This is a genomic window from Stenotrophomonas sp. STEN009, assembly GCF_056760395.1.
This window is the reverse complement of the sequence record NZ_JBRRES010000018.1, coordinates 1-57,671: the sequence shown is the minus strand read 5'-3', so window position 1 is coordinate 57,671 and position 57,671 is coordinate 1. Positions and strand designations below refer to the sequence as shown.

The following is a 57,671-nucleotide window of genomic DNA, read 5'->3' as shown; positions in this document are numbered from 1 at the left end:
CGCCCTACTGTAGAAATAGACCAAGGCGCCGACACTTGTAGCCCTCGCCGTCAAAAGAAAGATCTTTACAAACTTGGCATTATTCACATTTTTCTTCCAGATCCTGATTGATGTTTCTTCCATAGCTGGTGGTCGCAGCTTCCATGAATGCACCCTATTGTCACCGCGATCGGGGTCTCATCTGGTCCATCCCGCTTGCATCGGCAGCTTTTGTCTTTCCGAAAAATCGAGGTAGACCGAAAGTACAAACCGACAAGTCAGCCCCTGCTTCTGAGCGTTGCGTGCGTTGTCAGGACCAACATCTCGAACAGTGCGTAGATTGCCCCCAGTGTCGCCAGATAGCTCCATCCGCTTCCGACGTTTGGACCACAGTATTCCCCGGTGAGGCAGTTGAAGAGATGTCGCAGGATCTGCAGCGCACTCCAGAGGGCTGCGCTGGTAACAGCCAGCATCGATAAAAAGATCGCTCGATTCCTAGTCGCCTAGCTCCGTTTCATGGCTAGCCTCCAGCTCCAGCCATGAACGGAGCGGGAGAATACCTACTGCGCCAAGACCAACGAATCCCAGCAGATTGATGAGAGCGCTGAATAGCAAATTGCTCATTTTTTCTCCATGCAGTTAACGCAGTAGCATGGGCCGCATCTGGGGTCATCATGTGGAGGGCCTGATGAGGTCACTGCTGGTTGCAGAAGACAATTCGACCGGCGATTAGCCGTAGGTCGCGGATATGGCCCTCGAAGCGATGTCGCCGCGCGCACTGCTCCTTGAGTGCCCGAATAACCCGTTCGACCATCCCGTTCTGCTGTGGACGATGCTGAGTGATGAACTCAACCCACAGGCGCTCCTTCCAAGTACCGCTGCAGAACTCGCTCGCATACCGTGGGAGCAGCTTCTGCAACAGCACTTGCATATCCAGGTACCGAGTAGTTCGATAACGGCCGAGCGACCTTCTCCTGACCTGATGGAATTAATTGCGTGGGACTTATTTATGGAAAATCGCAAATACCAGGCAACATGTGAGACTGCGGAGCCCGGCATCAGCAACCCCATACTTCTCATTCGCCATCCAGCTAGTCAGAGGCTGGACGGCGCCTGATCGACCATAGCTTTGCAAGCTCTGTGAGCACCAGGGCTGCAACTAGGGCCCACGAGTGCTGTTTGAAAGCGCCCGTGTACTCCAGAAAAAATAGCGACGGCATGAACAGAAGAATTCTAAATGGAGATTGAATAAAAGCGAGGTGTCGCCCTGCATTCCTCCCCTTGATCAACAGGTATCCGGACGCAACAAAAGAAGCCAGTAGAGCTACGCTCACCGCAGAAACAATGACTGGAAATGCGCTTCCATACATTTGCTGCGCTTTGATCGCATCCGATATGTCCGAAAGAAATGGAACCCGCCCCTGGTAGACGTTTGCTCCCACCATAGATGCCAAACCAATGATATCCATCCAGCCCCATAACATCAGCCAAATCGTAGTACTAGACTTGCTCGTGCCTTCAGCCCTCATGGCCCCACTCCGGATTTTTGCATAAGCTCCACGATAGTCATGTTGGTTTGATTTGGCACGCCTGGTTTCCAATGGTAGGAGTAGCCACCAACTGCCCAGCTATCCGGGCCATAAACGAATTTTTGCGTGATTCTACGCTGCGTCCCTTCCCTTATCTCGCGACGGCGCTCACCGCTTTTCTTCTCACCTTCAGGACAATCAATCTTCCACTCCTGAATGACGTCCCTCTTTGTATTCAAAAACTCATTGGGATTGGATCCCGGAATGTTTGATTCCATTCCATGCGAGACTCTGTCGTTCAGGCGATTCAGCCACCATGTGCCATAGTTTGATACAGCGTGATAGTCATATCCGATGGTTACCCATTCCAGCCCCAATGGGTCGACAAGGCTTACTGGGTTGCCATTGGCATAGGCGTAGGTATTGGCCCCACCCGCCAACCCAATCGGATCGCTCTGCACATAGCGCCCGGCGCTCGCGTCATAGTCACGGAATCCGTTGTACCAGAGCCCACTCTCACTGTCGTAGTACTGCCCCGGGAAACCAATGTTGAGCCCACCGATATCGTCCTTCAGGACGCTGCGACCGTACGCATAGTTGTATGCCTTCCACACCACCTGCTGCGCCTTGTTGGTCGCATATTCCGGCCGCCCCAGATGGTCGTTGTGAACGAAGTTCACCGACCCGTTCCTGTCGATGCCAACCAGCTCACCACCGAACCACAGGTAGTTCGTCCAGGTGTTTCCGGTCTGTTCGGCCAGAAGCTGGTTCTGACCTGCATAGAAGTAGCGACTGGTCGAGCTCGCGCTGCTCTTGCCCACGCGCTGCCCCTGGGCATTGAGCAGATAGTCCGTTCGTTGCCCGCCTACGTTGCTTTGAATCATCCGGTTGAACGGGCCGTAGGTGAACGTCGAGATGCGGCTGCCCGATGTTTCGCTGATCCTGTTGCCGAGCGCATCGTACTGATACGTACGGGTGCCATCCTGGTTGATGAACTGCAGCATCCGGTTGCTGCTTGCGTCGATGACGTAGCGGGTTGCCTCTGTTTTTGCGTTGAGCGCGGTGTAGTTCCCACCCGCGTCATGGGAAAGCGTATAGGCAATGCCAGCTCGTGTCAGCGTACTCAGGCGTCCCAGTGCGTCATAGCCCAGGACCTGGCTGAGGTTGCTCGTCACATCGTCGTTGATCTTGATGATCTCGTTGTCGCCGTTGTAGCGGTATGACGTGCGGCTGAGAGCGGTGGTCTGCTGATTCCGCACCGCCTGGGCCTCCAGGCGGCCGCCCTGATCGAACGCGTAGCTGCGCGCCAGGCCGTTGCCAAAGGGCATGCGTTGCCGCGCTCCCAGGGCCGAGTAGACGCTGGATCCAATAATCTGTTGCGTCACCGTGCCCTTGGTAAGGGTCATGGACTGCGGAAAGCCTCTACTGTTGTAGACGTACTTCGCGAGCGTGCCATCGGGATAGGTGACGGTGCTGTTCCTCCCGATACTGTCATAGGTGTAGCTGACAGTTCCCTCACTCAGGGTGTTCGCCTGCGAAAGCTGGTCAGTCCGGCTTACCAGCTGTCCTGCGGCGTTGTACGTGAAGCGCGCGCTTGCACCTGGAGCCGAATGGGCACACAGACGCCCCTTGCCGTTCACGCAGTTGTCGTACGTATAGGTCTGCTGCTGCCCCTCAGCATTCTGGCTGGTCAAGCGGCCCAGCCCGTCGTACCCGTAACCGACGGTGCTGCCGTCGTTCAGAACCGTCGCAATGCGCTGGCCCGCCGCGTTGTACTCGTGGTCTGTGCGACCCGTGTCCGGACTGGTCTGCGTCCATAGCTGTCCAAATCCATCGGTCTGGTAGGTCGTTACCAGGCCGCGGGGATCGGTCACAGATGCCAGCCGGTCACCCTTGTCGTAGGCAAAGCGTGTCGTTCCGCCATTCGCATCCGTCTGTACGAGCAATCGACCCAGTGGATCATAGGAGTATCGGCTCACCCGGTTCTGGGAATCGGTGGTCTGCACCAGCCGATCCTCCAGATCATAGGCATAGCGCACATTGCGCCCCTGATCATTACGCTCGGCGACAAGCCTTCCCAGCTCGTCGTAATCGTAGTTCACGGCCGAGACGATGGTGTTGAGCCCCATCATGGCCAAAGCAATTGTGGACATGGTCTTGGCTTTCCTTAGCGGGGTTGTTCACAGAAGATCAGGTTGCAGCTTCCTGTATGGTTCTCGGCTCTGATCGTTACCTGTCCCTTAGGTCCCCAGGCGGTTGCACCGGATGCGAGCTGCCCGAAGTACTGGAACTGGGCAACTCCGCTGCCACTGTTGACCGGCGAGACGTTGATGGTGAAGGTCGCGACGGCACCAGGAGCCACCGTATTGTTGAGCCCCACGGATTGACTCGTCCGCAACGTCGTCAGCGCCAAGTAGGTGTCACCGGGGTTCCAGACAACGTTGCCGGTGTTCCGGAACTGGAACGTCACCGTGGACGTTTCACCATTGAAGATGTGCTCTGGGCCGGCTGACGCCTGCACCAGCTCAGCAGTACGCGAGATGGTTGGAACGGTGAACGTGCCGGACCGATTGATGGCCAGGTTGGGGCCGCCCCAGGGAGAGATGCCATGAACATAAAGCGGCTTTCCGCCATGAACGCTTCGTGTATTTGCATCCAATGCAAGTCCGAACCAGTAAGAGCCTTGTGATTGGCAAGCCTCTTTCACATCGTCATTCGGGATCAACATACCGGTCACACTGCCGAGGTAGGTGCCGCTCCCTGCAGGTCCACCTGCGTAGACATGAACCGTGGTCGCGGCGTTGACTCCTACCGAGCAGGCCCATCCCTGCACGGAATAGTTCCAGTTCCCATCATTCATGATCCCTGCAACATCACCGATGATGTGCGCGGTGGGAATGGAGAAGGTGCTGGAGTTGTCCAGAGCTCGGTTGTACTGCGCGCCCAGCGGAGAGTGGCCGTAGAGCGTGATCTTTTTCCCACCCAGCTGCTGGCGCTGTTCCAGCGTGAGGGGGAGCTGGAATCGATATGCGTTTCCTGTTGCCTGGCACGCGGACGCTACCTGGCTCTCGCTGGCGAGGTTCGCCTGTGCGCTGCCGAGATAGGTTCCGCCCTCCGCATAGCCATCAACCTGGATGGACGAAGCCGATCCCGAGGAGCAGGCCCAGCCTCGCACGAACCAGTTCCATTGCGCGTCGTGGGTGACCTCGTCGATTACGCCCCTGACAACGCTGTCGCTGGAATAGTCCGTCTGCGCGATTTCAGTGCGTGTGCGATTGGATGCGGTGTCATACGTGTGACGCGTCCACAGCCAGTTGCCGTCCCCAATCGGCTGAACTTCGCTCATCAGGCGCCGGCCAGCGTCGTAGCTGTATAGCGTCTTGATTCCCACAGGTGTGGTGATGCTGGCAATGTCGCCCGTCGCGTTGTACGTCGTTGTGGTCGTTGCCCAACCGGACCCTGTGTTGATCCGGTCTACCAGAACACGGCCGCGAGCGTCATAGGTGATTTCACGGACATCGCCATTGGGTCCGGTGATACGGCCCGGCTGCCCCAGTTCGTTGTAGGCGGCGTACGTCACCCTGTGCCCCAACGCGTTGGTGACACTGGACAGATCTCCCTTCGCATTGAAGGTGGACGTGATGTCGTCCTGCGCCAAGGGGCCATCTTCCTTGACGGAAGCCGTCAGTCCATTGGCGTGGTAGGTATACGTGTACTGAGTGGTTCTGGCCTGACCATTGACGCCGGCAGCACTGAGATTTCGTGTCGTGACCGAGCTGACGTTACCGCGGCTGTCATAGCTGAAGCTGGTCTCGCGATCACCAACCCGCGTTTCCTTCAGCAGATGCCGTCCCGCCGCATCCCACTGATAGAGCGTGACACGTTCCGCAGCGCTGCCAACGGCCTCGGCCTTCCTCAGCAGATTGCCATCGGGGCTGTAATCAAAATCGGTTACGTTGTCGACAAAGTCGTGAACGAGGTCAGGATTGCCATTGGCATCGTAGGTGCGTTCCTTGTAACTGGCGGGACAGGTCGTTGATCGGTTGCCGGTCACCGACACCTGGCGTCCGTCCTCATAGGCATACGTTGTGGTGCGACCGAGTGGATTGGTCTCGCTGACCTTCAGTTTGACCGGACGGGTCCGCTCCCCGGCGGCGGCCAACAGCACGCCTTGGGCGCTCGGGTCGGCGGCGATTTGAACTGGGCCGCCGGGCAAGGACCGGGGCTGGATGCAGATATTGCCCTGGCCCGGTCTGTACTCACACCAGCCCGTCTCTTCGTTGCCCCGGATGCCGCCTGGATGCACTGGCGCTGGAGGGACCGCCACCGGCGCGCTGCTCTCGATGGCGTAACTGAAGGTGTGCCGCTCGATACCACCGGCATGTTCCGAGAGCGTTGCTCGCCTGTTGGCATCGTAGGCGAAAGTAGAGTAGCGCACGCCGTTGTAGGACTTGCCGGTGAAGCCACCTGGATATCGCGCGTCCTCGTAGTGGTAGCTGATCGTGGTCTGCGGCGAACCCGGTAGGGTTGCGCTGGCAAGACGCGCACGCCCCGTGCCGAACGCATTCGGGGTATAGGTGTACTGGTAGACGTTGCCCGCAGGATCCTTGACCTGTGTCAGCGATCCGTTGGACCAGACGAACTGAATGCTGCGGCCGGAGGAATGCGTAACCTTCTGCAGATACTTGTCGCTGTACGTGAATGTCCAGAAGACGCCCTGCTCATTGCGAAGCTCGGTAATGTATCCAGCGGCGTCGTACCGCTCGCTGCCCAGCTCCTCGTTGTACAGGGTGAAGCTGCCATCGCTGTTCTTTGTCAGGTAGGCGATCGGCTTGGCACGATCCTCGTTCCAGCGCCCGTTCGCTTCGCTCCAGACGAACTTGAGCCTGCGACCGTCCGGCCGCTGTGCCCAGGCCGTCTTCTGCGCGTTCGAGAATGCGATGCTGTAGTCGAAGTTGCTGATCCAGTGGTTGCCAAACAGGCCCGCAGCACTCCAGTGATGGTTGTAGGTGCGCTCCAGGTACAGGCCCATCTCCCCACCAACGGTGAAGTCCCGTTCGATTTCGACCTTGTTGCCGGTGTAGAGCACGACGGGGTTGCCCTTGCGCTCGCCGCAGTCATCACGACGATCGTCGGTTTCCTGTTCCACCGCTGTCCTGGCAGGCATCGACGCGTCCGAGTGGTAGGACACCCCTATGCCAATCGAGATGACACCTGAAGTGCCAACTGATGGACCACGCATACGGGTAACGGTGATCTTGTCCAGATCCTTGATTCCGGAGTCCCCGTTGTTGTTCTGATAGAAGATCCTGGTTGCCTTTTTCGCGGACGCAGGAGGAGCCAGGAGGAAGCCCGACATCAGCACGGGCAGCAGAAGTGCGGCGGTGGTAGACACGCCTTTCGAACGGAGCTTCATGCTCGCTTTTATTCCTTGTGTTGCCGGATCTGGAGTCGCATTCGCCTGAACCGTGGGTTCAGGAGGAAGTGGATAGTAATCTGGAGTTCACACAGTTGAACAGAGCGATGTGTGCAGTCGCGATGTCGTATCCGTCGCCGAGGCGCAGATCGCGATCACGGTTTTCCATATGCGTTCCGCAGTAGCGCACTACTTCAGAACAACGACCCCTGCGGCGAATCCACCTTCGGCGGCAGCGGCTTCTGGAAGCGGCTGCAATCCAGTTTCGGCCAGTGGCTGTTCTGGGCGTCGAAGCCCAGGCGCTTGCGCGCCAGCTTGAAGCGGTTGTTCAACAGATCCGCATAGACCCCCTGGCCCCGCATGCGCGTGCCGAAGCGGCTGTCATAGTCCTTGCCACCGCGCAGCTGCTGGATGGTGCTCATCACGTGCGCGGCGCGATCCGGATGGTGGGCGTCCAGCCAGTCGCGGAACAGCGGTGCAACCTCCAGAGGCAGGCGCAGCAGCACATAGCCGGCAGTACGCGCACCCGCCTCGTGGGCCGCTTCGAGCACGCTTTCCAGTTCACTGTCGTTGATCCACGGAATCACCGGCGCGACCATCACGCCAACCGGAATGCCCGCCTCGTGCAGACGCTTCATCGCGCGCAGGCGTGCGTGCGGTGCGGAGGCGCGCGGCTCGAGCTTCGCCGACAGGCGTGGATCCAGCGAGGTCACCGAGAAATGCACGCTGACTAGGTTCTCTGCTGCCAGTGGTGCGAGCAGGTCGATATCGCGCTCGACCAGCGCGTTCTTGGTGATCAGCGAGAACGGATGCTTCGTCTCCAGCATCACCTCGATCAACTGACGGGTCAGCTTGAACTTGCGCTCGATCGGCTGGTACGCATCGGTGTTGATGCCGAGCGCGATCGGTTGCGGGACGTAGCCTGGCCGGGACAGCTCCTTGCGCAGCAGCTGCGGCGCATTGGTCTTGGCAAACAGCTTGGTCTCGAAATCCAGGCCCGGCGACAGGTTCAGATAGGCATGCGACGGGCGCGCGAAGCAGTAGGAACAGCCGTGCTCGCAGCCACGATACGGATTGACCGACTGGCTGAAGCCTACGTCCGGGGACGTATTGCGGCTGATGATGCTGCGCGCGGTTTCAGCGCGTACCTCGGTGCGCAGACGGGGGGCCGCGAACTCTTCGCTTTCATCCACGTCCCAGCCGTCGTCCACCGCCTCGCTGACGGTGCTCTCGAAGCGCCCGGCAAGGTGGGAGCTGGACCCTCGGCCTTTGATCGCGATACCCATGTGGGTAGCTTACGCCGCTGCCGTCTCAGCGGCTGCGACAACAGTATTGGCCCCGCCGGGCAGGGTCCGGCGCTACCTCAGAGCAGCGCCAGATAGCCCCGAACGGTCGCATCCAGCCCGTCATACAGGGCCTCGCCGATCAGCGCATGCCCGATCGAGACCTCCAGCACCTCCGGCACGTTCGCCAGGAAGTCACGCAGGTTGTCCTGCGACAGATCATGGCCGGCGTTCACACCAAGCCCAACGGCCTGCGCGCGGCGCGCGGCCGTGGCGAACAACCCCAGCATCGCTGCGGCGTCGCCTGCGGCGTGCGCTTCGGCATAGGGTCCGGTGTACAGCTCGATGCGATCGGCGCCGACCTCGGCCGCCTGTTCCAGCAGCGGGTTGCCGGCATCGACGAACAGGCTGACCCGGCAGCCCATCGCCTTCAGCTCGGCCACCAGCGGACGCAGGCGCTCGCCGTCGCGCTCGAAGTCGAAACCGTGGTCGGAGGTGATCTGGCCATCGCCGTCCGGCACCAGGGTGGCCTGCGCCGGACGCGTCTGCGCGCACAGCGGCAGCAGTCCCGGGTAGCCGTCGCGTGGCGGTGCGAAGGGATTGCCTTCGATGTTGAATTCGACGCCACGGACGCGGGTCAGCATGGACAGCGCAAGCACGTCCTCGGCGGTGATGTGGCGTCGATCAGGTCGCGGATGCACGGTGATGCCATGGGCGCCGGCATCCAGGCAGGCCTGGGCGGCACGCACCACATCGGGTTCGGCACCACCGCGCGAATTGCGCAGGACGGCGATCTTGTTGACGTTGACACTGAGCTGGGTCATCGAACGGTACTACTTGGAAAGAGGGGACGGATCGTGTTCGTCGCGTTGTTCCGCGCCACGGGCCTCGGCCTGCTCACGCAGGCGGCGCAGCTCGTCGGCATCGATCAGGGTTGAGGGATCACTCTGCAGATCACCGAACCGGGCCACGTAGCGGCCACGCACCCAGGCCAGCAGGAAGGCGAGGGCCGCCAGCAGCGCCAGCGCCATCAGCCCCGGGCTTGGGGTTTTCAGCGCGAAGGCGAAACAGCCCAGCGCCGGCAGCAGGTACAACCAGTACATAGTCAGGCTCCCCGGATGATCGCCGCAGTGTAGCGCCGCCTTACAGCAGCGGCGAGGCCAGGCGCGCGAAGGCCTCGGGCAGGCGTTGCAGCCACAGCGAGCGGGCCGCGGCCTGGTCGTGCACGCGGGTAGCGCGCTCGAACTCGGCCTCCAGCAGGCCCGCCAGGGCGGCCACCCGCTCGCGGTCGCTGATCATCATCGACAGTTCGAAGTTCAGGCGGAAACTGCGATGGTCGAAGTTGGCGCTGCCGACGATGCAGACATCGTCGTCGGCGATGAAGGCCTTGGTATGCAGCATGCGGGGGCCGTACTCGTAGATCTTCACCCCGGCGTGCAGCAGCTCGTCGAAGTAGGACCGTGCGGCCTGGGTCACGAACCAGGAATCGCTCATCTTCGGCACCAGCAGGCGCACGTCCAGTCCCCCCAGCGCGGCCGAGGTCAGCGCCATCCGCGCGGCTTCGCCCGGCACGAAGTAGGGCGTGACCAGCCACACGCGCTCCTGCGCTTCCTGGATGGCCGCCACGTGGAGCCGGTGGATGGTCTCCCAGCCCGAGTCCGGGCCGGACACCAGCACCTGTGCGTTGATCGGGCCTTCGCTGCGGAGCGGCATGTCCGCCGGCCACATCCGCGCGATGTCGAAATGCGAGTGGTCCTGACCGCTGGCGTAGAGCCAGTCCTCGGCAAACACCAGTTGCAGGCTGCGGACTACGTGACCGCTGATGCGCATGTGCAGGTCGCGGTAGGCGTCGGCGTTGCGGCTCTCGTCCTCGTCATCGGTGATGTTGATGCCGCCGGTGAAGGCGAGGCGGCCATCGACGATCACCAGCTTGCGGTGGGTGCGCAGGTTCAGCCACGGTCGCTTGAAGGGCTTCAGCAGCTGGCGGGGATGGAACCAGACCGCTTCACCGCCGGCGTCGAGCAGCGGCTGCAGGAAGCGTCGCGGCACCGCGGACGAGCCCACTGCATCGAGCAGCAGCCGCACCTGCACGCCGGCGCGGGCACGTTCGACCAGGGCATCACGCAGTGCGGTTCCGGCATGGTCGGGATTGAAGATGTAGTACTCCAGATGCACGTGGTCACGCGCCTGCGCCACCGCTTCCAGCAGCGCGGCATAGGTCGCCGCGCCATCGACCAGCCAGGTCACTTCGGTGGCACTGCTCGGCGCCAGTCCGGTGGTGGCCTGGGCGATCTTGGCCAGCTCGGTGCAATCGGCATCGGGCGGGCAGACGTCGCTGTAATGCTCCATCCCCGATCGCGCGCGGCCACGACGCAGGCGCTGCCGCTTCACCTTCTGCGGACCGAGCAGGTAATAGATGAAAAGGCCGAGGTAGGGCAGCAGGGCCAGCGACAGGATCCAGCTCAGCGTGGCTACCGGTTCGCGCTTCTGCAGCATGATCCAGCCCGCCAGCGCGAGCAGGTACAGCAGGTAGGCCACGGCCAGGATCGAACCCAGGTGGGCAATGCCATCAAGCCAGTGGCGGAGGGAGTCGAAGAGGGCGAGCATGCGCCGATCATAGCGGGCGCGTGAAGTCAGAGGGGGTCAGATCCCTTTTCCGCAGGGAAAGGGATCTGACCCCGTCGGGCTTCGCAGGCACAAAAAAAAGACGCCCCTGTCTCCAGGGGCGTCTGCAGTCGCGTCATGACTGTTGTGTTGCGGTATTGCGTTTACTGCTGTACGAAGCCGATCTTCTTCATCTGAGCATTCTTCGCGGCAGCCAGAACCTTGGCCATCACGTCGTACTCGGAATCCGGGCTTGCATCGATCCGCAGTTCCGGCTGGTTGGTCGGGTCACGCTGGACCTCCTGTTCCATCCGCTGCTGCAGCTCGCTGGTGCTGATCGGGCTGTTGTTCCACGAGACCTGGTTGCTGGCGTCGATCTTCAGTTCGATCGGCGGCGGCGGTTCGACCAGCTGCGGCGGTGGGTTGAGCACGCGCTGCGGCAGGTCCACGGCGATCGGGTAGGTCATGATCGGCGCGGTCACGATGAAGATGATCAGCAGCACCAGCATCACGTCCACGAGGGGCGTGACGTTGATGTCGGCCATGGGGCCCTTGCCACCACCACTACTGAATGCCATGGCTTATTGCCCCTTTTCTTTGGTCGCGACGAAGCCGACGTCCAGCATGCCCTGCTCCTGCGCGACCTTGGTCAGGTCGTTGATGACGCGCATCTTGGTGGTGCGGTCACCACGCAGGTTCAGCGGCGGCTGCGGGGTCTGCTGGGCGGCGGTCGCCAAGCGCGACTCGAGCGTCTGCTTGGTGATTTCTTCGTCGTTCCAGTAGATCGAGCCGTCTTCCTTGACTGCCAGGGTGATCGGACCGGAGCGCTTTTCGGCGTCATCCGGATTCTGGATCAGGTTGGCTTCCGGCAGATCCACCTTGACCTTGTGGGACATCAGGGGCGCCGTGATGATGAAGATGATCAGCAGCACCAGCATCACGTCCACGAGGGGCGTAACGTTGATGTCGGCCATGGGGCCGCCGCTGTTACCACTACTGAAAGCCATAACGGGCTCCGTCTAGATCTTGATGACTACTTGCTTCGTCGCGGGTGGAAGCGCGCCGCAATCAGCGGACGCGCGAACCGGTGGCGAAGAAGTCGTGCAGGTCGTGCGCGAAAGTATCGAACTTGCTGATGGTCGCGCTGTTGATCTTGCTGAAGAAGTTGAAGGCGAACACGGCCGGGATCGCGACGAACAGACCGATCGCGGTCATGATCAGCGCTTCACCCACCGGGCCGGCAACGGCGTCGATCGAAGCGGAGCCGGTGGCACCGATCTTGATCAGCGCGCCGTAGATGCCCCACACGGTACCCAGCAGACCGACGAACGGAGCGGTCGCGCCGACGGTGGCCAGCAGGGTCATGCCCGACTGCAGCTTGTTGCTTTCGCGGGTGACGGCCTGACGCAGGGCGCGGTCGACGAATTCCGAACGGCTCAGGTTCTCACCCAGGCCACCGGTACCGCCGCCTTCAGCGCGCTGGTGGTGGGCAGCTGCCTGGGCAGCGTCCAGGGCGATCTTCGAGAACGGCTCCGAAGCCGGCTGCTCTTCCATCGCACGGATGGCGTCCTGTGCGTTCGGGGTGTCCCAGAACAGGCTGACGACGCGATCGGCAGCGCTCTTCAGGCGGGTGGCGCGGAAGATGTTGATGACGGTCCAGTACCAGGACATGGCCGACATGATCACCAGGGTCAGCAGCACGACCCAGGAAACAGCGAAATCACCCGGCTTGGTGGTCATTTCGTGGATCAGGTGCTCGAAGCCCATCTGCGACAGGGCGTTGGACGGATTGCCCCCGGCAGCAGCGGCGATGAAAATTTCCTGCAGCATGACGCTTACCTTTGTTGTGTGTGGTGATAAAGGGTGTAGCTAAGCTAAACAATCGAACTGGAGCGGGGGTGGCCCGAAGCCACCCGAACGCATCAGTTCAGCGCAAAGTTGACCGGGACGCGAACGCGACCTGCCGTCTTCTTACCGCCAGATTCAGCGGCGTTGAAGCGCCACTTGCGTGCTGCTTCCATCGCAGCACGGTCCAGGTCGCGGTTACGGCTGGACTTTTCCACCGTGACATTGGTGACGTTGCCGCTGGCATCGACATCAATGATCAGGATCACTTCACCCTGGATACCTGCGCGGAATGCTGCCGGCGGATAACGCGGGGGATTCATCGCCTTGGACGAGATGTCCACGCTGGCCTCGATCGACGCCGGCGGGCTTGGCGGCGACGGCGGGGTCGGCGGAGTGACGATATCGTTCGGACGCGGTTCCGGCACGTCCACGACCGGCGCCTGCGGCGGCGGCGGGACCGGCGACGGCTTCGGCGGCGACAGATTCTTCACCGGCGGCGGCGGAGTATCTGTCGGCGGCGGCGGCGGCGGCGGCGGGGGCGGCGGCGGCGGTGCGTCGACGATGGTCACCATCACATTGCGTTCCTTCTCCGCAGCGGCCTTGGGAGCCACGGCAGGGATCAGAAGCATCATGAAGGCGGCCAGATGCAGGGCGATTACAAACGCGATGCCGACGATGCGAGGCCAGCTCAGCCCCTTGTCATCGGGTTGTTCGTACCGGTGAACGACTAGTTGTTCCGTCATGCGCCAAGAGCTCAATAGTGGGGCCGGGATGCCGGGGGCGGAATCCCTGATCAGCGGTGCATGACACCGCAGGAACCTCCAAGCTTATACCAATCCTGAGCGCCTGCGCATCAACTGAGCAGGCGTTCAGGCGTTATTCCTACTTACTTCAGGTTGATGATTTTCTTGGCATCAGCCTGGTTCTTCACGCCCTTCGCCAGCGCCTGCTGGGCGGCCTGCTTGGCCTCGGGGACGCGACCTTCGGCATGCAGGACGCGTGCCAGGTTCAGGTAGGTCTCACCGTCCTTGGACAGCGGGGCGGCCTTCTGCCACGCATCGATCGCCTGCGGCACCTGGTCGGAGTAGTAGTAGGACTGGGCCAGCGCCAGGTAGACCTGGTAATCCGGCTTCAGGATGCCCTTCTGCAACCCTTCGTTGATGACCGCGATGACGTCCTTTTCCTTGTTCTCGGTGTTGGCATAGATCGAGTACAGCTGCTTGTACTCGCGCTCTTCGGTGAGCTGGCCGCTGCTGCGCAGCTTGTCCATCACCGCGGCGGCCTTGGGCATCTGGTCGGCCTGCATGTACATGTTGGCCAGGTTCAGCTGCGCCTTCTTGTCGTTCGGGTTCTTCGCCGCCAGGGCCTCGGCGGCCTGCACGGCTTCACCGGTCTGGCCGGCCTCGGACAGGGCCGCCATCAGCAGCTGGTTCCAGCTGTCCTTCGGCTCGGTGGAGCCGGCGATCGCCTGCTTCAGCACCGGGATCGCTTCCTGGTAGCGCTCCAGCTGGTACAGCGCCTGGCCCTTGGCGATCAGCTCGTCCGGCTTGGTCGACTTGCTCTCGGCGAAGTACTTGTCCAGGGTGGCCAGGCCTTCGGCGGTCTGGTCTTCCTGCAGCTGCAGCTGGCCCAGCATCAGCATCGACTGGAAGTGGCCGTTGTTGTCCAGGCCGTTGAACTGCAGCACCTGCTTCAGGTAGGCGATGGCGGCGGCGACATCGTCGGTCTGGTAGGCGGCCTGCGAAGCCAGCTGCGCGGCCAGCGACTTGTCGTACTCGTTCGCGGCGCTGTCAGCCAGGATCGCGTCGGCCTGGGTGCGGGTCTCCGGGAACTTTTCCTTGTTGTAGCTGTCTACCAGTTTCTGCAGCTTGCCACCCATCTTGGCCGAGGACTTGGCCGCCGGCTCCTGGCGGGTCGCATTGGGGTACAGCGGTTCGGCCTTGGCCTGCTTGCTGCTGCCGCCGCGGTTGCCACGGTCGGAGGAACGCGAGGACTGCGCGAGCGCATCGGTGACCACGGCGCCGGTCAGGGCGGTCGCGACGAGGACGGAAAGCACAGCTTTGTGTTTACGGAAAATCATCGTTCACCTCGATCGAACCGCCGGATAGCGGCAAAGTCGGACTGTCAGAAAAATCTGAGCCGCCAAACGTATCAGAAACAGATGGCGTGAGAAATCGTTTTATGTGCTGCAATACAGCATGAAACTGCGCACTCATCCGCACTTTGGTCGCAGTCCGGCCGCCTGCGCCTGCTGGTAGACCGGCATCAGGGCAGGGGAATCACGTCGCAGCTCCTGGATCCGGTTGGCCGGATCGGGGTGGGTGGACAGCCATTGCGGGCTGCGTCCGCCGCTGGCGGCCATCATGTTCTGCCACAGGTCCACCGCCTGCGCCGGGTTGAAGCCGGCCTGCGCCATCAGCCGCTGGCCGATCACGTCCGCCTCGCTTTCCTGGGTCCGCGAGCCCGGCAGCAGGAACGCCGTCTGTGCCCCCATGCCGCCGAGCTGGTTGACCGTGCTGGCCGCGCCTTCGCCATAGGCAGCGCCGGCCAGTGCGCCGAGTACCGCCAGGCCGGTCTGCGCGCCCATCTGCCGGGTGATGCGCTCCTCGTGGTGGCGGGCGATGACATGGCCGATCTCGTGGCCGATCACGGCCGCCAGCTGGTCCTGGTTCCTGGCTACGGTGAAGATGCCGGTGTTCACGCCCACCTTGCCGCCAGGCAGGGCGAAAGCGTTGGGTTCCTTGTCGACGAACACGGCGGTTTCCCACCGTACGCCACGGTATTGTGGAGGCAGCTGGGCGACCAGCGCGTTGACCACGCACTGCACGTAGCCGTTCTGCCGGCCGTCCGTGCTGATCTTTTCCTTCTGCTTCGTCTCGGCGAACGCCTGCGCGCCGAGCTGGTCAAGCTGTGCCTGCGAGACGCCACCGATCATCTGCCGCCGTCCGGTCGGCGATGTGGTGGTCGCGCAGGCGCTGACCAGGGTGGTGATGACAAGGGCCAGCAGCAGTTGTTTCATGGGTCCACCCCCGTGTTCATGAGCGCAGTGTGTATCGTCGCTGCTTAATCTTTCGTCAAGCGGACAGCCGTTACGTCGCGCCGAAGAACACCAGCGCCACCAGTGCCACGGCATTGTTCAGGGCATGTGCGGCGATGGCCGCCCACAGCGTTCCGGTACGGCGGTACAGCCAGCAGAATGCAGCGCCCATGCCGCCGTAGACCAGCCACAGCTGGGCGATCTCGGCCGGGCCGTTGGCGCTGGTGCCGGGAATTTCATGGATCAGGGCGAAGGCAAGGCTGCTCAGTATCATGCCCAGCCAGGGGCGACCGGCCTGCCACAAGCGCCCGAACAGGACGCGCCGGAACAGCAGTTCCTCGTAGGCCGGCGCCAGCACCACCGCGAACAGCATCAGGAACAGCGGAAAGCGCGCGACCGCGTTCTGCATCAGTTCCACGTTGGTCGGCACCGGTTCGATGCCGAACTGCCGGGACAGGAAGGCGATGCCGTTGCTGCCCACTACGATCAGCGTGGCCACCAGCAGCGTCCAGCCCCAGGTGGAGGGGCGGCGCAGCGCGTCGCGCGATGCCTGGCGTTCGGCCGCATTGGCCGGTCGTCGCCAGAAATACAGCAGCAGGGCCGCGCCGCCGGTAGCGAACAGCGCCATCAGGATCTGCGCCAGGGCACCCGGCTGGCCCAGTGCTTCGGTCAGGGTGCCGGGATCGGGTGCGGCGCCGTTGGCCTTCGCGTTTGCGTAGCCGACCATCATTCCGCGGTACAGGCCCCAGAACAGGCCACTGATCAGGCTCAGGCCGAACAGGGTGACGGCGGCGATGCCCAGATCGATGAAGAATCCCGCCAGCGGCGAAGCGGCGCGGGGGGCGGCGGTCGCCGGCGGAACCGGCGGCGGTGCGGAAACCGGAGCGGAAGCGGACATCAGATACCTGCGATCAAGGGGCAAGGGCCGGCGCGCCTCCCCGCGCACCGGCCACGTCCCGATTGTGTCAGATATCCAGGTTGGCGACCTTCAGTGCGTTGTCTTCGATGAAGTCGCGACGCGGCTCGACGACATCGCCCATCAGGGTGCTGAAGATCTGATCGGCGGCCACGGCGTCTTCGATGCGTACCTGCAGCAGGCGGCGGGTATCCGGATTCACGGTGGTATCCCACAGCTGTTCCGGATTCATTTCACCCAGGCCCTTGAAGCGCTGGATCTGGCGACCGCGCTTGGCTTCATCCAGCAACCAGTTCTGCGCCTTGACGAACGAATCGACCTCGATCGACTTGGCACCGCGGGTGATGGTCGCCCCCTCGCGTACCAGGCCATGCAGCAGCTTGGCTGCCTGGTGGATCGCGCGCAGTTCGCCGGTTTCCAGGGCCGAAAGCGGCAGCACCTGGATGTGCTCTTCGCCCATGTGACGTCGGGTCACCAGCACGGCCGCGGGGCGCTGTTCATTGGCCTCCTGCAGTTCCAGGCTGAAACGCGGGCTGCCCAGGCTGCCCTGGTTCAGGCGCCTGGCCAGCGCGTCCAGGCCTTCGCCTTGGCCGGCATTGCGCAGGGTGTCCAGTTCCAGCGGCATGAAGTCGACCAGCGCTTCGAGCAGGTTGCGATCATAGCGATGCGCATTGCGTTCGATCGCGTCCTGCGCGGACGCGTAGGCCAGCAGCAGCTTCTCCAGGGCAACGCCTTCGATGCCGGGCTCGCCGGCGGCCGGCACCAGCGACGCGTTCTCCACCGCGCTGCTGGCCAGATAGCTGTCCAGCGCCGGATCATCCTTCAGGTACAGCTCCTGCTTGCCCTGCTTGATCTTGTACAGCGGCGGCAGGCCGATGTAGACGTAGCCGCGCTCGATCAGCTCCGGCATCTGACGGTAGAAGAACGTCAGCAGCAGCGTGCGGATATGGGCGCCGTCGACGTCGGCGTCGGTCATGATGATGATCTTGTGGTAACGCAGCTTGTCCGGGTTGTACTCATCACGGCCGATGCCGGTACCGAGCGCGGTGATCAGCGTGCCGACCTGGTCTGACGACAGCATGCGGTCGAAGCGCGCACGTTCCACGTTGAGGATCTTGCCGCGCAGTGGCAGCACCGCCTGGTTCTTGCGGTTGCGACCCTGCTTGGCCGAACCACCTGCCGAGTCACCCTCGACGATGAACAGCTCGGACAGCGCCGGATCCTTCTCCTGGCAGTCGGCCAGCTTGCCCGGCAGGCCGGCGATATCCAACGCGCCCTTGCGGCGCGTCAGGTCACGGGCCTTGCGGGCCGCTTCGCGCGCGCGCGCGGCATCGACGATCTTGCCGGCGATCGCCTTCGCTTCGTTCGGATTCTCCTGCAGGAACTCTTCCAGACGCTGGCCGAAGGCACTTTCCACGGCCGGACGCACGTCCGAGCTGACCAGCTTTTCCTTGGTCTGGCTGGAGAAGCTGGGATCGGGCACCTTCACCGACAGCACCGCGATCATGCCCTCTCGCATGTCATCGCCGGTCAGGTTGATCTTTGCCTGCTTGGCGATGCCGTTCTGCTCGATGTAGTTGTTGAGCACACGGGTCAACGCACCGCGGAAACCGGCCAGATGGGTGCCGCCATCCTTCTGCGGAATATTGTTGGTGAAGCAGTACATCGTTTCCTGGTAGGAATCGGTCCACTGCAGCGCCACTTCCACGGTGATGCCGTTGGATTCGCCGCTGACCGCGATGACGTTCGGATGCAGCGGCGTCTTCAGCTGGGCCAGATGCTCGACGAAACTGCGGATGCCGCCTTCATAGTGGAAGTCGTCGCGCCGGCCATCGCCGCGTTCGTCCGCCAGCACGATCTTGACGCCGGAGTTCAGGAACGACAGCTCACGCAGGCGACGGGCCAGGATGTCGTAGTGGAATTCGACGTTGTCGTGGAACGCGACGGTCGACGGCCAGAAGCGCACGGTCGTGCCGCGCTTGGTGGTGCTTTCCAGCTTGGCCAGCGGGCTGACGGCAGCGCCGTTGCTGAATTCCTGCTGGTAATGGAAGCCGCCCTGGAATACGTCCACCAGCAGCTTCTGCGACAGCGCATTGACCACGCTGACACCCACACCATGCAGACCGCCGGAAACCTTGTAGCTGTTGTCGTCGAACTTGCCACCGGCGTGCAGGACCGTCATCACCACTTCGGCTGCCGAGACTTCGCGGCCCAGCTTGGCGCTCATCTGCTCATGCTTGCCGACCGGAATACCACGACCGTTGTCGGAGACCGACACCGAACCGTCGGCGTGGATCGTCACCGCGACATGGTCAGCATGACCGGCCAGCGCCTCATCGATGGAGTTGTCGACCACCTCGAACACCATGTGGTGCAGGCCGGTACCGTCATGGACGTCGCCGATGTACATACCGGGACGCTTGCGGACAGCCTCCAGGCCTTCCAGGGCGGTGATGCTGTTGGCGTCGTAGTTGCCATTGTTTACCGGGGTGTTCTGTTCGTCGCTCATTGCGCTTGCCGTAGGCTCCGCAGGTCGGGCACCACAGGAAGCGGTGCGCCGAGAATGAAAGGATTGCAACCCGAATTATACCAGCCAGGGTCGAGCGGCCCTGTTGTACGCACTATGGCACAGCCACGATCTGTCCATGTTCCACGTGGAACCGGGTGATGTCGGTCAGCGCCTGCAGCGCGGCCGGCGTTTCGGTTGCCGTGACGAAGATCTGCGCCGGGCCGGCAAGCAGGCGCTCCAGCACCCGCGCCTGGTGAGTGCGATCCAGTTCGGAAGCCAGATCGTCCAGAGCAATGACCGGCCATTCCCCGCGCTGTTCCGCATAGTCTTCGGCCTGGGCCAGCAGACACGCCAAGGCCGTAAGTTTGGCCTGGCCGCGCGACAGCGCGTCCCGCCCTGGGATATGGCTGAAGTCCACGCTCCAGTCCGCCCGATGGGGCCCAACGGATGTATAGCCCGCCTGCCGGTCCCGCTCGCGTGCCAACAGCAGTGCATCGGCCAGCGGCAGTTCGTGGCGGCGCCATCCCGGACTCAGGTCCAGCGCCTGGATACCCAGCTGGGGGGCAAGACTGGCCGCCAGCGCGATGGTGCGCTCCTGCAGCCGCTCCAGATAACGCTGACGTCGGCTGGTCAACGGTTCGCCGGCCTCTGCCAGTTCGTGATCCCACGTATCGAGCATCCTTGCTGGCCCTCCCTGTTTGAGCAGGGCATTGCGCTGCTTGAGCGCCCGTGAGTAGCGGCGCCACAGGGACAGAAAATCCGGTTCCACGTGGAACAATCCCCAATCGAGGAAACGGCGACGGGGCTCACCACCACCGCTGACCAGAGCATGGCTGCCCGGCTCGAACGTCACCACCGCCAGTGCAGCACATAGATTGCCGAGCTGGCTGACATCTTCACCATCCAGACGTCCCTTCCAGTCCTGTCCAGTATGGCGGAGACCGGCCTTGCGGCGGTGTGGCGATGACTGGGCGCGCTGTTCCTCCCATTCCACAAAGATGTCCAGCGCATCCTGGCCCTGGCGGACCAAGCCGTCGCGCACCCGACCACGGAAGCTGCGCCCGTAAGCCATCAGATGCAACGCCTCCAGCACACTGGTCTTGCCGGCCCCGTTATCGCCCGTCAGCAGATTCAATCCCGGTTGTGGCGACAGCTCCACCACGCCGAAGCGGCGCAGATGGTGCAGGACGAGGCGACGGATCTGCATGGGGTGCGAAGGACCATCCGCACGAAGCGGTAGAGGGGCAGGGAATCCATCAGCTTACTGCATCGGTCAAGTCCGCCGTTGGCGTCAGGCTATCGCTCTGCAGACCATGGCGCGGTTGCGAACGTGTCCTGACCGGCTTACGGACGACGGCCCGCAAAAAACCTGCCGCATTTCCTTGAAATCTGCGCACCAACACCCGTGGCGGTTCCACAGATTTCAAGAATTTCAAGCCAGCGGTTTCACGCTATACACAGCGGCCCGGTATTACTTATACACAAGGTATGGGCAATCTGTGGATAAAAAAGCCGCTTTGGCCCTGCCTGAAATCTATCCACAGGTTCCCCCCCAGCCCCAGGCGCCGATATGCAGGGGGTTTCAGCACATTAAAAACCAATAAAATCAACGAGATGACCCTGTTTTCCACGAAATCTGGCTCTACCATCACCACCAGGCTTTAGATTTATACCCAGATTTAGAAGCTAGGAAGGGCAGACAGCGCCTGCAACGACGTCTGTGGATAGTCGCGTCAGCAACAGGAGCAACTGCGCGGATCCGGGCAGGCAGAACAGCTATAGGGATCTGCCACACCGGGGACTGGCCCCTTGCAGCACGATGGAGAAACGGGATGCTCCACGTGGAACCCCCCCAAAAAAAAACGCCCGGAACGTTCCGGGCGTCTTCTGGTTCCACGTGGAACAGCGCAACCGTCAGAGACGCAGCGGCATCACCACATGGCGGGACTTCTCGCTGCTGGACTCGCGCACCAGCGCCGACGAATTGGAGTCGCGCAGCTGGATGATGACCTCTTCGTCGCGCAATGCGGACAGGGCGTCCAGCAGGTAATTCACATTGAAGCCGATGGCCAGATCGCTGACGGTGGTATCGGCTTCGATCTCTTCCTGCGCTTCTTCCTGTTCCGGGTTATGCGCGCTGATCTTCAGGTTGCCCGGCGAAACTTCCACGCGGATGCCGCGGTACTTCTCGTTGGACAGGATGGCCGCACGCTGCAGCGAGGCACGCAGTGCCTCACGGTCGACCTTCACCTCGCGGTCGGCACCAATCGGAATCACGGCTTCATAGTCCGGGAAACGACCATCAATCAGCTTCGAGGTGAACGTGACATCGTCCCGCTTAACGCGCACGTGGCTACGGCCTACCTCCAGCTCGATCTCCCGGTCGCCGCTCTCCAGAAGGCGCTGCAGCTCGGTCACGCCCTTGCGCGGCACGATGATCTGTCGCTTGGAGCCGCTGGGCTTGGCCAGATCCGTTTCACACAGGGCGAGGCGGTGTCCGTCGGTGGCCACCGTACGCAGCGCATCGCCACGCAGGTCGAACAGCAGGCCGTTGAGGTAGTAGCGCACGTCCTGCTGGGCCATCGCGAACGCAGTGCGTTCAATCAGCTCCTTCAAGGTCGCTTCGCCGATCGCCACGCGCTCGGTGGCTTCCACCTCGTCTACCGACGGGAAGTCGTTGGACGGCAGCGTTGCCAGGGTGAAGCGGCTGCGACCCGCCTGCACGGTGATCTTGTCACCGGTCTGCGAGACGGTAATCCGGCTGCCATCGGGCAGCGCGCGGATGATCTCGAACAGCTTGCGCGCCGGAATGGTGGTTTCGCCGTCCTGGGCATCTTCAACCGCGATCCGCGACACCATCTCCACTTCCAGGTCGGTACCGGTCAGCGAAAGCTGGCCGTTCTGCACCTGGACCAGGAAATTGGCCAGAACCGGAAGGGTCTGGCGGCGTTCGACCACGTTGACGACCTGTGCCAACGGCTTGAGAAAGGCTTCGCGCTGCAGTGTGAAACGCATGTGGTTCCGTGCCCCTATGCTTTAAAAAATGTGGAATAAATCAAAAGCTTGGTGGTGCTGGTAGAGACAGAATCGCTGGAAAACAACGTTAAGTCTTTGTAATAAAAAGGATTTCTGGCCTCGAAACCCTCTGTATTACCGCCCCCCAGAGGGTGGGGAAAGCTGTGGATAAATTCCGCGCGTTGTCAGGCGCCTTTTTTATCCACAACTCATCCCGCGCTTGCTACCGGATTCTGCACCGTTTTGTGCGATGACGCCTCATCGGCGTCCGTGCATCATTCGCTCAGCTTCCGGATCAGCTTGTCCCAGTCTTCGCGGAGCTTGCCGTCGGTTTCCATCAACGTCCGGATCTGACGGCAGGCATGCAGCACCGTGGTGTGATCGCGACCGGCGAATGCGTCGCCGATCTCGGGCAGGCTGTGCTCGGTCAACTCCTTGGTCAGGGCCATGGCGACCTGGCGCGGACGGGCCAGCGATCGGGTGCGGCGCTTGGACAGCAGATCCTTGATCTGCAGTCCGTAGTAGTCGGCAACGGTTTTCTGGATGTTGGGAATGCTGATCGCCTGCTGCTGGGCGCGCAGCAGGTCACGCAGGGTTTCCTGCGCGAACTCGGTGGTGATCGCACGGCCGGTGAAGTTGGCGCGGGCGGTCAGGGTATTCAGCGCGCCCTCGAGGTCGCGCACATTGGAGCGCATCTTCTTGGCGATCAGGAACGCAACATCATCGGGAATCTCCGCACCGCGTTCGCGCGCCTTGGCCAGCACGATCGCCGCACGGGTCTCGAAGTCAGGCGGTTCGATTGCGACCGACAGTCCCCAGGCAAGCCGCGACTTGAGGCGCGCTTCCAGCCCTTCGACCTCACGCGGGTACCGGTCACAGGTCAGGATGATCTGCTGCTTGCCGTCGAACAGGGCGTTGAAGGTGTGGAAGAACTCTTCCTGGGTGCGATCCTTGCCGGCGAAGAACTGGATGTCGTCGATCAGCAGCGCGTCGACCTGCTGGAACTGGCGCTTGAACTGATCCATGGTCTTTTCCTGCAAGGCCCGGATCATCGCGCTGAAGAACTGTTCCGAGCGCAGGTACAGCACCTTCGCACCCGGATTGGCCTGGCGCATGGCGTTGCCGGCGGCGAACATCAGGTGGGTCTTGCCCAGTCCGGTGCCTCCGTACAGCAACAGCGGATTGTGTGCGCGATCGCCGGGTTTCTGCGCTGCCTGGAACGCAGCGGCGAGGCCGAGCTGGTTGCTGCGGCCTTCGACGAAGTTGGCGAAGGTGTAATGGCTGTCCAGATTGCCGGCGAACGGCACCTGGGGTTCGCTGGCTGCGTGCGCCGAATGCGTGGAAACCGGCGCGGTCTGCGCCTCTACCGGGCGCGGACGGGAGCCGATTTCAAGAAAAACGTCGCTGAAACCAGCGAAATGCGCCAGCAGCTCGCGGATGCGCGGCAGGTACAGCTCGCGCACCTGGTCGACGATGAAGGCATTCGGTGCATACAGCACCAGGCTGTCCACGCGCAGATCGGCCTGCAGCGGCTTCAACCAGGTGTGAACGTCTTCAGGCGGGAACTCCGCTTCGAGGCGTTCGAGACTACGGGACCAGGCATCCATCAGCAATAATCGTCCGATGGCCGGGGTGGGGGCGCGACAAGGCGCCCAAACACAGGCCGGAAAGGGGGGAAATGGATGGCTCAGACTACCACCGAGCGCCCGCCTTCGGAATGCTTGTCCCCTACTTATTCACAAAAACATCCACAGCTATTGCACAGGCCGGTGAATTCGCGTAGTCCCCAGGGCTTGACGCGGGGTGGGGTACCTCTCTAGAATTTCCGGTTCTTTCCGTCCCATTCATACGAGAGGCCCCAATGGCCACCAAGCGCACCTACCAGCCCAGCAACCTCAAGCGTAAGCGCGACCACGGCTTCCGTGCCCGTATGAAGACCGCTGACGGCCGCAAGATCCTGTCGCGTCGCCGCGCCAAGGGCCGCAAAGTCCTGAGCGCCTGATTGCCATGCCGCACATCGCGGCAGACGCAATCCCTTCGACAGTGAATACTGCAGACCCGCGCAAGCGATTCCCTCGCTCTGCGCGGGTTCGCACGCGTGCCGAATACTCAACGGTCTTCAACGGCGCCCGCCGTGTGTCCGATCCGCTGATGACCCTGCACTGGCTGCCGGCTGACCGGCCGGCCAGGCTGGGTCTGGCGGTTTCCCGCAAGGTCGATCCGAACGCCGTCGGGCGCAACCGGATCAAGCGCGTCCTGCGCGACATCCTGCGTCAGACACGAACCGATATCCAGCCAGGCGACTTTGTCGTCGTGGCCCGTAGTGCTGCGCGTCACGCCAGCAATGACGACATCCGCCAGGCCTTCCTGCGCCTGCTGCGCCGCCTGCGTGCATTGCCCGCGCCAGGCGTGGACGGCACAATGCCGCCGCCTGATGGCATCGCAACTCCCTCTTTGACCGAGCCGGCACCGCGTTCCGGCCCCGCCGAGCCTGTCCGCTGATGAACCAGACCCGCGTATTTCTCATTTTTGCCTGGCTGATGGTGGCCGTGCTGCTGTGGATGGAGTGGAGCCGCGAGCAGGCCGCTCCGACCCCTGCTCCGACGACCCGTTCGGCCCCGGCCGCGGCGCAGACCGTGCCGGGCGCCGCCGCAGGCAGCGTTCCCAGCGCCCAGGTGCCGGCGGCCCCGGGCCAGGCGCCCACGCAGGCCCAGGCCAGCGCGACCCCGGCCGCCCAGCGCGTGACCGTCACCACCGACGTCCTGCGCCTGGTACTGGACGGGGGCCGCGTGCTCGACGCCGAGCTGCTGCAGTTCCCGCAGACCAAGGATGAAGGCAGCCCGCCGGTCCGCCTGCTGACCGAAGATCCCGCGCATCCGTACAGCGCGATCAGCGGCTGGGCCAGCCAGGACAAGAACGCCCCGGTGCCCGGCGCCGACGGCTTCAAGCTGGTCGGTGACACCCGCGACTTCGTGCTGGCCAAGGGCCAGAACGAACTGCAGATCCCGTTCGTGTGGACCGCCGACAACGGCGTGACCATCAAGCGCACCCTCACTGTCTCGCGCAACGAGTACGCCGTGCGCTTCAAGGATGAAGTCAGCAATGCCGGCGCCACCACGTGGAACGGCTACGTCTACCGCACCCTGGACCGCACCCCGACCATCCTGTCGCGGAGCATGACCAACCCGGATTCCTTCAGCTTCAACGGTGCCACCTGGTACGACAACGACAAAAAGTACCAGCGTCGTGCGTTCAAGGATTACCTGGAGGACGGTGCGCTGAACCAGAACATCACCGGCGGCTGGCTGGCGATGCTGCAGCACCACTTCTTCACCGCGTGGATCCCGCAGAAGGACCAGGTCGCCCACTACGTCCTGTCGCAGGTGGACGGTCGTGACCTGATCGAAGCGCGCGGACCGGCCTTTACCCTGGCCCCGGGCCAGTCCACCAGCACCGAAGCGCGCCTGTGGGTCGGCCCCAAGCTGGTCAACCTGATCGCCAAGGAAGACGTGCCGGGCCTGGATCGCGTGGTCGACTACAGCCGTTTCTCGATGATGGCGGTGATCGGCCAGGGCCTGTTCTGGGTGCTCAACCAGGTGCACAAGCTGGTCGGCAACTGGGGCTGGGCGATCGTCGGCCTGGTGGTGCTGCTGAAGCTGGTGCTGTACCCGCTGTCGGCCGTGCAATACAAGAGTGGCGCCAAGATGCGCCGCTTCCAGCCGCGCATCCAGCAGCTGAAGGAACGCTATGGCGATGACCGCCAGAAGTTCCAGACCGCGATGATGGAGCTGTACAAGAAGGAGAAGATCAATCCGATGGGCGGCTGCCTGCCGATCCTCATCCAGATGCCGATCTTCTTCGCCCTGTACTGGGTGCTGGTGGAGTCGGTCGAACTGCGCCAGGCGCCGTGGCTGGGCTGGATCCAGGACCTGACCGCGCGTGACCCGTACTTCATCCTGCCGGTGATCAACGTGGCGGTGATGTGGTTCACCCAGAAGCTCACGCCTGCGCCGGGCATGGACCCGATGCAGCAGAAGATGATGCAGTTCATGCCGCTGGTGTTCGGCGTCATGATGGCCTTCATGCCGTCCGGCCTGGTCCTGTACTGGGTGGTCAACGGCGGCCTGGGCCTGCTGCAGCAGTGGTGGATGACCAAGCGCCATGGCGGCGACCCGGTCCCGGCCACCGCCGCGTCGGCTCCGGTCAAGAAGAAGTAATCGGTAGAGTCGGCCGCTGGCCGGCTGACCGCAGCAGAAGCCCGCCGTAAGGCGGGCTTTTCGCATGCGGCGTTAGAATTCCCCGCACACCGTTCCTCCCACTTCCGAGTTGGCCATGCCACGTGCGTCGTCGTTCCGCCTGTTCCTTCCTTCGCTGCTGCTTACCCTGGCCGTTGCCGGCTGTGGTGACAAGGATGCGAAGGCACCGGCGACCACCGTCACCCAGCCCAGCGCGCAGGTGGCGGCGGCCGCCGATCCGGCTGCTGCGCCGTTGCTGGCTGCGTTGCAGAAGCAGCTCGACGGCTACCGCCGGATCATCGTGCTGCTGGCCGACGAGGAACAGCAGTCGGCCTCCGATCGTGGTAGGTCCACACGCGTGGGCCAGCAGCTGTTCCACGATGGGCTGGAACAGCGCACGGCGATCGCCGCGCAGTTCGATACGCTGCTGCGTGGTTCCAGCTCCCAGCGCTTCGCCACTCTCGGCACCGTGCTGGACTACATCGAGTCGGCGCCGGAACTGTTCGACGCCGACCGCCTGGCCTTCCGCGAAGTGCTGCGCGATCTGCATGAGCGCATCGGCACCGACTCTTCGCTGCCGGCGGTGAAGCTGCACCAGCGCATCGGCGAGGATCTGGAAGCGCTCGATGAGATCGAGCGCAACTACAACCAGGAACTGACCCGCATCTTCAGCCGTTTCGAGCGCACCCGTGCCATCGGGCTCAAACGCGAGAAGTGGGAGGACTACATCGCCCACCTGCGCAAGGACTACAGTCGCGAAGCGATCCTGCGCGACTACGGGGTGATCGAGCCGTATCCGATGTCGATGAAGGACAGCGACCGCGAGATCTTCGGCCGCGACCTGCCGGCCAAGACCGTGGTGCTGACCTTCGACGATGGCCCGCATAAGGCCTATACCGATGAAGTGGTGGCCATCCTCAAACGCTACGACGTGCCGGGCGTGTTCTTCGAGGTCGGTCGCAACCTCGGCAAGGTGGAAGCCGATGGCAAGGTCAGTCTCGGCCCGATGGCGAAGATCAGCCGCCAGCTGATGGAAGACGGCTATGCGGTGGGCAACCACAGCCTGACCCATGCGCAGCTCTCGCGCACCACCGGTGATGCGCTGCGCCAGCAGGTGCTGGACACCGATACGCTGTTGAAGGATGTGGACAGCAAGCGCGCGCCGCTGTTCCGCTTCCCGTACGGTGCGCGCAACGCCGAAGGCATGCAGCTGCTGAACGAGGCGGGACTGAAGTCGATCATGTGGAACATCGACTCGATGGACTGGGCCGATCCGGTGCCGGAATCGATCGTGCAGCGCGTGCTCGACCAGGTGAACAAGGAACAGCGCGGCATCATCCTGTTCCACGACATCCACGATCGCGCAGTGAAGGCGCTGCCGCAGATCCTCGACCGGCTGATTGCCGACGGTTACCAGTTTGCCGGCTGGAACGGCCGCGATTTCACCGTGGCGCGCGCGCGCAAGGGTGATGCCGGTGCCGCCACCGTCACCACCGGCTACGAGAAATCATGGGCGATCGTGGTCGGTATCGACAGCTACGCCAAGTGGCCGAAACTGGAATACGCCAGCCATGATGCGCAGGCGGTCGCCGACACTCTGACCGGGCAGTTCGGCTTCCCGTCCTCGCAGGTGATCGTGCTGAAGAACGAGCAGGCCACGCGCAACAACATCCTCGCCGCCTTCCACGACCGCCTGGCCGATGACCGCACCGGAAAGAACGACCGCGTGTTCGTGTTCTTCGCTGGCCACGGCGCCACCCGCCAGCTCGCCTCCGGACGCGACCTTGGCTACATCATCCCGGTCGATTCGGACCCGAAGGAGTTCGCCACCGACGCCATCGCGATGACCGACATCCAGAACATCGCCGAGAGCATGCAGGCCAAGCACGTGCTGTTCGTGATGGATGCCTGCTACAGCGGCCTGGGCCTGACCCGTAGTGGCCCCTCGTCGTCGTCGTTCCTGCGCGAGAACGCGCGTCGCAGCGCGCGGCAGATGTTGACCGCCGGCGGTGCCGACCAGCGGGTGGCCGACGCCGGCCCGAACGGGCACTCGGTGTTCACGTGGGTGCTGCTGCAGGCATTGGCCGGCAAGGGCGATCTCAACGGCGACGGCCTGATCACCGGTACCGAACTGGCCGCCTACGTGGCGCCGGCAGTATCGGCCGTTTCGCACCAGACGCCGGCCTTCGGCAGCCTGCCCGGTTCGCAGGGCGGCGAGTTCGTGTTCCAGGTTCCGGACAGCCAGGAATTCCTCAACGCCGATACGCGCCAGCTGACTGCCGATGCGATCGCACTGAACAACAAGGTCGAGGCCGCCAGTGAAGCCAAGGGCAGCCAGACGCCAGTGACCGTGGCCGACCTGCAGGGCGGCAGGGCCAAGCTGGTGGTGCCCAGCGCCGGCCCTGCGTCGGATCGCCAACGCGCGCAGCAAGCCAATGACCGAGGTCTGCAGCTGTACCGGGAAAAGCAGTACGACGAGGCGGTCGCGCAGTTCACCGAGGCACTGAAGCTTCGCCCGGACTTCGCCCAGGCCGCGAACAACCTCGGCTTCGTCTACTACCGCCAGCAGCGCTACGCTGAAGCTGCGCGCTGGCTGGAGAACACGCTGAAGATCGACCCATCGCGCGCCGTGGCCTATCTGAATCTGGGCGATGCCTACTTCAACGCCGGCGACAAGGCCAAGGCGAAGCAGGCCTACACCACCTACCTGGCGCTGCAGCCGCAGGGCAGTGGTGCTGCACAGGCGCGCGCACAGCTGGAGAAACTCTGAGTGACGAACGACGCGACCCGCACCGACACCATTGTCGCCATCGCCAGCGCGCCAGGTGCAGGTGGCGTCGGCATCCTGCGCCTGTCCGGCCCGCGCGCCGCCGCCATCGCCAACGCACTGGGCGCAACCGCCCTGCGCCCACGTCACGCGCATTACGCGCGTCTACGCGACGCCGACGGCGAGGTGATCGACGATGGCATCGTGCTGTGGTTCCCGGCACCGAACAGCTTCACCGGCGAAGAAGTGGTGGAATTGCAGGGCCATGGCAGCCCGGTGTTGCTGCAGCAACTGGTTGCACGCTGCATCGCGCTCGGCGCGCGGCAGGCGCGGCCCGGTGAGTTCAGCGAGCGCGCCTTCCTCAACGGCAAGCTCGATCTGGCTCAGGCCGAGGCCATCGCCGATCTGATCGCTGCGGGCGACAACCGCGCCGCGCGTGCTGCCCGTCGCTCGCTGGACGGGGTGTTCTCGCGGCGCATCGACGCCGTGGTCGAGCAGCTGGTGCTGCTGCGCGTGCATGTGGAAGCGGCCATCGATTTTGTAGATGAGCCGCTGGATACGCTGGGCGGCGCGCAGGTGCGCCGCGGGCTGGAACTGGCACGCAGCGACCTGGCCCTGCTGCGCCGCGATGCCGAGCGTGGCCGCCGCCTGCGCGATGGCCTGCACGCGGTGCTGATCGGCCCGCCCAACGCCGGCAAGAGTTCGTTGCTCAATGCGCTTGCCGGCAGCGAACGCGCCATCGTCACCGACATCGCCGGCACCACGCGCGACACGCTGCGCGAGACCATCCGCCTGGATGGACTGGAGCTGACCCTGGTCGATACCGCCGGCCTGCGCGACGGTGGCGACGCCATCGAACGCGAAGGCATGCGCCGCGCGCGCGTGGAGATCGAACGCACCGACCTGGCGCTGATCGTGCTGGATGCGCGCGATCCGGCGGCGGGCGAGGCGGCCATCGGCGAAGCGGTGCGGGCTGTGCCGCACAAGGTCTACATCCACAACAAGTCAGATCTGCTGCAGGCCGGCCCAACCGTGGACGATCCGGACCGTGTGTTCGTTTCGGCCGCCACCGGTGCAGGACTCGGCGACCTCCACGCGCGCCTGCGCGCGATCGCGTCGGCAGGCGCGGGCGAACAGCTGGACGGCGAGTTCTCCGCGCGCACCCGCCACGTGGATGCAATCGAGCGTGCGCAGGAACATGCCCGTCGCGCTGATGGCGAGCTGGCCCACGAACACCTGGAATTGGCAGCCGAAGAGCTGCGCCTGGCGCATGACGCGCTGGGCGAGATCACCGGGCAGATGAGCGCCGATGACCTGCTGGGACGGATCTTCTCCAGCTTCTGCATCGGCAAGTAAGCCGGGGTCAGATTCCCGCAGGGGCTCTGACCCCGTTTGCCACATGGGGTGACAGCCGCTGCGGGGATCCGACCCCAGGTCCCCCACCTGTCACATTGCCGCCGCATACTGCCGCCCATCACCTACCGTTGGGGGACGTTGCAGTGAAGTCGTGGGGTTGTGCGTTGCTGTTGTCGCTGGCCGTGGCACCATCGGTGGCCATGAGTGCTGAATCCTCTCTCCCGGCCGCGGCCAGGGCGTCGGTCTATGGTCATCGCGGCGCCAGCGCGCTGCTGCCGGAACACACCCTGGCTGCGTATGCACAGGCCATCGCCGACGGAGCCGACTACATCGAACCGGACCTGGTGATGACCAGGGACGGGGTGATGGTGGCCCGCCATGAGAACGAGATCGGGGGCACCACCGATGTCGCCTCGCATCCCGAATTCGCCAGCCGCCGCACCCGCAAGGTCATCGACGGGCAGACGGTGGACGGATGGTTCACCGAAGACTTCACCCTGGCCGAGCTGAAGACGCTGTACGCGCGCGAACGCCTGCCCGACCTGCGCAGCACCGCCTACGACGGCCAGTTCCGCATCGCCAGTCTCGATGAAATCCTCGCCTTCCTGGTCCAGCAGGCCGGCCGCGCCAATCGAGGCATCGGTCTGGTGCCGGAGATCAAGCATCCGACCTACTTCCAGTCCATCGGTCTGCCGATGGAAGACAAACTATTGGCCGCGCTGCGTGGCAATGCCTACACCAACGTCGGTCCGGTCACCATCCAGTCCTTCGAGACCGCCAACCTGCGTTACCTGCGCAGCAAGATCCCGCAGGACAGCAACATCCGCCTGCTGCAGCTGTTGTGGAAGGGCGATACCCAGCCGGCCGACGTCGCCAAGGCCGGGGGCACGCTGACCTACGCACAGATGATGACTCCTGCGGGCCTGAAGGACATCGCGGCCTATGCCGATGGCATCGGTCCTGAACTGCGCTCGATCATTCCGCTGGACGCCAACGGTGCACTGGGAACGCCGACCGCGCTGGTGCGCGATGCGCACGCGGCCGGCCTGATGGTGATCCCGTATACCTTCCGCCCGGAGAATCAGTTCCAGCCCAGCAACCTGCGCAGGGGGGCGGACAACGCGCGCAATGCCGAAGGCTCGATCGCCGAGATGCGCGCCTATCTGGCCACTGGCATCGATGCGTTCTTCACCGATGACCCGGCGCTGGGCCGGCAGGCGGTGGATGGCACTGGCGCGGCGGGCAACGCGGCGAACTGACACGTCAACGCCGCCGGGCATGGCCCGGCGCTACCCGGGATGCCGGTGAACCGTAGCGCCGGGCCATGCCCGGGACCCATCCCACCTCAGCCGCGCGGTTCGTCCGGCCGCCGGAACGGGATGACCACGTAATCCTGCCCTTCGCGCGGCTGCCACAGGACCGGCACACGGTGTGGCGACGGCGGCTCCAGTTCATCGTCGGCCAGCGGTTCTGCGTTGTCTTCCTCGTCCTCCCAGCTGTAGCGCGGACGCGGTGGCAGCGGGTCGGCGGTGCGGAACAGCAGCGCTGCGATGATGCCGGCGAAGGCGCCGCCCATGTGCGATTGCCAGGACACGCCGTCGGCATGCGGCAGGATGGTCATCAGCATGCCACCGTAGAACAGCATGCCGATCAGGCCGGTGGCGATGGCGGCGCGGTCGCGGCGCAGCAGGCCGAGGCCGGCGAGCAGGAACATCAGGCCGTGGGTCACGCCACTGGCACCCAGATGGACGCTGCCGGGATTGCCCAGCATCCATGCGCCCACACCCGATCCCAGCCAGAGCAGGGGCAGGGCGCGGACGGTGGCCCTGGGATAGACGCTTCCGGCCAGGGTGCCGAGGATCAGGATCGCGATGCTGTTGGCGGCGATGTGCTCGACCGAGGCATGCAGCAGCGGGCCGCCGAGCAGGCCGAGCAGGCCCTTGGCTTCCAGCGGCGCTACCGCCCAGGGGCGCCAGTCGAACGTGCCCTGCAGGGCGAACACGACCACCAGCACCAGCACGGCGGCCAGGCTGACATTGAACGCCCGCAGGATGCGGAGGCGGTCGTTGCGGGGGGCCGGCACGTCGCCGGCGGGCAGGGGCGCGTTGCTGTTCATACCTCAAGCAATGGCGGTGGCTGGCGCGAAACCAAGGCCACCGCTGCGGGAGAGTGGAAGCGGCCAGCGGGACAATCCCGCTGGCCATGTCTGCCAGCCGCGATCAGGCCTGGCCTTCGCCTTCCTTGGGCGGGTACTTCAGGCTCAGCACGACGGTGGCGGCAATGATCAGCGCGACCACGCCCAGCGAGACCGGGGTCGGGATCTTGAACAGGTCGATGATCATCATCTTGATGCCGATGAAACCCAGCACCAGTGCCAGGCCGTACGGCAGCAGGTGGAAGCGGTCGGCCATGCCGGCCAGCAGGAAGAACATCGCACGCAGGCCCAGTACCGCGAACACGTTGGAGGTCAGCACGATGAACGGATCGGTGGTGATCGCGAAGATCGCCGGGATGCTGTCCACCGCGAAGATCACGTCGGTGACGGCGATCAGGATCAGCACCGCGAACAACGGGGTGAACCAGCGCACGCCGTCGCGCTTCACGCTCAGGGCGTTGCCGGCGTACTCCGGCAGCAGGCGAAGGTGCTTGCGCATCCAGCGCAGGGCCGGGTTGCTCTCCAGGTCCGGCTCCTGTCCGGCGGCAAACCACATCTTCCAGCCGGTGAACAGCAGGAAGGCGCCGAACACGTAGAGCAGCCAATGGAACTGGCTGATCAGCACGCTGCCGGCGAAGATCATGATCGTACGCAGCACGATCGCGCCCAGGATGCCGATGATCAGCACCTTCTGGCGCTGTTCCTCCGGCACCGCGAAGTAGCTCATGATCATCAGGAAGACAAAGATGTTGTCCACCGCCAGCGCCTTCTCGACCAGGTAGCCGGTCAGGAACTCGAGACCGACCTTGTTGGCCACGACCTGGCCGGCCGTCTCATTCAGGTAGTACCAGAGGCCGGCGTTGAACAGCAGGGCCAGCGCGACCCAGCCGATGGACCACCACAGGGCCTCCTTGAAGGTGACCTTGTGCGGGCCACCATGGCGCATCAACACGAGGTCGACCAGCAGGGCGATGACCACCACCGCTGCGAAGCCGCCCCACAACCACATGTTACCGATCGTCTGCATTGGGAATGTCCGTTGGAAAGATGAATGCCAGGCCGGACGGCGAGGATCTGCAACGGAGGATCGGGAGGGGATCCAGGGACAGAGCTTCGCCAGTACGGCGAAGGTCTCGCTCGCAGTTCCAGTCGGCTGGAACTGCCGTTGCACCGGAGCCTGCGGGCTCGAAATGACGGCGACAACGTCTGGGAGCTACTCCCCTTCTGGCGCCGATTCTGCGGCCTGCCGCGTCCGACGTCAAATGCCCGGGCACCGGGGGCGGATCCCCGCAGGGGCCCCGAGCCCATGTTCCCGCCAGAGAGGGGTCAGAGCCCCTGCGGGGATCTGACTCCCGGCGGCCGGTTTACAATAGGTGGATGAATACCCCCCTTCCCGTTGTCCGCCTCAAGAACGCGTGGCGCTCCAGCCACCCGTGGATCTTCCAGAAACTGGTCGAGAAGCCGACCGTCCGGCCCAAGCCCGGTTCCCTCGTCGACGTGGTCGGGGTGGACGGGGAATTCATCGGGCGCGGGTTCTACAACGGGCACTCGCGCATCGCCGTGCGCATCCTTGAAACTGACCAGAACGTACCGGTGGATGCCGGCTGGTTCTCGCGCAAGATCGCCCAGGCGGTGTCGCTGCGCCGTGACGTGCTGAAGCTGGACGCCGTGTCCGACGCCTGGCGCGTGGTGCACAGCGAGGGCGATGGCCTGTCCGGCCTGGTGGTCGATCGCTACGGCGACCTGGTGGTGGTCGAGTTCTTTGCCGCCGGCATGTTCCGCCACCGTGAGTGGATCTACGATGCGCTGCGTGAGCAGTTCCCCGGCTGCCGCTTCCACAGCTTCGCCGACGAACACGTGCAGAAGCAGGAAAGCTTCGATTTCCACGGCAACACCACCACCGAAGCGTCGGTGATCACCGAGTACGGGATCAAGTTCCGCGCCGATCCTGCCGGCGCGCACAAGACCGGCTTCTTCGCCGACCAGCGCGAGAACCGGCAATGGCTGAGCCAGCAGGTGGAAGGCAAGAGCGTACTCGACCTGTGCTGCAACACCGGCGGCTTCGCGGTCTATGCAGCGGCACGCGGGGCCTCGGACGTGGTCGGCATCGACATCGATGAAGACGTCATCCAGATCGCCAAGGGCAATTCGCGCCTGAACAACGTGCGCCCGAAGTTCATCCAGTCCGACATCTTCCCGTGGCTGCGCGATGCCGCCAACCGCGGTGAGCAGTACGACGTGGTGATCCTGGATCCGGCCAAGATGACCCGCGACCGCGACCAGGTGATCAATGCGCTGAAGAAGTACCTGGACATGAACAAGCTGGCGCTGGGCGTGGTCAAGCCCGGTGGCCTGTTCGCCACCTTCTCCTGCACCGGCCTGGTGGCCGAGGACCAGTTCCTGGACATGCTGCGCCGTGCGGCCTATTTCTCCGGCCGCACCCTGCAGATCCTGAAGGTTGCCGGTGCCGGCGCGGATCATCCGTTCATGGCCCACGTGCAGGAATCGCGTTACCTGAAGGCGGTGTTCTGCCGCGTGGTTGATTGACCGCGTGGCGCTGTAGAGCCGAGCCCACGCTCGGCTGATCTGTCTGGCAGCCGAGCATGCGCTCGGCTCTACAAATTGGCCGGCCGCAGCGCTATGGTCGGGTTCTTCCCATTGCCGGTAGGAACCCCATGCCGTCGTTGCGCCGTCTGTCCGTGCTGCTTGCCCTGGCGCTGAGCGCGCCGCTGAACGCCCATGCCATCGAGTTCAGCGCGCAGGAGCTTGCGCGTGCCAAGACATTGCAGCAGCGCCTGCTGACGCTCGACAGCCACCTGGATACGCCGGCCAACTTTGGCCGCACCGGCTTCGATATCGAACAGCGCCATGATCGCAATGCGCTGTCACAGGTGGACTACCCGCGCATGGTCGAGGGATCACTGGACGGCGGGTTCTGGGCGATCTACACCGACCAGGGCGACCGCAGCGCCGCCGCCCACCTGGCCGAGCGCGATCACGGCCTGCAGCGCCTGCTGGAAATCCGCGAGATGGTGGCGGCCAACGGCGATCGGTTCGCCCTGGCCCTGACCGCTGACGATGCGGCGCGGATCAAGGCCGCCGGCAAACGCGTGGTCTACATCAGCATGGAGAACGCCAGCCCGCTGGTGGCCGACCCCAGCCTGCTTTCGTTCTATCACCGTGCCGGCCTGCGCCTGCTGAGCACGGTGCATTTCGCCAACAACGAGTTCGCTGATTCTGCGACCGATCCGAAGGGACCGGAGTGGAAAGGCCTGAGCCCGGCCGGCAAGGCGCTGGTGCGCGAGGCGGTGAAGCTCGGCATCGTCATCGACCAGTCGCATGCCTCCGATGCCGTGTTCGACGATCTGCTGGCGATGATGCCGGTGCCGTTCGTGCTCTCGCACAGTTCAGCCAAGGCGGTCTACGACCATCCACGCAACCTCGACGACGCGCGGCTGAAGAAGCTGGCCAAGGCCGGTGGTGTGATCCAGGTCAACGCCTATGGCGGCTATCTGATCGACACCGGCAAGACGGCCGAGCGCAAACAGGCCGAAGAAGCACTCAGCCGGCAGCTGGGAGGCTGGGAAGGCATGGGCATCGAGCAGGGCGTGGCCTTGTTGAAGGCCGAACAGGCACTGGACCACGAACACCCCGTCCGGCACGCCAGCCTGGAGGACTTCTTCGCCCACTTCGAGCACATCCTCCAGGTGGTCGGGCCCGAACACGTGGGCATCGGCCTGGACTGGGACGGCGGCGGCGGCCTGAGTGACCTGCCCGATGTCAGCCAGCTGCCGAAGATCACCGCGTGGCTGCTGCGCAAGGGATACACGGAACAGCAGATCGCCGGCATCTGGGGCGGCAATCTGCTGCGGGTGATGCGGCAGGCGCAGGACTACGCCGCCAGGCAGGGCGGGTAACCGCCCCGCCCGGGCCGGATCTGCGCCGGGCCGTGCCCGGCGCGGTCTGGATCAGCGCGCGATCAGCGCACGGCGGCGGCTGTACAGGAAGTACAGCACCAGGCCCGCGACATTCCACAGCAGGAAGTACAGCTGCGTGGTGTGCGGCAGGCTGATGAACAGGTAGATGCAGCCCAGCGCAGCCAGTGGCCCGACGATGAAGGCCAGCGGAGTGCGGAAGGTTCGCTCGCGGTTCGGTTCACGCACGCGCAGCACGACCAGGCAGATGCCTACCGCAGTGAACGCCGCCAGGGTGCCGGCATTGGCCAATGCCGCGATCTCGTCCAGGCGTGCCACGCCGGCCAGGGCCGACACCACCAGCGCGGTGAACAGCGTGGTGGCCACCGGCGTACCGGTGCGCGCGCTGACCTTGGACAGGCCACGCGGCAGCAGGCCATCGCGGCTCATGACGAAGAAGATGCGGCTCTGCCCGTACAGGAAGGCCAGCAGCACGGTCGGCAGGGCGATGATCGCGATGACACCGATCACCATCGCCGCGGTCGGGTGGCCGAGCTGGCGCATGATCAGCGCCAGCGGCTCAGCACTGTGGCCGAACACCGCGTAGCTCATCGCACCCACGGCGGCCAGCGCCACCAGCACGTAGACGATGGTGCAGCCGATCATCGAACCGATGATGCCGATCGACAGGTCGCGGCCCGGGTTCTTGGTCTCCTCGGCAGCGGTGGAGATCGCGTCGAAACCGTAGAAGGCGAAGAAGATGATCGCGGCGGCCGCCATCACGCCTCGCTCGACACCATCCGGACCCAGTGATTTGGCGAAGCCATACGGCATGAACGGCTGAAGGTTGCTGCTGTCGAAGGCCGGCAGTGCCACTGCCACGAAGATGGCCAGCGCGATCAGCTTGAACACCACCAGGATCGCGTTGAGGGTCGCGCTCTCCTTGGTGCCGGCCATCAGCATCAGGGCCACCAGCCAGGTGATGACGATCGCCGGCAGATTGATCATGCCGCCTTCCACGTGCGGACCCGCGGCCAGCGCGGCCGGCAGGGTCACGTCCCAGCCGAACTGGGTGTGGACCCACTCCAGGAAGCCGACGAAGTACCCCGACCAGCCCACGGCCACCGTGCTGACCACCAGCGAGTACTCCAGGATCAGGCTCCAGCCCACCACCCAGGCGAACACCTCGCCCAACGCGCTGTAGCTGTAGGTGTAGGCACTGCCGGCGGCCGGCATCATCGTCGACAGCTCGGCGTAGGACAGGGCCGCGCAGGCGCAGACCGCACCGGCGATGGCGAAGGAGATCAGGACAGCCGGGCCGGCGAGATTGGCACCGACGCCGATCAGCGTGTAGATGCCGGTACCGACGATGGCGCCGATGCCCAGCGCGATCAGGTGCGGCCAGCTGAGTGTCGGGACCAGTCGCCTGCCGGCTTCATGGACGGTGACGGAATCTAGGGACTTGCGCCGGAGCAGGGACATGCAGGCCTCGGAAGGGGTGACTGATAACGACAAGTCTCCGAGTGTGACCGAATGCAGCGCAGCATTACCACTGACGGGGGTCATGCCTGGCGCAGCGCGCGCATGACCGCGACGACACTGCCGGAATCAGCACAAAGGTTGCGGAACGGGCCCGACCGCCGTCGCCGTGCCGGTCAGCCGTTCAGTCCCAGGCGGATGCCGAAGCCGACCAGGAACACCCCGGCCACGCGTCGCAGCGCGTCGCTGACGCGCGGATGCTGGATCAACCGGCGCCGCGCCAGGTTGCCGACCCAGATCAACAGCGAGCAGTAGGCGATGCTGACCACGAAGATGATCCCCGCCAGCGCGACGAAGGTGGCGATGCCCTGGTGCGCCCTGGGGTCGATGAACAGTGGCAGGAAGGCCATGTAGAACAGGATCGCCTTCGGATTGAGCAGGCTGACCAGGATCGCCTGCTGGAAGTAGCGGCCCGGCTGCATGCGGATCGGGCCGGCATCGCCGCCCTCCTGCCTGGGCGTGCGCAGCAGGCTGATGCCCACCCACACCAGATAGGCCGCGCCCAGGTACTGCACGGCGTGAAAGACCAGCGGGTTGGCCTTCAGCAGGGCCGCCACGCCGGCCAGGGCCAGCCACATCAGGATCTGGTCGCCGACCAGCAGGCCTGCCAGTGCGGTGTAACCACCGCGCACCCCGCCCCTGCCGGTGGCGGTCAACAGGGTGAACGTGCCAGGCCCGGGCAGGGCGAGGAACACCAGCACGGCGACCAGAAACGTCCACAGGTCCTGGATGCCCATCCACGGCATGGCGGTGTTCTCTCGCTACGGGGAGCCGGTATTGTCGGCCAGTGCCGCGCGCTGCGACAGGGGGCCGCCGCCGCCCTCGGGCATGCCCGACATCAGCGGTTGCAGGTGCTGGCGCAGTTGCGCATGCAACTGCCGCACCGCGGGCGAGAACTGCTTGCGGTGCGGGCAGACCAGCTGCAGTGGGATGTGGCTGCCCACACCGCGAAGCAGCAGCTGCAGGCGCCCGGCGAGCACGTCCTCGCGCAGGTCCAGCCAGGACTTGTAGGTGATGCCCTCACCGGCCACCGCCCAGCGCCGCACCACATCGGCGTCGTCGCACACCAGCGGGCCCTGTACCGGGATCACCACGCGACGGCCGTCGACCTCGAAGGCCCAGCGGTCGTAGGCGCGACCACCGAGCTGGTAGGCCAGGCAGTCGTGCTCGCGCAGATCCTCCAGCCGCTGCGGCGTGCCGCGCCGCTGCAGATAGCCGGGCGACGCCGCCAGCACGCGCCGGTTGCCTTCCAGCAGGGGCAGGGCGACATAGCTGGCATCATCGAAGTGCCCGATGCGGATCGCCACATCGACCGGATCGCGGAATACATCAGCCACTTCGTCGGACAGGCGAAGATGCAGCCGCAATCGCGGATGCATCGCACGGAACCGGGTCAGCCACGGCAGCAGCAGGTTGCGTCCGAAGTCCGACGGGGCAGAGAGCCGCAGCGTGCCATGCAGCTCGGCATCCTCGCCCTGCACCCGGGCCTGGCCTTCGCGCAGGGTCGCCAGCACCTCCTGCGCGTAAGGCAGGTACAGCGCGCCTTCGGCGGTCAGCCGCAGGCTGCGGGTGGTGCGCACGAACAGGCGCAGGTCCAGTTCGCGCTCGAGCCGGGCCACGGCGGCGGCGACCTGACCGGGCAGCAGGTCGGCCTCGCGCGCGGCCTGCGAGAAGCTGCCCAGTGCGGCGGTACGGACGAACAGCTGCAGGTCGTCGAAGCGGATCATTTTCATTGCAGGAGTGAAAGTCCTGCCCGATTGTGCGCCTTTCCGGCGGACCGTGCGCGGCGCACGCTGTGGCCTCCTTTCCCACTGGACCGCTGCCATGCGCGCCATTGCCTATTCCCATGCCGGCCTGCCGATCGACGATGCACAGGCCCTGATCGATATCGACCTGCCGCTTCCCCAGCCGGGCCCGCGCGACCTCCGGGTGGCGGTGCGCGCGGTGGCGGTGAACCCGGTCGACACCAAGGTCCGCCGCAACATGGCCACCGATGGCCCGCGCGTGCTCGGCTGGGATGCCGTCGGCATCGTCGATGCGGTGGGCGGTGAGGTGACCTTGTTCCAGCCGGGCGATGCGGTCTACTACGCAGGCGTGATCGACCGGTCCGGCAGCAATGCCGAGTACCAGCTGGTGGACGAGCGCAGCGTGGGCCGCAAGCCGGCCAGCCTCGATGATGCGGCCGCCGCAGCCCTGCCGCTGACGGCGATCACGGCCTGGGAGCTGCTGTTTGATCGCCTGCGCATCGCCGAGGGCGCAGGCGAGGGCCAGACCCTGCTGGTGATCGGCGCGGCCGGTGGCGTCGGCTCGATCCTGGTGCAGCTTGCGCGTCGCCTGACCCGCTTGACCGTGATCGGCACCGCCTCGCGCCCGGAGACGCAGGACTGGGTGTACGCGATGGGCGCGCACCATGTGATCGACCACAGCCAGCCACTGGCCGAAGGGCTGGCACGGCTGGGCATCGCGCAGGTGGAGCATGTCGCCAGCCTGACCCACACCGACCAGCATTTCGCGCAGATCGTGGAGGTGCTGGCGCCACAGGGCCAGTTGGGGCTGATCGACGATCCTGGCCAGCTGGATGTGATGGCCCTCAAGCGCAAGGCGCTGTCGCTGCATTGGGAATCGATGTTCACCCGCCCGCTGTACCGGACGCCGGACATGCAGCAGCAGCACGTGCTGTTGAACCGCGTCGCGGACCTGGTCGATGCCGGCGTGCTGCAGACCACGCTGGGCGAGCATTTCGGCCGCATTGAAGCGGCGAGCCTGCGCCGCGCGCATGCCGTGCTGGAGAGTCACCGCGCCAAGGGCAAGATCGTTCTCGAGGGCTGGTAGAGGCCTGTCTGCCTCCTGCAGAGCAAAGCATGACCCGGCCCTGCAGGAGGCCTCGCGGTACGTGCCGCTGCCTCAGGGGTCACCGTTGTCGACGTGTTCGGCGAACCCGGGTCGCGGCCGCAGGCGGTCAAACCAGGCGTCAAGGCAGGGCAGCGCGGGCTTGGTGCCGGGGGTGCTGCGCCAGCGCTGGGTGGACAGGCCGAGCACGATGTCAGCCAGGGTGAAGTCGTCGCCGGTGACATACGCTCCCGTGCCGGCCAGCTGGGCATCCAGCAGACCCATGAGCTCATTCCAGCGGGCCAGGCCGGTCTCGGCGCGGCCGTCGTCGGGATAGTCAGGATGCTGCCGCACGCGCGCCATGAACACGTGGCGCCAAGCGCTGTTGAGGTCGGTCGCCTGCCAGTCCATCCATTGCTCGACCTTCGCACGCGCCTGCGCATCTGCCGGCAGCAGGTCAGCGCGTCCGGCGCGGGAGGCCAGGTAACGGCAGATGCTGTTCGATTCCCACAGCACGAAGCCGCCGTCGCGCAGCACCGGCACCTGCAGGTTCGGATTCAGCCCGGCCAGCCGCCGTGCCGACGGTGCCGGGTCGTGCTCGATGGCCAGCCTGAGCTCGGCGCACAGCCACAGCACCTTGCGTACGTTGATCGACGTGGGCTTTCCGAACAGCGCGAGCATGACCGGGGCGGGACGCAGCAGTTGAGACTGGCCCAGCCTACACTGGTGCCATGCAAACCGAATCCCTGCTCATCGCCGGCCTCCTGTTGGTCGTACTCATCCTGCAGCTGGTCGCCCTGCTGCGCCGCCCACCGCATGATCGGCTGGAGCAGGCCGTACGCGAGGAGGCGCGGACGGGCCGCAGTGAACTGCGCGAACAGTTGGATGGCTTTGCCCGGGCGCTGACCGACCTGTCGACCCGCACCGACCAGCGCCTGGACCTGCTGCGCGAGGCGCTGGGCGAGGATGCACGCAAGGCACGCGCCGAAGCCGCCGACAGCCAGCAGCGCAGCGGCGCCCTGCTGGCGCAGCGGCTGCAGGAACTGCGAGGCCAGCTGGAGAGCTTCGGCCAGCAGCAGGAGGCGCGCATCCATGCCTTCGGCCAGCAGCTGCAGGAACTCACCGGCCGCACCGATGCCCAGCTCGGCGCGCTGCGCCAGACCCTGGTGGACGATGCACGCAAGGGCCGCGAAGAGGGTGCACTGTCCCAGCAGCGTCTGACCGAGAGCCTGGGCCTGCGGCTGCAGGAGCTGACCCAGCGCAATGAACAGCGCATCGCCGAGATGCGCGCCACTCTGGAAGAACAGCTGCGCGCGCTGCAGAACGACAACGCCCAGAAGCTGGAGCAGATGCGCCACACCGTCGATGAGAAGCTGCAGTCGACGCTGGAAACACGACTGGGCCAGTCGTTCACCCTGGTCTCCGAACGCCTGGAGCAGGTACAGCGCGGGCTGGGCGAGATGCAGCAGCTGGCCACCGGCGTCGGCGACCTCAAGCGCGTGCTGACCAACGTCAAGAACCGCGGCAGCTGGGGCGAAGTGCAGCTGGAGAACATTCTCGAGCAGACCCTGACCCAGGAGCAGTACGCGCGGGGCGTCAAGGTCCGTCCAGACAGTGGCGAGATGGTCGACATCGCCGTGCGCCTGCCGGGCCGCAGGAACGACGACACGCCGGTATGGCTGCCGATCGACTCCAAGTTCCCGCGTGAGGACTATGAGCGCCTGCTCGATGCGCAGGAGCAGGGCGATGCCGAGGGCGTGCGCCTGCAGGGCATCCAGCTTGAGCGCGCGGTGCGGGTGCAGGCCAAGTCGATCTGCGAGAAGTACATCGTGCCGCCGCACACCACGGATTTCGCAGTGATGTTCCTGCCTACCGAGGGCCTGTATGCCGAAGTGATCCGGCGTCCGGGCCTGGTCGACGGCCTGCAGCGCGATCACCGCGTGGTCGTGGCCGGGCCGACCACGGTCACCGCTCTGCTCAACAGCCTGCAGATGGGTTTCCGCACGCTGGCCATCGAGCAGCGGTCCAGCGAGGTGTGGAGCCTGCTGGGGGCGGTGAAGAGCGAATTCGGCAAGTTCGCCGGCATCCTCGAGAAGGCCGAGAAGCAGATCAGCACCGTGGGCCGCAGCATCGGCGACGCCAGCCGCAAGACGCGCACCATCGAGCGCAGGCTGCGCGGAGTGGAATCGCTGGCCACCGAGCAGGCGCAATCGCTGCTCGGCGACCTGGGCGAAGGGGATGCGGAAGGCAGCGGCGAGGATGATGGAAGTGAAGGCGGGACCGACGCCCGCTGAGCGACGCAGACACCCTGCCGACGGGGGCGATGCGTATGCTGGCGGCCTGTCCATCGCCAACAGGTACCGCCATGCGTTTCCACCTTGCCGCCAGTGCGGCCCTGGCCGCAGTGCTTGCTGCATGCAGCAGTACACCGCCTGCCACGCAGGCCGGTGATGCCCAGCCAGGCCCGGAGGCCACGCAGGCCTACCAGGATGCGCGGGATGTGGACTGCCAGGCCGCCGGCGGCACCCTGCAGCCGCTGGGACGCCTGCAGCGCCTGCAGTGCGTGATTCCATACGCCGACGCAGGAAAGACCTGCAGCAGCAAGCGTGACTGCACCGGCCAATGCCTGGCCAGCGACGGCATCGCCGCCGGCACGGCAGCGACCGGCACCTGCCAGCGCGACGTCAGCCAGAACTTCGGCTGCCGGCAGCGCATCGACGACGGCAAGGCACAGGGCACGCTCTGCGTGGATTGAGGCGTTCCGGCGCAGCCACGTGGCGCTATGCTGATGGGCCATTCCCCGCTGTTGCCGGAGCACCCCGCGTGAGCACCCCGATCCAGGACATTCCCCTCACCACCATCGACGGCCAGTCGTCCAGTCTTGCCGATTACCAGGGCAAGGTGCTGCTGCTGGTCAACGTCGCCTCCAAGTGCGGCCTGACCCCGCAGTACGAGGGCCTGCAGGCGCTGTATGCGCAGAAGCAGGCACAGGGGCTGGAAGTGCTCGGTTTCCCGGCCAACAATTTCCTTGGCCAGGAGCCGGGCAGCGAGGCGGAGATCCAGCAGTTCTGCCAGCTGACCTACGATGTCACCTTCCCGATGTTCGCCAAGATCAGCGTGGCCGGCGATGACACGCACCCGCTCTACCAGCAGCTGATCGCCGCGCAGCCGCAGGCCATCGGCGAAGGCCCGCTGCGCGAGCGACTGTCCAGCAAGGAGATTCCGATCCACCCGGCGCCGGCGGTGTTGTGGAACTTCGAGAAGTTCCTGGTGGGCCGCGACGGCGCGGTCATCGCCCGCTTCGCGCCGGATGTGGCCGCCGATGATGCGCGTCTGCGCGAGGCCGTCGACGCCGCACTGGGCGCCTGATCGCCCGCAATGAAAAACCCCGCCGAGGCGGGGTTTTTCATCGGGTGCCGGCAGGACTCAGTTGCCCCACTGCGGCATCGGCATCGCATCGATCGGGATCGGCGAATTGGGATCGTCCTGGCCGCGGTTGCGCTTGCCACGCAGATCGTTCTCGATCTGGTAGTTGCGACGCTGCAGCCACGCATCACGGACCAGCGCGTACTCGTCCACCGCCGAACTGCGCAGATCGTCCACCGCCAGCAGCTGCGCGCGGCTGTCGACCAGCTGCAGGCCCTGCAGGCCGATGCGGACCTTGTCCTCTTCGATGTTGCGGATCGGCGAGAGCGGCATGTCGCCGGCCAGGCCGAACACATCACGCACGGTGCGGGGACCGAAGAACGGCAGCTCGACGTAGCGCGAGCGGCGCCAGCCCCATGCACCCAGCGTCTGGCCGAAGTCTTCCTTGCGGTTGGCGACCATCGCCTTGCTGGCCGGATCGAACAGGCCACCGATACCCAGCGTCGAGTTCATCAGGAAGCGACCCAGCGTGTCCCAGGCATCATCCGGACGGCCCTGCAGCAGCTGGTTGACGATCGTTACCGGCGAGCGCAGGTTGCTGAAGAAGTTGCTCACACCGGTGCGGGCAAAGCGTGGCACCACGTGGGTGTAAGCCGTCGCCAGCGGTCGCGCGACGGCATTGTCGACCGCCACGTTGAACCGGTGCACCTTGCGGTTGAACGGTTCCCACGGGTCGTAGGCCACCGCGTTGCCGGCCGCACCGTCGGCGCCGTACAGCGCGTCGAAATCATCGTCGCCGCCGGGCTGCGCAGCGGCAGCCGAGGCACTGGTTCCAGCAGACGCGTCCGTGGCCGGAGGCGTATTGGCCGTGGCCGTTTCGCCGCTGGCCACGGGGGTGGGCTCCGCTGCCGGTGCGGGGGCATCGGTGGCGGTATCGGTGGCGGCGGTCGGGCTGGCCGGAACCAGCGTATCGGCAACCGGCGCATCGCTGCGCGCGGGCTTGCCGGCACAGGCGCTGAGCGCGGCGGCCAGGACGATCAGGGGGAGAGCGCGTACGACGTTCATGTCAGCTCGCAGCAGAAGTAGCGTTGAAATCCAGGTCGGGCGACAGCCGGTAGGCTGCGCTCAGTTCGTTGTAGCCGGCGGGCATGCCGGAGATCACCAGGGGGTGGCCGGCCTTGCGCGCGCGCGCGGCCAGTTCGGCCAGCAGGGCCAGGCCGGCGCTGTCCACGCGCTCGACCTCGCCCAGTTCCAGCCGTGCCAGCTGCGCCGGCAACGCCTGCAGCTGCGGCCACAGGGCAATCACTGCGGCACGATCCAGCGCCCCGCGCAGGCGCAGGGTGCCGCCTTCCAGCAGTGCCAGCGCGTTACTTGCCATTGCCGGCCGGTCCGGCCTGGATGCTGCCGCTGTGCAGTTCGTTGGCCACCTGTCGGATGCCCTTCTGGCGCAGGGGACTGTCGAACTGGTTGCGGAAGGTCTGCACGTAGGAGATGCCCTCGATGTTGACGTCGAAGATCTTCCACTGGCCGTTCACGTTGCGCATCCAGTACTCGACGGGCGTCGGTTCGTTGCCCGCACGCACCAGCTCGGTGCTCACGCGCACGCCGCGGTTGCCGGGCAGCGGGCTTTCACCCTTCAGGCGGAAGCTCGGCCTGCCCTGGATGTTCAGCAGGGCCGAACCGTAGCGCTGCATCAGGCTGTCGGCCATCGCATCGGCGAACAGCTTGATGTCCGCATCCGACGCGCCGCGTGCATGCGTGCCCAGCACCAGGCGCGCCGCGTAGTCGCGATCGAAGGTGCGGTTCAGTTCGCTGTCGATGTAGGAGCGCAGGCTGGACGGATTGCTGCTGAACTCGCTCTTGCGCTGCTGCAGGGTGGACAGGATGCGGCTGCTGGCATCGATCACCACTTTGCCGGCCTGGGCCTGCGGAGCGGCGGCAGCGGGGGCCGCGGGGGCCGCGGCCTGCGCCTGGGCGAGCAACGGGGTCGCCAGCAGCAGCGAGGACGCGAGCAGGGCCGGGATCAGTTTCATCTTCATGGTTGCGGTTCCTTTGCAGGCGCCTGTGCGCCATCGTTGGGCTTCGGGTCTGCGCCGCCGCCGGCGCCGCCACTGAACATGTACTTGCCGACCAGCTGGATCAGGTCCACTGCCGGCTGGGTGAAGACGATCTCCTCACCGGGCTTGAGCACTTCCGGATCACCACCGGGCTGAAGACCGATATAGCTCTCGCCCAGCAAACCACTGGTGAAGATGCCGGCCGAGGTATCCGCCGGCAGGTCCTTGACCTTGCTGTCCATGCGCAGGGTCACGATGGATTCGAACTTGACCGGGTCCAGGTCGATCGCGGCAACCTGGCCGACGGTAACGCCGCCGATCTTGACCGGCGCCTGCTTGCGCAGCTGGCCGACCTGGGAGAAGCGCGCCTTCAGCTCGTAGCCGTCACCGCCCCAGCTCCAGCGCTGGTTGGTGGAAGCCACGGCCAGCACCAGCAGCGACGCCAGGGCCAGCAGCAGGAATGCGCCGACGGAGAATTCGAGTCTGGGACCGCGGATGGCCATGGGGAGTACCTGATCGAGTCGTTGTGGCCGCGCGCACCGCGCACCGCCGATGGAAGGGTTAGGTGAACAGCATTGCCGACAGCACGAAGTTGAACATCAGCACCAGCAGGGAGGCATTGACCACCGCACGGGTGGTGGCCACCGAAGTGCCTTCGATGGTCGGCTCGGCGTGGAAACCGACATAGGCGGCGACCAGGGCTGCAGTGCCGCCGAAGATCGCCGACTTCAGCATCGCCACGCCGAAATCGTCCCAGAAGTCGACACTGTTGCGCAGCGCCGACCAGAACACGCCATTGTCCAGGCCGAGCACGTGCACCGCTTCGAAGTAGCTGGCGCTGATCGCCAGCGAACAGAAGATGCCGGTCAGCAGCGGCACGGTCAGCACGGCTGCCCAGAAGCGCGGCGCCACGGCCTTGGCCACCGGGTCGATCGCCATCAGCTCCAGTGCCTTGATCTGGTCGGTGGCGCGCATCAGGCCCAGTTCGGCGGCGATCGAGCTGCCGGCACGGCCGATGAACAGCAGCGCGGTCAGCACCGGGGCCAGTTCACGGTAGAGCGACAAGCCGAGCAGGGTCGACAGGGCATCGGCCGCGCCGAAGGTGGTCAGCGTGCGGTAGCCCTGCAGGGTCAACACCAGACCGACGAAGGCGCCGCCGACAGCGATGATCGGCAGCGAGCGCGCGCCGATCTTGTAGATCTCGCGGGTCAGTTCGCTCAGGAAATCACGGGTCGGCAGCGAACCGCGCAGCACGGTCAGCGAGAACAGGCCGGCGCGGCCCAGCGAGCGGGTGGCTTGGATGAAGGGCATCAGGCGACCCTCGCGCGCGGCTCGGCGTCGAACGGGATGGGGCCATCGGGCTGGCCGTGCAGGAACTGACGCAGCAACGGGTCCTGGCTGGACTGCAGCGCGTCGGGCGTGCCCTGGAAGACGATGCCGCCATTGGCGATGGCGATCACCTGGTCGCAGATCGGCAGCGTCTCGTGCACGTGGTGGCTGACGATGATGCTGGTCAGTCCCAGACTGTGGTTGAGACGCTGGATCAGGCTCATGATCACCCCGGACGCGATCGGGTCCAGCCCGGTCAGCGGCTCGTCATAGATCATCAGCGGTGGATCCAGCGCCAGCGCACGGGCCAGCGCTACGCGGCGCGCCATGCCGCCGGACAGCTCGCGCGGCCAGGCATCGGCCGCGGCCAGCAATCCCACCGCGTGCAGCTTCATCTGCACCAGCCGGCGCAGCACCGCCGCCGGCAGGCGGGTGTGGGTGCGCAGCGGCAGGGCGACGTTCTCGGCCACGGTGAGGTCGGTCAGCAGGCCATTGCCCTGCAGCAGGACGCCGACGCTCTTGCGCATCTCCAGCAGCTCGGCGCTGCGGTGCGGGATCGGCTTGCCGAACAGGGTGATATCGCCGGCCGCCGGGCGCAGTTCGCCGGTCAGCGCGGCCAGCAGGGTCGACTTGCCGCTGCCGGAGGGACCGAGCACGGCGGTGATGCTGCCCTTCGGCACCTGCAGGGAAACGTCGCGCAGGATCGTGCGTCCGCTCCGGTCGATGCGGACGTTGGACAACTGCACCAGACTGGAGGTGGAAGCCGACATGGGCACCATTAACATTTTTTCGACATCGAAGGATCGGGTCAGCCGGCTGAACATAAGCAGACTGGACGGTGCAGTATTGTGGCACGGCAGGGCCCCGGGCAGGTCGGGACAATCGCCGGGCGACCCGGAACAATCCGTGCCGGTGACAGGTTTGACCATTGAATACTGCCAGCCGTGCTGCACACTGTGCATGATGAGTGACCCGGGCAGCGACTTCCGCCTCTACCATTCCAACTCGCTGGATGTGCTGGCCGCGCTGCTGGCACGCAACGTCCGTGCGCCGATGCCAGGGCAGCCGCTGCTCGCACCGGACGTGGTGCTGATCCCGCAGGTAGCGATGCGGCGCTGGCTGCAGGCGACATTGGCCGCCGAATACGGTGTCGCCGCCAACCTCGAATTCCTCACCCCGGGTGAGTTCGTCGCCCGTGCGCTCAACGCCAACGTCGATGGCGAAGCCGACGATCTCGATGCTGCCGGCCTGCACTGGCGGCTGTACCGGGCGCTGCGCGATCCGGCGCTGCTCGGGCAACCACCGATGCGCGCGCTGCAGTCCTATCTGGCCGGCAGCGATGGGCTGAAACCCTGGGCCCTGGCCGGCGAGCTGGCGTCGGTGTTCGAGAAATACCAGGCCTGGCGGCGCGACTGGCTGCTGCGCTGGGAGGCCGGGGCCGACCCGGCCGATCCCCAGGCGATCCTGTGGCGCGCCGTTGCCGGTGGGCATGGCTACCGCGCGCGCCGCATCCAGACCTACCTGGACCGCTTCGAGGGTGCCGGCCAGCCATTGCCGCAGGGGTTGCCGCCGCGCATGTCCGCATTCGCGACGCTCAACATCTCCCCGGACGTGCTGCGGGTCATGGCGACCCAGGCGCGGGTGGGCGAACTGCATTTCTACCTGCCCACCCCGGTGCAGTCGTACTGGGGCGACCTGCAGACCCTGGCCGAGCGGCTGCGCAGCGGCGCTCCCGATCCCTTCGGCGAAGCGGCGGGAGAAAACCGCCTGCTGGAAGCCTGGGGCGCAGCCGGCCGCGACTTCATGGCGGTGCTGGGCAGCTATGAAGTGGTACACCCGGCCGGTGAGATCGCCGCCTACATCGACCCGGAAGACGACGTGCGGCCGACGATGGCCGACGGCGGCCTGTCCGACAGCCTGCTGCACCGCCTGCAGCGCGATCTGTTCCACCGTCGGGCGCTGCCGTCCGGCGAACTGCGTGATGGCCTGGCCGGCGATGATCCCAGCCTGCAGGTGCACGCCTGCCACACCCGCCTGCGCGAACTGCAGGTCCTGCACGACCAGCTGCGTGGCCTGCTTGAGGATGACCGCTTCGACCCGCCGCTGCAGGCCCGCGAGATCGCCGTGCTGGCGCCGGACATCGATCCCTACGTGCCCTACCTGGAGGCCGTGTTCGGTGGCCGCGGTGGCGAGGACGACCACATTCCCTACGCGTTGGCCGACAGCAGTCCGCTGGCGGGCGAACCGCTGGCCGATGTGTTCGTGCACCTGATTGGCCTGCCGGTCTCGCGGTTTGGCCTGAATGAAATGCTGGATCTGCTGGCCAGCGCGCCCCTGGCCGAGGCAGCCGGATTGGACGCGACCGACTTCGACCGCCTGCATGGCTGGCTGCAGCAGGCGGGCGCACGCTGGGGGCTGGATGCGGACCATCGCGCCCGGCACGGCGCGCCGCCGGATGATGCCTACACCTGGCAGTTCGCGCTGGATCGCCTGCTGCTGGGCCATGCCACCGGCAGCGATGCCGACCTGGCCGGCGTCGCGCCGTGGACCGGGCTGGAAGGTGGCGCGCTGGATGCGCTGGACCGCCTGCTGCGCCTGCTGCGGGTACTGGCCGCCTACCAGCGCCGTCTTGGCGAGACGTTGACTCCGGCGCAGTGGCGGCAGCGCCTGCTGTCGCTGCTGGATGCGCTGCTGCCGACCCCGCCCGGCTCACCCAACAGCCAGCGCGCGCTGGAGCGGCTGCGCAAACTGCTCAACCAGTTCGCCGAAGACGCGGACAAGGCCGGCTTCAGCGACGGGGTGCCTCCTGAAGTGATACGTGCGCATTTCGGCTCCGCACTGGCCGAAGCCGACACGCGTGCGCCGCTGCTGACCGGCGGCATCAGCTTCGGCCGCATGGTGCCGATGCGATTGCTGCCGTTCCGGGTGATCTGCGTACTCGGCCTCAATGATGGCGATTTCCCGCGTCGCGATCCGGCGGCCGGGCTGAACCAGCTCACCGCCGAACTGGACACGCCCCGACGCCGCCCGGGCGACCGTTCCACCCGCGAGGACGATCGCTTCCTGTTCCTGCAGCTGTTCGCCGCCGCACAGGACGTGTTCTACCTCAGTTATCTCGGCGCCGATCCGCGCGATGGCAGCGTGCGGGAACCGTCGGTGCTGGTCAGCGAGCTGATCGACGCCGTGGCGGCCTACCACCTCGATCCAGCCGCCGCCGCCGCGGCATTCACGGTCCGCCACGCGCTGCAGCCGTTCTCCCCCGCCGCGTTCGGCGATGGCGACCCGCGTCGCTTCAGCTACCGCCGGCAATGGCATCCGGCAGCCGGTCGCCTGGCCGGGCAGCGTGGCGGGCTGTCGCCGTGGTTCGACGCGGCGGCGCTGCCGCCGCCGGTCGAAGCTGCGGTGGAAGAGGAGCTGTCTCTGGAAAGCCTGCGCCGTTTTCTGTGCGATCCGGCTGGGCAGTTCCTGTCGCAGTCTCTGGGCCTTCGACTGGCCGATGAGGTCGAGGACGTCGTCGATCTGGAGCCGCTGGTGCTGTCCGCGCGAGGGCCGGACACGCGCAGTGTGCAGGCCGCGGTGGTGCGTGCCACCCTCACCGGCGATGACGACCCGCTCTACCCGAGGCTGCGCGCACGCGCGCTGGTGCCATCCGGCGCGCTGGGCGAGCGGCAGTTCGAGGTGGAACAATCGAAGACCCGCCCCTATGCCGACGCAATGCTGGGTTGGATGCAGGGCGTACAGCCGGAAAGCCGCCGCTATGAGGTCCAGATCGACGGCGTGCGCCTGCACGGCCGGGTTGCCGATCGCCATCCCGGTGGTCTGGTGCGGCTGCGCGCGGGCACGCTCAACGGCAACGCGGTGATCCGCCAGGGGCTGGACTGGCTGCTGGCCAATGCGGCAGGCGACGCGTTGCCGCTGGTCCAGTTCCACGACGGTGGTGACGCCGGTCAGGGTCCGCACGTCCTGCCGGCACTGTCCGTGCCCGCGGCGCGGGCCGCCCTGCGCGCGCTGCTGCAGCTGCGCCGGCGTGGCCTGCGTGAGCCGTTGTGGTTCGCTCCCTACACCGGCTGGGTGCTGTACACGACCAGCGGCGAGAAACAGCGCAGCGAGGGCTGGAAGCAGTGGCATGGCAGCGACCGCAGCTGGGGCGAATCCCGCAGTGACGCCTGGCAGTTGCTGATGCGCGGTGCCGATCCCTTCGCGGACGATGCCCGGTATGCCGAGCTGCTGCACAACAGCCAGGTGGTGTTCGGCGCGCTGCGCGAAGGCCGCGTGCCCGGCGCCGGTTCACATACAGAGGTCACCGGATGAACGCTACCGTGGCAGGCAGCCCCATCGAACATCCCGGTATCGACCCGTATCTCGCACTGCCCCTGGATGGCGTCCGCCTGATCGAAGCCAGTGCCGGCACCGGCAAGACCTTCACCCTGGCCACGCTGTTCACCCGGCTCGTGGTCGAGCAGGGCCTGCGTATCGGCCAGATCCTGGCGGTGACCTTCACCGATGCCGCTACCCAGGAACTGCGCAAGCGCATCCGTGAGCGACTGGCGCTGGCCGCGCGGATGGTCGACCTGCCTCCGGGCGACGGCGAGGCACCCGACATGCGGTTGACCCGGCAGATCCTGCGGCGCCATCTCGATGCCGGCAATGAGAGCGCGGCGGCGCTGAAGCGTCGCCTGCAGGTCGCTGCCGACGAAATCGATCTGGCCGCGATCTTCACCATCCACGGCTTCTGCACCCGCGTGCTGCGCGAGCACGCACTGGAGAGCGGCCACACCTTCGATCCTCCGGAGCTGCTGACCAGCGACCGCGAGCTGATGGAGGAACTGGCGGCTGACCTGTGGCGCGTGCACGCCAACGATCCGGCCACACTGGAGCCGCTGACCTTGTTGTGGTCGAGCCCGGACGCACTGGCAGGCGACCTGCGCGCGCTGCTGGCCGCACCGCCGCTGCATCCATTGCCATTGCCGACGCTGCCGGACGATCCGCGGCCGCGGATGCTGCAGGCCGCGCAGGTCCTCGCGTCCGCCATCGACTCCGGTCTTGATGCGGCCCGTGGGCAGATCGCCACGGCGTTCGAGAAGAAGGTCTTCGATGGACGTCGTGCCAAGCGGCCGAGCTTCGACAAGGCATTCTCCACCCTGGTCGCCGGGCAGGCCGGCGCGGACTGGTCACGCGATGGAAAACTCCATCTGGAGAAGCTGCTGCCCACTTCGATGCAGGCGCTCTGCCGGGACGATCAGCAGGGCGCATGCCCGGATGCCCCCCTCTTCGACGCATTGCAGGCCTGGTGGGATGCCGCCGACGTGGTCATGTCGTGGCTTCGCCAGCGCGCGATCCGCTTCCTGCACGCCCTGCGCGCCGAAGCCGCGCAGCGACTGGCCCTGTTGAAACAGACGCGACGGGTGCAGACCTACGATGACCTGATCGACGGCGTGGCGCTTGCCCTGCAGGGGCCGCAACGGCTGACGCTGGTGCAACGGCTGCGCGCGCAGTACCGCATTGCCCTGGTCGATGAATTCCAGGATACCGATGACCGTCAATGGGGCATCTTCCACACCCTGTTCGGCGATTCGCCGGAGGTGCGCGAACTGGGACTGGCGCCAGCGCTGTTCCTGATCGGCGATCCGAAGCAGGCGATCTATGGCTTCCGCGGCGGCGACATCCATACCTACCTCAAGGCCAGGCAGGTTGCGCAGCCTGCGCCGGCACTGGACCAGAATTTCCGCTCGCGGCCTGCGCTGCTGCGCGTGCTGCAGATGCTGTACGACAACGGCGGTGAGGACGCCTTCCTCGAGCGTGACATCCGCTTCGAGCCGGTGCGGCCGGGCGGCGTACGTGTAGATGCGGATTACCAGCGTGATGGCCATGCCGCCGCAGCCCTGACCCTGCGCGTGCTGCGCAGCGGCGGTGACAGGCCGCTGGCTTCCGATGCCTCCCGCGAGGCAGCGACGCGGGCGTGTGTGGCCGCCATTCACCAGGTGCTGGTGGACGCGCGCGCCGGCAGGGCCCTGCTGCGTGGTCGCCCGGTGCAGCCGGCTGACATCGCCGTGCTGGTGCGTTCGCATCGCGAGGCCACGCTTGTACAGCGTGCGCTGGCGGCTGTTGGAGTTCCCGCGGTGGCAGCCGGCAGGCAGAGCCTGTTCGCCACCAGCGAAGCCCGCGACCTGCGCGCGCTGCTGCTGGCCCTGCTGCAACCGGCCGACGAAGGCCGCCTGCGTACCGCGCTGGCCACCGTGCTGCTCGGCCAGCCTGCCAGTGCGATCGCAGCGATGGAACGCGAAGGCGACCTGCAGCGGGGATTCCAGGCGCAGCTGCTGCACTGGCGCGAACGATGGCAGCGCGGCGGCCCGTTCGCGGTGATCGCCGACGTCTGCGCCGCACAGGGCGAACGCCTGCTGGCGCTGATCGATGGCGAGCGCCGGCTGACCAATTACCTCCAGCTCGGTGAGCTGCTGCAGGAGGCGTCGGCACAGGCGCTGGGCATGCATGGCCTGCTGGACTGGCTGCAGGGCCGGATGGCCAGCGCCGACCAGGACGATGAGCAGCAGCTGCTGCGCCTGGAATCGGACGCGCGCCGTGTGCAGATCATCACCCTGCACAAGAGCAAGGGCCTGGAATACCCCTTGGTGTTCCTGCCGTTCGTGGGCATCGAGCGCGGCGCGAACAACAGCGCTGCACACTGCACCGTGCATCTGGACGGCGAGCGCCAGCTGCACTGGAAGCTCGACAGGGACGAGGTGTGGGACGCCGTCAGCCGCCAGGCGCGGCACGAACAGCAGGCAGAGGACGCGCGCCTGCTGTACGTCGGCATGACCCGAGCCGAGCACGCGCTGTGGATCGCCATCGGTGACCTCGCCGGTCTTGCCAGGACCGCACTGGCGCCATTGCTGGGCGACCTGCAGGCCCTGCGCGGGTGCGCCGATGTGCAGGTCGACGACAGCGAGCCGGTGGCGCAGCTGCCGCAGCTGGCGGTGGAAATGGACGGCGAACTTCCGGCAGTGCGCACGCAGGCGCGTCGCGTGCCCCACGACTGGTGGGTATACAGCTTCACCCAGCTGGCCCATGCCGATGCCGGCAGTGGCAGTGACATCGAGGCGGCCGCCACCGAACTTCCGGCGCCGGCGGCCGACGAACCGGTTGGCGCGGAGCTGCCCCTGGAGCCCGCGCTGCCGGATCCTGCCGCGACCGAAGAGGCCGCGCCGGTCGACCCGCGTTTCATGGGCAGCCGCTTCGGCAACGTGCTGCACGAAGCGATGGAGAACGTCGACTTCGCCGCATGGGGCGCCTGGCAGCCTGGCCAGGAAGCGCCGGAAGGCCAGGCCGCCGTGCTGCGCAAGGCATTGCGCGAAGAGGGCTATGCAGATGCGGACCTGGATGACGGCATCGCGGTGCTGGTGCCACTGGTCGGCCAGACCCTCATCGCGGAGCTGCCGGAGGGCGGCGCGCTGTACAGCGTGCCCGCGCAGGATCGTCGTGCCGAGATCGACTTCCACTTCGCCATCGAGCCGACCGCTGTGCCGGCGCTGCTGGATGTACTGCATGCCCATGGCATCGCCAGCGCGCGCCGGGGCTTCGGCCAGCGCCGCCGGCTGGAAGGGCTGATGACCGGCATGATCGACCTCACCTACGTGCGCGATGGCCGCTGGTACGTGCTCGACTACAAATCCAACCGGCTGCCGGGCTACAGCCCCGACCTGCTGGCCATCGCCATGCGCCACAGCGAGTACGACCTGCAGGCCCTGATCTATACCGTCGCGCTGCATCGCTGGCTGCGCTTCCGGCTGGGGGCGGCCTACCGCTACGAACGCGACATGGGCGGCATCCGCTATCTGTTCTGCCGCGGCCTGGATGGCACTGGCAATGGTGTCTACACCGATCGTTTCCCGCTTGAACTGGTGGACGCGCTCGATGCGTTGTTCGCCGGAGGCAGGCAGGCCCAGGCCGAGCTGGCGGCACGCGCGCTTGGAGCCAGCGCATGAGCCTGCTCAGGGATCTGTACCGCAATGGCCAGCTGCGGACGATCGACCACGCCTTGGCCACCGGCCTGCAGCGCCTGCGCACGGACACCCCGGAGGACGTGGCCCTGGCGGCGGCCCTGGCCTCGCTGGCGGTATCGCTGGGGCATGCCGGTTTCGATCCGGCGCAGCCGCAACGGCTGCTGGAAGGCGTATCCGCCTGGCCGGCGCCGCAATCCTGGATCGAGCAGCTGCGCGCCTCGCCCTGGGTCGCGACCCCCGGGCGCGCCGATGCTGTCGCAGATGACGCCCCGCTGGTGATGGAGAATGGCCTGCTGTACCTGCGCCGCTATCGCGAGTACGAGCGGCAGCTGGCGGCAGGCCTGCAGCGCATCGGCGGCCATCCGCTGCCGGCGCCAGATCTGCCCGCGTTGGCGCCGCTGTTCGCACGGTTGTTCCCGCAGGCCCGGGATGCCGAGGATCATCAGGCGCGCGCGGCAGGCGTGACCCTGCGTCATCCCTTGGCGCTGGTGACCGGAGGACCCGGCACCGGCAAGACCACCACCATCGCGCGCCTGCTGCTGTTGCTGGCTGCGCAGGCAGCGCATACCGGCCAGCCACCGCCGAAGGTGGCCTTGGCCGCACCGACCGGCCGCGCCGCCGAGCGGATGGCCGAAAGCCTGCGTCTGGCCGTGCAGCGGTTGCAGGAGGAGGGCCTGGACCCGGCGCTGTGCGCCGCATTGCCTACCACCGGTACCACGCTGCATCGCCTGCTGGGCGTCATTCCCGACTCGCCCCGTTTCCGCCACCACGCCGATAATCCGCTGCCGCTGGATGTGGTGGTGATCGACGAAGCGTCGATGATCGATCTGCCGATGATGGCCAAGCTGGTCGATGCCATCGCCAGCGGCACCCGCCTGATCCTGCTCGGCGATCCTGACCAGCTGCCCTCGGTCGAAGCCGGCGACGTGCTGGGCGCGATCCTGCGAGCCAGCGGTGATGGCATGGGCACGCGCGTCGATGATGCACTGGCGTTGCAGGGGGTGTTGGCGGCACCGGCATTGCAGCCGCCGGCGCCGGTCCATGCATTCACCGGTAGGCGGGTGCAGCTGCAGCGCGGTTACCGGCAGAGCGACGCATTGGATCTGGCACCGTTGGCGCGTGCCGTCCGCGATGGCGACAGCGTCACCACGCTGCGACTGTTGCGCAGTGGCGAACTGTCGGGAGTCCGCTTCCACGAAGGGGAGCCGGATCCGCTGCGTGACCAGCGTGAGCATCTGCTGGGCCGCTGGCGTGCATTGGCCGATATCCGGGACCCGGTCCTGGCACTGCAGCAGGCCGGCCGCCTGCGCGTGCTGACCGCGCTGCGTGAAGGGCCGCAGGGAGCCCGTGGCCTCAACGAGCGGATCGAACAGCTGCTGGCCGGCACCACCCCGGGCTACTTCCAGGGGCGCCTGCTGCTGGCAACCGAGAACAGCTATCGGCATCGCTTGTTCAACGGCGATGTCGGCATCTGCCTGCGCGACAGCACGGGCGCGATGGTGGCGTGGTTCCCCGGCGACACCGCCGATCAGCCGCGCGCCTTCCATCCGGCCGCATTGCCGGCGCACGAGAGCGCGTTCGCAATGACCGTGCACAAGGCACAGGGCTCGGAGTTCGATGAGGTCTGGCTGCAACTGCCACGGCAGGACAGTCGCGTGCTGTCGCGCGAGCTGATCTACACCGGGCTGACCCGTGCCCGCCAGGTCCTGCATGTGGCGGCCAGTGCCGACGTGCTGCAGGCCGCGCTCAAGCGCCATGCCAGTCGAATCGGCGGCTTGGCCTGGCGGCTGGGTGCAGAAGAGGTGGCCGAACAACCAGCGGGCATGGAACAGCCCACGCTGCAGGGCCAGTTGTTCTGAACCGGGGTGGGGGTGGCCGAAACCCCGCCCAGCCGGGCGCGCCCCCCGCGGCGGACGGACAGGAACCCACCCCCACGGGCGGAGAACGGCCCCCCGGCGCAGGAGCCCCGAAAAAAAAAAAAAACCCCC

Annotated in this window: 46 protein-coding genes (1 of these 46 running past the window's edge); 16 read left to right on the top strand and 30 right to left on the bottom strand. The window is 65.6% G+C overall.

What is annotated here, in order from left to right; translation table 11 throughout:
* A protein-coding gene (locus tag ACVOMM_RS10380) for a hypothetical protein (protein WP_155760128.1) crosses the window boundary here: on the top strand, positions 1-111 show its 3' portion. Its footprint begins 39 nt before the window's first position; only the last 111 of its 150 coding nucleotides appear in the window; its start codon lies off the left edge, out of view; its stop codon occupies positions 109-111.
* 959 nt (positions 112-1,070) lie between these two features.
* On the opposite strand, the gene ACVOMM_RS10375 is transcribed toward ACVOMM_RS10380, so the two are convergent.
* The 18 genes from ACVOMM_RS10375 to dnaA all read right to left on the bottom strand — a co-directional run bounded on the left by ACVOMM_RS10375 (position 1,071) and on the right by dnaA (position 23,743).
* Positions 1,071-1,508 (bottom strand): hypothetical protein, encoded by a 438-nt coding sequence (locus tag ACVOMM_RS10375; RefSeq protein WP_459062588.1) that lies wholly within the window; start codon positions 1,506-1,508, stop codon positions 1,071-1,073.
* Positions 1,505-3,661: an RHS repeat-associated core domain-containing protein gene (locus ACVOMM_RS10370; protein ID WP_481526196.1), complete on the bottom strand. Its 2,157-nt coding sequence runs from the start codon at positions 3,659-3,661 to the stop codon at positions 1,505-1,507. The genes ACVOMM_RS10375 and ACVOMM_RS10370 overlap by 4 nt, the downstream gene beginning before the upstream one ends.
* A 14-nt stretch (positions 3,662-3,675) precedes the next feature.
* Positions 3,676-6,924 carry a DUF6531 domain-containing protein gene (locus ACVOMM_RS10365; protein WP_481526195.1) on the bottom strand — a complete coding sequence of 1,083 codons (3,249 nt, stop codon included), beginning with the start codon at positions 6,922-6,924 and terminating at the stop codon, positions 3,676-3,678.
* Positions 6,925-7,118: 194 nt separating this feature from the next.
* On the bottom strand, positions 7,119-8,210 hold the full coding sequence (locus ACVOMM_RS10360; RefSeq protein ID WP_053517206.1) for a PA0069 family radical SAM protein: 1,092 nt from the start codon (positions 8,208-8,210) through the stop codon (positions 7,119-7,121).
* Positions 8,211-8,287: 77 nt separating this feature from the next.
* The gene (locus tag ACVOMM_RS10355; RefSeq protein WP_481526194.1) at positions 8,288-9,031 is read right to left on the bottom strand and encodes a pyridoxine 5'-phosphate synthase; all 744 of its coding nucleotides are present in this window, start codon (positions 9,029-9,031) and stop codon (positions 8,288-8,290) included.
* A gap of 9 nt (positions 9,032-9,040) precedes the next feature.
* Complete coding sequence (locus ACVOMM_RS10350; protein WP_481526193.1) at positions 9,041-9,310, bottom strand: hypothetical protein; 270 nt, start codon at positions 9,308-9,310, stop codon at positions 9,041-9,043.
* A 40-nt stretch (positions 9,311-9,350) separates the two neighbouring features.
* On the bottom strand, positions 9,351-10,814 hold the full coding sequence (cls, locus tag ACVOMM_RS10345; RefSeq protein WP_481526192.1) for a cardiolipin synthase: 1,464 nt from the start codon (positions 10,812-10,814) through the stop codon (positions 9,351-9,353).
* 161 nt (positions 10,815-10,975) lie between these two features.
* Positions 10,976-11,389, bottom strand: a complete 414-nt coding sequence (locus tag ACVOMM_RS10340; RefSeq protein WP_053517211.1) for an ExbD/TolR family protein — start codon at positions 11,387-11,389, stop codon at positions 10,976-10,978.
* Between the two features lie 3 nt (positions 11,390-11,392).
* Positions 11,393-11,818, bottom strand: coding sequence for an ExbD/TolR family protein (locus ACVOMM_RS10335; RefSeq protein WP_053517212.1), 426 nt, complete (start codon positions 11,816-11,818; stop codon positions 11,393-11,395).
* 61 nt (positions 11,819-11,879) lie between these two features.
* A complete protein-coding gene (exbB, locus tag ACVOMM_RS10330) occupies positions 11,880-12,641 on the bottom strand; it encodes a TonB-system energizer ExbB (protein ID WP_053517213.1) in 762 nt (253 codons plus the stop codon).
* Positions 12,642-12,733: 92 nt separating this feature from the next.
* Entirely contained in the window at positions 12,734-13,402 is a 669-nt protein-coding gene (locus tag ACVOMM_RS10325) for an energy transducer TonB (protein WP_053517215.1), read from the bottom strand.
* Positions 13,403-13,545: 143 nt separating this feature from the next.
* Positions 13,546-14,739: a tetratricopeptide repeat protein gene (locus ACVOMM_RS10320; RefSeq protein ID WP_053517216.1), complete on the bottom strand. Its 1,194-nt coding sequence runs from the start codon at positions 14,737-14,739 to the stop codon at positions 13,546-13,548.
* A 132-nt stretch (positions 14,740-14,871) separates the two neighbouring features.
* Entirely contained in the window at positions 14,872-15,678 is an 807-nt protein-coding gene (locus ACVOMM_RS10315; protein ID WP_053517217.1) for a M48 family metallopeptidase, read from the bottom strand.
* A 70-nt stretch (positions 15,679-15,748) separates the two neighbouring features.
* Entirely contained in the window at positions 15,749-16,594 is an 846-nt protein-coding gene (locus ACVOMM_RS10310) for a CPBP family intramembrane glutamic endopeptidase (protein ID WP_053517218.1), read from the bottom strand.
* A 67-nt stretch (positions 16,595-16,661) separates the two neighbouring features.
* Positions 16,662-19,121, bottom strand: a complete 2,460-nt coding sequence (gyrB, locus tag ACVOMM_RS10305) for a DNA topoisomerase (ATP-hydrolyzing) subunit B (protein ID WP_065174070.1) — start codon at positions 19,119-19,121, stop codon at positions 16,662-16,664.
* 112 nt (positions 19,122-19,233) lie between these two features.
* A complete protein-coding gene (gene recF, locus ACVOMM_RS10300) occupies positions 19,234-20,328 on the bottom strand; it encodes a DNA replication/repair protein RecF (protein WP_283219279.1) in 1,095 nt (364 codons plus the stop codon).
* 707 nt (positions 20,329-21,035) lie between these two features.
* Positions 21,036-22,136 carry a DNA polymerase III subunit beta gene (gene dnaN, locus ACVOMM_RS10295; RefSeq protein ID WP_005411731.1) on the bottom strand — a complete coding sequence of 367 codons (1,101 nt, stop codon included), beginning with the start codon at positions 22,134-22,136 and terminating at the stop codon, positions 21,036-21,038.
* A gap of 275 nt (positions 22,137-22,411) precedes the next feature.
* Complete coding sequence (gene dnaA, locus ACVOMM_RS10290) at positions 22,412-23,743, bottom strand: chromosomal replication initiator protein DnaA (protein WP_065174068.1); 1,332 nt, start codon at positions 23,741-23,743, stop codon at positions 22,412-22,414.
* Between the two features lie 254 nt (positions 23,744-23,997).
* Between dnaA and rpmH the strand changes: the two genes are divergently transcribed.
* The 6 genes from rpmH (at position 23,998) to ACVOMM_RS10260 (ending at position 31,753) form a co-directional block, all read left to right on the top strand.
* Positions 23,998-24,138, top strand: coding sequence for a 50S ribosomal protein L34 (gene rpmH, locus ACVOMM_RS10285; protein WP_005411729.1), 141 nt, complete (start codon positions 23,998-24,000; stop codon positions 24,136-24,138).
* A 5-nt stretch (positions 24,139-24,143) separates the two neighbouring features.
* Positions 24,144-24,638 (top strand): ribonuclease P protein component, encoded by a 495-nt coding sequence (gene rnpA / locus ACVOMM_RS10280; RefSeq protein WP_080375251.1) that lies wholly within the window; start codon positions 24,144-24,146, stop codon positions 24,636-24,638.
* The gene (yidC, locus tag ACVOMM_RS10275; protein ID WP_065174067.1) at positions 24,638-26,353 is read left to right on the top strand and encodes a membrane protein insertase YidC; all 1,716 of its coding nucleotides are present in this window, start codon (positions 24,638-24,640) and stop codon (positions 26,351-26,353) included. The genes rnpA and yidC overlap by 1 nt, the downstream gene beginning before the upstream one ends.
* Positions 26,354-26,468: 115 nt before the next feature.
* On the top strand, positions 26,469-29,141 hold the full coding sequence (locus ACVOMM_RS10270) for a polysaccharide deacetylase family protein (protein ID WP_481526191.1): 2,673 nt from the start codon (positions 26,469-26,471) through the stop codon (positions 29,139-29,141).
* The gene (gene mnmE, locus ACVOMM_RS10265) at positions 29,142-30,494 is read left to right on the top strand and encodes a tRNA uridine-5-carboxymethylaminomethyl(34) synthesis GTPase MnmE (RefSeq protein WP_481526190.1); all 1,353 of its coding nucleotides are present in this window, start codon (positions 29,142-29,144) and stop codon (positions 30,492-30,494) included. It begins immediately after the preceding gene.
* Positions 30,495-30,637: 143 nt separating this feature from the next.
* Positions 30,638-31,753 (top strand): glycerophosphodiester phosphodiesterase, encoded by a 1,116-nt coding sequence (locus tag ACVOMM_RS10260; protein ID WP_065182139.1) that lies wholly within the window; start codon positions 30,638-30,640, stop codon positions 31,751-31,753.
* Positions 31,754-31,839: 86 nt separating this feature from the next.
* Here ACVOMM_RS10260 and ACVOMM_RS10255 read toward each other — a convergent pair whose 3' ends face one another.
* Both ACVOMM_RS10255 and ACVOMM_RS10250 read right to left on the bottom strand, forming a co-directional pair.
* Entirely contained in the window at positions 31,840-32,610 is a 771-nt protein-coding gene (locus ACVOMM_RS10255) for a rhomboid family intramembrane serine protease (RefSeq protein WP_053517228.1), read from the bottom strand.
* 103 nt (positions 32,611-32,713) lie between these two features.
* Positions 32,714-33,676 carry a TerC family protein gene (locus tag ACVOMM_RS10250; protein WP_053517229.1) on the bottom strand — a complete coding sequence of 321 codons (963 nt, stop codon included), beginning with the start codon at positions 33,674-33,676 and terminating at the stop codon, positions 32,714-32,716.
* Between the two features lie 350 nt (positions 33,677-34,026).
* Here ACVOMM_RS10250 and ACVOMM_RS10245 point away from each other — a divergent pair, with 350 nt between their 5' ends.
* Both ACVOMM_RS10245 and ACVOMM_RS10240 read left to right on the top strand, forming a co-directional pair.
* Positions 34,027-35,196, top strand: a complete 1,170-nt coding sequence (locus tag ACVOMM_RS10245) for a class I SAM-dependent rRNA methyltransferase (RefSeq protein ID WP_481526189.1) — start codon at positions 34,027-34,029, stop codon at positions 35,194-35,196.
* 128 nt (positions 35,197-35,324) lie between these two features.
* Positions 35,325-36,566, top strand: a complete 1,242-nt coding sequence (locus ACVOMM_RS10240) for a dipeptidase (protein ID WP_340044145.1) — start codon at positions 35,325-35,327, stop codon at positions 36,564-36,566.
* 51 nt (positions 36,567-36,617) lie between these two features.
* On the opposite strand, the gene ACVOMM_RS10235 is transcribed toward ACVOMM_RS10240, so the two are convergent.
* From ACVOMM_RS10235 to ACVOMM_RS10225, 3 genes are all read right to left on the bottom strand, one after another.
* Positions 36,618-38,045, bottom strand: a complete 1,428-nt coding sequence (locus ACVOMM_RS10235; protein WP_481526188.1) for an amino acid permease — start codon at positions 38,043-38,045, stop codon at positions 36,618-36,620.
* Positions 38,046-38,218: 173 nt separating this feature from the next.
* A complete protein-coding gene (gene leuE, locus ACVOMM_RS10230) occupies positions 38,219-38,848 on the bottom strand; it encodes a leucine efflux protein LeuE (protein ID WP_053517234.1) in 630 nt (209 codons plus the stop codon).
* 15 nt (positions 38,849-38,863) lie between these two features.
* A complete protein-coding gene (locus tag ACVOMM_RS10225) occupies positions 38,864-39,835 on the bottom strand; it encodes a LysR substrate-binding domain-containing protein (protein ID WP_481526187.1) in 972 nt (323 codons plus the stop codon).
* Between the two features lie 91 nt (positions 39,836-39,926).
* Between ACVOMM_RS10225 and ACVOMM_RS10220 the strand changes: the two genes are divergently transcribed.
* Positions 39,927-40,934, top strand: a complete 1,008-nt coding sequence (locus ACVOMM_RS10220; RefSeq protein ID WP_111187102.1) for a zinc-binding alcohol dehydrogenase family protein — start codon at positions 39,927-39,929, stop codon at positions 40,932-40,934.
* A 72-nt stretch (positions 40,935-41,006) separates the two neighbouring features.
* On the opposite strand, the gene ACVOMM_RS10215 is transcribed toward ACVOMM_RS10220, so the two are convergent.
* Positions 41,007-41,612: a glutathione S-transferase family protein gene (locus ACVOMM_RS10215; protein WP_481526186.1), complete on the bottom strand. Its 606-nt coding sequence runs from the start codon at positions 41,610-41,612 to the stop codon at positions 41,007-41,009.
* A 50-nt stretch (positions 41,613-41,662) separates the two neighbouring features.
* Between ACVOMM_RS10215 and ACVOMM_RS10210 the strand changes: the two genes are divergently transcribed.
* The 3 genes from ACVOMM_RS10210 to ACVOMM_RS10200 all read left to right on the top strand — a co-directional run bounded on the left by ACVOMM_RS10210 (position 41,663) and on the right by ACVOMM_RS10200 (position 44,300).
* Positions 41,663-43,225: a DNA recombination protein RmuC gene (locus ACVOMM_RS10210; protein WP_164151447.1), complete on the top strand. Its 1,563-nt coding sequence runs from the start codon at positions 41,663-41,665 to the stop codon at positions 43,223-43,225.
* 71 nt (positions 43,226-43,296) lie between these two features.
* Positions 43,297-43,686 (top strand): hypothetical protein, encoded by a 390-nt coding sequence (locus ACVOMM_RS10205; RefSeq protein WP_111187105.1) that lies wholly within the window; start codon positions 43,297-43,299, stop codon positions 43,684-43,686.
* Positions 43,687-43,754: 68 nt separating this feature from the next.
* On the top strand, positions 43,755-44,300 hold the full coding sequence (locus ACVOMM_RS10200; RefSeq protein ID WP_053517241.1) for a glutathione peroxidase: 546 nt from the start codon (positions 43,755-43,757) through the stop codon (positions 44,298-44,300).
* Between the two features lie 57 nt (positions 44,301-44,357).
* On the opposite strand, the gene ACVOMM_RS10195 is transcribed toward ACVOMM_RS10200, so the two are convergent.
* Genes ACVOMM_RS10195 through ACVOMM_RS10170 form a run of 6 tightly spaced genes read right to left on the bottom strand, consistent with a single transcriptional unit; the run spans position 44,358 to position 48,453 of the window.
* Positions 44,358-45,362 carry an MlaA family lipoprotein gene (locus tag ACVOMM_RS10195; protein ID WP_065174059.1) on the bottom strand — a complete coding sequence of 335 codons (1,005 nt, stop codon included), beginning with the start codon at positions 45,360-45,362 and terminating at the stop codon, positions 44,358-44,360.
* A gap of 1 nt (position 45,363) precedes the next feature.
* Complete coding sequence (locus tag ACVOMM_RS10190) at positions 45,364-45,675, bottom strand: STAS domain-containing protein (protein ID WP_053517244.1); 312 nt, start codon at positions 45,673-45,675, stop codon at positions 45,364-45,366.
* Positions 45,665-46,336, bottom strand: coding sequence for an MlaC/ttg2D family ABC transporter substrate-binding protein (locus ACVOMM_RS10185; RefSeq protein ID WP_481526185.1), 672 nt, complete (start codon positions 46,334-46,336; stop codon positions 45,665-45,667). Before ACVOMM_RS10185 ends, ACVOMM_RS10190 begins: the two co-directional genes overlap by 11 nt.
* On the bottom strand, positions 46,333-46,857 hold the full coding sequence (gene mlaD, locus ACVOMM_RS10180; RefSeq protein WP_053517247.1) for an outer membrane lipid asymmetry maintenance protein MlaD: 525 nt from the start codon (positions 46,855-46,857) through the stop codon (positions 46,333-46,335). Before mlaD ends, ACVOMM_RS10185 begins: the two co-directional genes overlap by 4 nt.
* Before the next feature lie 58 nt (positions 46,858-46,915).
* On the bottom strand, positions 46,916-47,665 hold the full coding sequence (locus ACVOMM_RS10175; RefSeq protein WP_053517248.1) for an MlaE family lipid ABC transporter permease subunit: 750 nt from the start codon (positions 47,663-47,665) through the stop codon (positions 46,916-46,918).
* Positions 47,665-48,453, bottom strand: a complete 789-nt coding sequence (locus ACVOMM_RS10170; protein ID WP_065174056.1) for an ABC transporter ATP-binding protein — start codon at positions 48,451-48,453, stop codon at positions 47,665-47,667. Before ACVOMM_RS10170 ends, ACVOMM_RS10175 begins: the two co-directional genes overlap by 1 nt.
* Positions 48,454-48,643: 190 nt before the next feature.
* Between ACVOMM_RS10170 and recC the strand changes: the two genes are divergently transcribed.
* The 3 genes from recC to recD are packed head-to-tail and all read left to right on the top strand — an operon-like array spanning position 48,644 to position 57,542.
* On the top strand, positions 48,644-51,994 hold the full coding sequence (gene recC / locus ACVOMM_RS10165; protein ID WP_346480052.1) for an exodeoxyribonuclease V subunit gamma: 3,351 nt from the start codon (positions 48,644-48,646) through the stop codon (positions 51,992-51,994).
* Positions 51,995-52,002: 8 nt separating this feature from the next.
* Positions 52,003-55,665, top strand: a complete 3,663-nt coding sequence (recB, locus tag ACVOMM_RS10160; protein WP_481526184.1) for an exodeoxyribonuclease V subunit beta — start codon at positions 52,003-52,005, stop codon at positions 55,663-55,665.
* Positions 55,662-57,542, top strand: coding sequence for an exodeoxyribonuclease V subunit alpha (recD, locus tag ACVOMM_RS10155; protein ID WP_481526183.1), 1,881 nt, complete (start codon positions 55,662-55,664; stop codon positions 57,540-57,542). Before recB ends, recD begins: the two co-directional genes overlap by 4 nt.
* Positions 57,543-57,671: the final 129 nt, after the last annotated feature.

What these genes read in the sequence shown, in the direction of transcription:
- ACVOMM_RS10355 (WP_481526194.1), bottom strand. Translation starts at nt 9,031, where the DNA reads ATGACCCAGCTCAGTGTCAACGTCAACAAGATCGCCGTCCTGCGCAAT.
- recF (WP_283219279.1), bottom strand. Translation starts at nt 20,328, where the DNA reads ATGCAGATCCGTCGCCTCGTCCTGCACCATCTGCGCCGCTTCGGCGTG.
- recD (WP_481526183.1), top strand. Translation starts at nt 55,662, where the DNA reads ATGAGCCTGCTCAGGGATCTGTACCGCAATGGCCAGCTGCGGACGATC.
- ACVOMM_RS10240 (WP_340044145.1), top strand. Translation starts at nt 35,325, where the DNA reads ATGCCGTCGTTGCGCCGTCTGTCCGTGCTGCTTGCCCTGGCGCTGAGC.
- ACVOMM_RS10315 (WP_053517217.1), bottom strand. Translation starts at nt 15,678, where the DNA reads ATGAAACAACTGCTGCTGGCCCTTGTCATCACCACCCTGGTCAGCGCC.
- cls (WP_481526192.1), bottom strand. Translation starts at nt 10,814, where the DNA reads ATGCTCGCCCTCTTCGACTCCCTCCGCCACTGGCTTGATGGCATTGCC.
- dnaA (WP_065174068.1), bottom strand. Translation starts at nt 23,743, where the DNA reads ATGGATGCCTGGTCCCGTAGTCTCGAACGCCTCGAAGCGGAGTTCCCG.
- ACVOMM_RS10320 (WP_053517216.1), bottom strand. Translation starts at nt 14,739, where the DNA reads ATGATTTTCCGTAAACACAAAGCTGTGCTTTCCGTCCTCGTCGCGACC.
- ACVOMM_RS10325 (WP_053517215.1), bottom strand. Translation starts at nt 13,402, where the DNA reads ATGACGGAACAACTAGTCGTTCACCGGTACGAACAACCCGATGACAAG.
- ACVOMM_RS10235 (WP_481526188.1), bottom strand. Translation starts at nt 38,045, where the DNA reads ATGTCCCTGCTCCGGCGCAAGTCCCTAGATTCCGTCACCGTCCATGAA.
- ACVOMM_RS10225 (WP_481526187.1), bottom strand. Translation starts at nt 39,835, where the DNA reads ATGAAAATGATCCGCTTCGACGACCTGCAGCTGTTCGTCCGTACCGCC.
- ACVOMM_RS10310 (WP_053517218.1), bottom strand. Translation starts at nt 16,594, where the DNA reads ATGTCCGCTTCCGCTCCGGTTTCCGCACCGCCGCCGGTTCCGCCGGCG.
- ACVOMM_RS10210 (WP_164151447.1), top strand. Translation starts at nt 41,663, where the DNA reads ATGCAAACCGAATCCCTGCTCATCGCCGGCCTCCTGTTGGTCGTACTC.
- ACVOMM_RS10340 (WP_053517211.1), bottom strand. Translation starts at nt 11,389, where the DNA reads ATGGCATTCAGTAGTGGTGGTGGCAAGGGCCCCATGGCCGACATCAAC.
- ACVOMM_RS10370 (WP_481526196.1), bottom strand. Translation starts at nt 3,661, where the DNA reads ATGTCCACAATTGCTTTGGCCATGATGGGGCTCAACACCATCGTCTCG.
- ACVOMM_RS10350 (WP_481526193.1), bottom strand. Translation starts at nt 9,310, where the DNA reads ATGTACTGGTTGTACCTGCTGCCGGCGCTGGGCTGTTTCGCCTTCGCG.
- ACVOMM_RS10185 (WP_481526185.1), bottom strand. Translation starts at nt 46,336, where the DNA reads ATGAAGATGAAACTGATCCCGGCCCTGCTCGCGTCCTCGCTGCTGCTG.
- ACVOMM_RS10175 (WP_053517248.1), bottom strand. Translation starts at nt 47,665, where the DNA reads ATGCCCTTCATCCAAGCCACCCGCTCGCTGGGCCGCGCCGGCCTGTTC.
- ACVOMM_RS10215 (WP_481526186.1), bottom strand. Translation starts at nt 41,612, where the DNA reads ATGCTCGCGCTGTTCGGAAAGCCCACGTCGATCAACGTACGCAAGGTG.
- ACVOMM_RS10245 (WP_481526189.1), top strand. Translation starts at nt 34,027, where the DNA reads ATGAATACCCCCCTTCCCGTTGTCCGCCTCAAGAACGCGTGGCGCTCC.
- ACVOMM_RS10335 (WP_053517212.1), bottom strand. Translation starts at nt 11,818, where the DNA reads ATGGCTTTCAGTAGTGGTAACAGCGGCGGCCCCATGGCCGACATCAAC.
- ACVOMM_RS10190 (WP_053517244.1), bottom strand. Translation starts at nt 45,675, where the DNA reads ATGGCAAGTAACGCGCTGGCACTGCTGGAAGGCGGCACCCTGCGCCTG.
- ACVOMM_RS10195 (WP_065174059.1), bottom strand. Translation starts at nt 45,362, where the DNA reads ATGAACGTCGTACGCGCTCTCCCCCTGATCGTCCTGGCCGCCGCGCTC.
- rnpA (WP_080375251.1), top strand. Translation starts at nt 24,144, where the DNA reads ATGCCGCACATCGCGGCAGACGCAATCCCTTCGACAGTGAATACTGCA.
- ACVOMM_RS10220 (WP_111187102.1), top strand. Translation starts at nt 39,927, where the DNA reads ATGCGCGCCATTGCCTATTCCCATGCCGGCCTGCCGATCGACGATGCA.
- exbB (WP_053517213.1), bottom strand. Translation starts at nt 12,641, where the DNA reads ATGCTGCAGGAAATTTTCATCGCCGCTGCTGCCGGGGGCAATCCGTCC.
- ACVOMM_RS10360 (WP_053517206.1), bottom strand. Translation starts at nt 8,210, where the DNA reads ATGGGTATCGCGATCAAAGGCCGAGGGTCCAGCTCCCACCTTGCCGGG.
- ACVOMM_RS10205 (WP_111187105.1), top strand. Translation starts at nt 43,297, where the DNA reads ATGCGTTTCCACCTTGCCGCCAGTGCGGCCCTGGCCGCAGTGCTTGCT.
- mlaD (WP_053517247.1), bottom strand. Translation starts at nt 46,857, where the DNA reads ATGGCCATCCGCGGTCCCAGACTCGAATTCTCCGTCGGCGCATTCCTG.
- ACVOMM_RS10250 (WP_053517229.1), bottom strand. Translation starts at nt 33,676, where the DNA reads ATGCAGACGATCGGTAACATGTGGTTGTGGGGCGGCTTCGCAGCGGTG.
- gyrB (WP_065174070.1), bottom strand. Translation starts at nt 19,121, where the DNA reads ATGAGCGACGAACAGAACACCCCGGTAAACAATGGCAACTACGACGCC.
- ACVOMM_RS10170 (WP_065174056.1), bottom strand. Translation starts at nt 48,453, where the DNA reads ATGTCGGCTTCCACCTCCAGTCTGGTGCAGTTGTCCAACGTCCGCATC.
- ACVOMM_RS10375 (WP_459062588.1), bottom strand. Translation starts at nt 1,508, where the DNA reads ATGAGGGCTGAAGGCACGAGCAAGTCTAGTACTACGATTTGGCTGATG.
- dnaN (WP_005411731.1), bottom strand. Translation starts at nt 22,136, where the DNA reads ATGCGTTTCACACTGCAGCGCGAAGCCTTTCTCAAGCCGTTGGCACAG.
- recC (WP_346480052.1), top strand. Translation starts at nt 48,644, where the DNA reads ATGATGAGTGACCCGGGCAGCGACTTCCGCCTCTACCATTCCAACTCG.
- yidC (WP_065174067.1), top strand. Translation starts at nt 24,638, where the DNA reads ATGAACCAGACCCGCGTATTTCTCATTTTTGCCTGGCTGATGGTGGCC.
- ACVOMM_RS10365 (WP_481526195.1), bottom strand. Translation starts at nt 6,924, where the DNA reads ATGAAGCTCCGTTCGAAAGGCGTGTCTACCACCGCCGCACTTCTGCTG.
- rpmH (WP_005411729.1), top strand. Translation starts at nt 23,998, where the DNA reads ATGGCCACCAAGCGCACCTACCAGCCCAGCAACCTCAAGCGTAAGCGC.
- ACVOMM_RS10255 (WP_053517228.1), bottom strand. Translation starts at nt 32,610, where the DNA reads ATGAACAGCAACGCGCCCCTGCCCGCCGGCGACGTGCCGGCCCCCCGC.
- leuE (WP_053517234.1), bottom strand. Translation starts at nt 38,848, where the DNA reads ATGCCGTGGATGGGCATCCAGGACCTGTGGACGTTTCTGGTCGCCGTG.
- ACVOMM_RS10270 (WP_481526191.1), top strand. Translation starts at nt 26,469, where the DNA reads ATGCCACGTGCGTCGTCGTTCCGCCTGTTCCTTCCTTCGCTGCTGCTT.